Here is a 57,484-nt window from a genome sequence, read left to right on the forward strand (position 1 = left end):
CTCCCCCGCCTCCCCGGCCTCCCCGGCCTCCGGCGTCCGTTTCGACCGTCCGCCGCAGCCCGACGCGTACGCGCTGCCCGACGAGTTCACCCTTCAGGCGCCCGACCCGCGCGTGGCCCCCGCCGCCCCGCCGACCCCGCCGGAGGGCACCAAGGTGTGCGTGGCGTGCCGTGCGGGCCGCGTCGACCACGACGGGTACTGCGAGAACTGCGGGCACGCCCAGCCGCGCGAGCGCGACCACATGGAGCAGGACGCGGGTCCGGTCGCCGCCGTCAGCGACCGCGGGCTGCGCCACCATCGCAACGAGGACGCGTTCGCCGTCGGCAGCACCACGCTGCCCGACGGCCGGCCCGCGGTCCTGGCGATCGTCTGCGACGGCGTGTCCTCGGCGACCCGCCCCGACGACGCCTCGATGGCCGCCTCCCGGGCCGCGAGCGAGTCGCTGCTGGCCGCCCTGCCGCGCGGCGCGCACCCCCAGCAGGCCATGCACGACGCGATCATCGCCGCCTCGAACGCGGTCAACGCCCTGGCGGGCGAGCCGGCCACGATCCGCGAGCAGGGCCCCCACCAGAACGCCCCGGCCTGCACCTTCGTCGGTGCCGTGGTCACCGCGGGCCTGCTGGTCGTCGGCTGGGTCGGCGACAGCCGCGCCTACTGGGTCCCGGTGGACCGCAGCACTCCCCCGGCCCGGCTCACCGAGGACGACTCCTGGGCGGCGCAGATGGTCGCCGCGGGCCTGATGAACGAGGCCGAGGCGTACGCCGACGAGCGCGCCCACGCCATCACGGGCTGGCTCGGCGCGGACGCCTACGAACTGGAGCCGCACACCGCGTCCTTCAAGCCGGACCGCCCGGGTGTGGTCGTGGTGTGCACGGACGGGCTGTGGAACTACGCGGAGGCGGCCGAGGACATGGCCGACGTCGTGCCGCTCGACGCGGCCGTACGCCCCCTGCACAGCGCGCAGGTCCTCGTCGGTCACGCGCTCGACGGCGGGGGCCACGACAACGTAACAGTGGCCGTCCTGCCGTTCCCGGCACCGCCGATGGGGGCAGGATCGGCCTGAGGCCGCATCGCGGGGACGGCCTCAGCGGACCGGAGGGGACCGGTCCGTCGACAGCCATTGCCCCACCACGGGGTGTTTTAGGGGGATTTGAGAACGCATGGCCAATTTCTCGAAACCAAGCGTGCCGCAGTTCTCGGTGGACGTGTACCAGAACGAGTACCTGCCGGAGGGCGGCCGCGAGGTCAACGCGATCGTCACGGTGACCTCGACCGGCGGCGGCACGATCGGCAGCGCGGTCGCCGCGCCCCACCTGTACGCGCCGGGCCAGGGCCCGTCCGCGGCCGTGGCGGTCATGGTCGACTGCTCGGGCTCGATGGACTACCCGCCGACCAAGATGCGCAACGCCCGCGACGCCACGGCCGCCGCGATCGACACGCTGCGCGACGGCGTGCGCTTCGCGGTGGTCGGCGGAACACACGTGGCCAAGGAGGTCTATCCCGGCGGCGGCCGTCTGGCCGTGGCCGACGCCTCCACCCGCGAGCAGGCCAAGCAGGCGTTGCGCCGGCTCGGCGCGGGCGGCGGCACCGCCATCGGCACCTGGCTGCGCCTCGCCGACCGTCTGCTGTCCTCCGACGACGTGGCGATCCGGCACGGCATTTTGCTCACCGACGGCCGCAACGAGCACGAGTCGCCCCAGGACCTCAGGGCCGCACTCGACGCCTGTGCCGGACGGTTCACCTGTGACGCACGCGGCGTGGGTACCGACTGGGAAGTGAAAGAAGTCACAGCAATCGCCTCCGCCCTGCTCGGCAGCGCCGACATCGTCGCCGACCCGGCCGGTCTCGCCGCCGACTTCACGCAGATGATGGAGACGGCGATGGGCAAGGAGGTCGCGGACGTCGCCCTGCGGGTGTGGACGCCGGTGGGCACCACCATCAGGTTCGTCAAGCAGGTCGCGCCCACGGTCGAGGAGTTGACCGACCGCCGCACCGAGGCCGGCCCGCGCGCCGGGGACTACCCCACCGGCTCCTGGGGAGACGAGTCCCGTGACTACCACGTCTGCATCGAGGTTCCGGCCGCGAACCTCGGCCAGGAGATGCTCGCCGCCCGCATCTCCCTGGTCGTCCCGCAGCCCGACGGCACCACCCGCAACCTCGGCGCGCAGGGTCTCGTGCGGGCCGTATGGACCGAGGACATGGTCGCCTCGACCTCGATCAACCCCCAGGTAGCCCACTACACCGGCCAGGCCGAACTGGCACAAGCCATCCAACAAGGCCTTGATCTTCGCAAGTCGGGCGATATCGATGGAGCAACGGCCAAACTGGGCCGTGCGGTTCAGCTCGCCAGCGCCTCCGGAAACGCGGATACGGCGAAACTCCTTGCGAAGGTGGTGGACGTGGTCGATGCCGCGACGGGTACTGTGCGACTGAAGGCGAAGGTCGCGGAGGCCGACGAGATGACTCTCGAGACACGGTCGACAAAGACTGTTCGTGTAAAGAAGTGACCGAGTAGTGCCTTGGCAGTGCCCAGTAGTGCCCTAGCAAGACCCTGAAAAGCAGCGAGCCTGACCCCCTGGGGGTTGGAGAAATCCGGTCGAAGCGGCCGGAAAGGAGAGGGGGAAGCGCCGACATGCCGACCTGCCCGAACGGACACCAGTCGGGTTCCGACGACTGGTGCGAGGTCTGCGGTCACCGCATGGCCGGTGCCGTTCCTCCGCCCCCGCCACCACCGCCCCCGCCCGGTGGCGGCTACGGCTTCCCGCCGCCCGGCGGCCCCGGTGGCCCCGGTCCGGGCCCCGGCCCCGGCGGTCCGTTCGGCGGCCCGAACGCCGGCCAGCCGGGCGGCCCGCCGCCCGCGTCCGCCGTTCCGGAGCCGCAGCTCTGCCCGCAGTGCCGTACGCCCCGTGAGGGCGGTGCGCCGTTCTGCGAGGAGTGCCGGTGGAACTTCCTGACCAACACGGCGACCTCGTACACCCCCGCCGCCCCGCGCCAGCCGGCCCCCGGCCCGGGCCCGGGCGGCCCGTTCCAGCAGCCGCCGGGCCCCGGTCCGTCGTACGGCGGCGGTGACTCGTACGACTACCAGAGCTCGCGTCCGTCCCAGGTGAACCGCCCGGCCGAACCGATCCCGCCGTTCGGCGGCGAGCCTCAGGGTCCGGGAGGCCCTGGCGGGCACGGCGCTCCCGGCGGACCGGGCGCTTTCGGTCCCGGCCCAGGCAACCCCGGTGGCCCTGGGGGCCCCGGCAGCCAGGGCGGTTTCGGTCCCGGCCCCGGCGGTCCGGGCAACACCAGCCCTGGCGGTCACGGTGGTCCCGGCGGCCCTGGCGGTCCGGGAGGCAACGGCCCCTCCGGTGGCTTCGGCGGCGACCCCTCCCGTCCGGTTCCGCCGCCGCCCGGCCCCACACCCCCCGGCGGTCCCGGTGCGACCGGCGGCCTTCCGCAGGGCTTCATGCAGGGCGCTCCGGCCGGCCCGCCGGCTCCGCCCGCCTTCCCGCAGGAGACGAACCGTCCGCAGCAGGGCGGCCCGTCCTTCGGCGGCGGTGACGACGACTGGGTGATCTCCCCGCCGTCGTCCGGTCCCGGTGCCCCGGGCGGTCCCGGAGGTGCCCCGGGCGGTCCCGGTGGCCCCGCGCAGGGCGGGTACGGCTACCCGCAGCCCGGCGCCACCCAGGCCCCGCCGCCGCCCGGCCCCGCCTTCCCGCAGCAGCAGCAACAGCCGCTGACCTGGATGGCGACCATCGGCCCCGACCGCGAGTACTTCATGGCGATGATGCAGCGCTCCGGCCCGGAGGCCGCGGGCCTGAACCTGCCCGCGTACTCGCCCGAGCAGCAGCGCACGCTCAACGGCAACCAGGTCACCATCGGCCGTCGCCGCCACTCCACGGGCGACACCCCCGACATCGACCTGTCGGTGCCGCCGGAGGACCCGGGCGTCTCGCACCAGCACGCGGTCCTGGTCCAGCAGCCGGACGGCACCTGGGCGGTCGTCGACCAGAACTCGACGAACGGCACCACGGTGAACGGCTCCGAGGAGCCGATCCAGCCGTTCGTGCCGGTGCCGCTTCAGGACGGCGACCGGGTGCACGTGGGCGCCTGGACGACGATCACGATCCGACGCGGCTAGATCTGTCGGTCTCCCGATACCGGGCGATACCGGGAGGGGGCGGTCGTACGGCGAGAAAGTGTCGTACGACCGCCCCCTCCCGCGTCTCAGCCGGGCAGCGGCCACGCGTACGGCCCCTCGGGGTCGTCCAGCCACGCCCACTCGTGCTCGCCGCGCACCGTGATCCCGTATCGCTCACGCTGCGGCTGCCCCTCGCGCTCCCACAGCGCGTACGCCTCCTGCGGATCGAGGCTGCCGCGGGTCAGGGCCAGCAGGAAGCGGAACAGTTCGTGCTCCCTGGCCCGGCGCGGCAAGCCGCCCACCTGTACGGCCTCCGGTTCGGACCGGGTGCCGCCGCGCAGCGGCACGAAGTAGGCGGGCGTGTGCAGGAAGCGTCCTTCGGCGTGCTCGGCGTCCCGGACGACGAGGGCGATCAGGCCGGTGGCGAGCGGGGTCAGGATGCGGGCGCCGGGACGGCACTGGGCGAGCCAGGGGCGCGGGATGGACGGCAGGGTGCAGGTGGCGATGATGCGGTCGAAGGGGGCGCGCTCGGGCACACCGCGTGCGCCGTCGCCCGTGACGACGACGGGGTGGTACCCGGCCGCCTCCAGGTGCCGCCGCGCGGACTCGGTGATCTCCGGCTCCAGGTCGACGGTGGTGACGAGGTCGTCGTCGCCGAGCCGGTGGGCGAGCAGTGCGGCGTTGTAGCCCGTGCCGGCGCCGATCTCCAGGACCCGGTCGCCGTCCCGCACCTCCAGCGCGACCAGCATCATCGCCATCAGGGACGGCTGGCTGCTGGAGGAGAGCAGCTCGCCGTCGCGCAGCCGGGTGGCGAGCGGGGTGTCCGCGTAGGCGCCGCGCACCCAGCGCTCCCGCGCGGCCGGGTCGGGGCTCTGGCCCCAGCGCCGCTCGTAGCCGCCGACGACGCCCACGTAGTAGTACGGCACGAACAGATGCCGTGGCACGGCGGCGAAGGCGTCCCGCCACACGGGATCGTCGGCCCAGGCCCCGCTCAGGTCGATCTCCCGCACCAGCGCGGCCCGTGCCGAGGCGGCGAGGTCGTCCAGGTCCCTGTCGAGAGCGTGCGCGCTCATACGTCCACTGTCCTGCGGGAGACGACGGGAGGCGAGCGCCTCGCCGGACGATCCGGCTGATCCCGACGGTGCGGGGGATCGCGGGGTCCCGGAGCACTGGTCCTAAGCCTGGAGTCCTCGGCCGCCGCGTCTGAGACCATGGACGGGTGAATGAGATTCGGCGCGGCACGCTTCAGGAGCAGACCTTCTACGAGCAGGTCGGCGGGGAGGAGACCTTCCGCCGCCTCGTCCACCGTTTCTACGAGGGTGTCGCCGAGGACCCGATCCTCAAGCCCATGTACCCCGAGGAGGACCTGGGCCCGGCCGAGGAGCGCCTCACCCTGTTCCTGATCCAGTACTGGGGCGGCCCGACGACGTACAGCGAGAACCGCGGCCACCCCCGGCTGCGGATGCGCCACGCCCCGTTCACCGTGGACCGCGCGGCCCACGACGCCTGGCTGAAGCACATGCGGGACGCCGTCGACGAGCTCGGCCTCTCCGAGGAGCACGAGCGGACGCTGTGGAACTACCTGACGTACGCGGCGGCGTCGATGGTGAACACGGCGGGCTGAGCCGGCCGGTGTGATCCCGGCGGTCAGCGGATGCTGACGTCCAGGGCGCCGAGCCCCGCCCGCCGTACCGCGATCGACCCGTACGGCGTGCGCAGCCGCAGCCACGCGCCGCACGAGAGCAGCGCCGGCTCCCCGCCGCCCCGCAGGAATCCCAGTGACTGGGCGGCGTGCACGGCCCGCACGGGCAGGTGGGTGTCTCCGACGGCCCGGGACCAGATCTCGCGCCCGATCCGGTCGAGTTCGGCCCGGGTACGCCGCTCGGGCGCCAACTCCTCTGTACGGGACCGGAATTCGGCGATCCCGACGCCGACCATCGCCCGCAGGGCGTCGGGCGCGGGCAGCCCCGGCACCGGCTGCCAGCCGCCGCGCGGCGGGAGCACCCCGGCCCATGGCGGCCCGGTCACGGCTTCGGGTACGAGGGCGGTGGCCGCCGACTCGTCGACGGACTCCAGCAGTTCACCCGCGGAGACGGTCACGTCCAGTGTGACGTCGAGCCCGTTCTCGTACGGCTTCGCCAGCCGTACGGCGCGGATCGCCAGCACCTCGAAGGACGGCGGCCGCCCGAAGACGGCGAGTGCGGTGCCGGCCGCCTGAAGGCGCACCGCGGCACCACGGTCGTAGTGGAGCAGTCGGGAGAGGAAGGCCGCGAGGTCCGCCGCCTCCCCCTCGTCGGCGAGGTGGAGCACCGTCATGCGGCGACGGCCTTCTCCTCGTCGGCTCCGTCGGCCACGTCGTCCATGTACTCCCGGAGGAACTCCTTCTCCTCCGCGGTGAGCCGACGCGGCCGTGCCGCCTCGAAGTCGAACGGCACGACCACCGTCGAGGCCCGGACATAGACCAGGTCGTCGTCCTTCACCTCGTAGGTGATGGTGAAGGACGCGGCCCTTATCTCACTGATCCACAGCTCGATGTCCACCGGGTGGTGCCGGTGGACGAGCTGCCGCTTGTAGTCGATCTCGTGGCGCGCCACCACGGACCCCTGCTTGAAGTCCTTCTCGGGACGGAACAGGAAGTCGATACGGGCTTCCTCCAGGTAGCGGAGGAAGACCACGTTGTTGACGTGGCCGTACGCGTCCATGTCCGCCCAGCGCAGTGGGCAGCGGTAGATGTGGCGCAAGATCGATCAGCCCCGGGTCAGCTTCTTGTAGGTGGCACGGTGCGGACGGGCGGCGTCCGGACCGAGCCGCTCGATCTTGTTCTTCTCGTAGGACTCGAAGTTGCCCTCGAACCAGAACCACTTGGACTCGCCCTCGTAGGCGAGGATGTGCGTGGCGACCCGGTCGAGGAACCAGCGGTCGTGGGAGACGACCACGGCCGCGCCGGGGAACTCGAGCAGCGCGTTCTCCAGGGAGCCGAGCGTCTCGACGTCGAGGTCGTTGGTCGGCTCGTCGAGGAGCAGCAGGTTGCCGCCCTGCTTGAGGGTGAGCGCGAGGTTGAGACGGTTGCGCTCACCACCGGAGAGGACACCGGCCGGCTTCTGCTGGTCGGGGCCCTTGAAGCCGAACGCGGATACGTAGGCCCGCGACGGCATCTCGACCTGACCGACGTTGATGTAGTCGAGCTCGTCGCTGACCACGGCCCAGAGGGTCTTCTTCGGGTCGATGTTCGCGCGGCTCTGGTCGACGTACGAGATCTTGACGGTCTCGCCGACCTTGATGTCGCCGGAGTCCGGGGTCTCCAGACCCTGGATCATCTTGAAGAGGGTGGTCTTGCCGGCGCCGTTGGGGCCGATGACGCCCACGATGCCGTTGCGCGGCAGCGTGAAGCTGAGGTCGTCGATGAGGACCTTGTCGCCGAAGCCCTTGGTGAGGTTGGAGACCTCGACGACGATGTTGCCCAGACGCGGGCCCGGCGGGATCTGGATCTCCTCGAAGTCCAGCTTCCGCATCTTGTCGGCCTCGGCCGCCATCTCCTCGTAGCGGGCGAGACGGGCCTTGGACTTGGCCTGCCGCCCCTTGGCGTTCGACCGCACCCACTCCAGCTCTTCCTTGAGCCGCTTGGCGCGCTTGGCGTCCTTCTGGCCCTCGACCTTGAGACGGGTCTGCTTGGTCTCGAGGTACTTGGAGTAGTTGCCCTCGTAGCCGTGGAGGCGGCCGCGGTCGACCTCGCAGATCCAGCCGGCGACGTTGTCGAGGAAGTACCGGTCGTGGGTCACGGCCACGATGGTGCCCTCGTACTTGGCGAGGTGCTGCTCCAGCCAGTTCACCGACTCGGCGTCGAGGTGGTTGGTGGGCTCGTCGAGAAGCAGCAGGTCGGGGGCTTCGAGCAGCAGCTTGCACAGCGCCACACGCCGCTTCTCACCACCGGAGAGGTTGGTGACGGCCCAGTCGCCGGGCGGGCACCCGAGCGCGTCCATGGCCTGCTCGAGCTGAGCGTCGAGATCCCATGCATTCGCATGGTCGAGCTCCTCCTGGAGCTTGCCCATCTCGTCGAGCAGCGCGTCGGAGTAGTCGGTCGCCATCAGCTCGGCGATCTCGTTGAACCGGTCGAGCTTGCCCTTGACCTCGGCGACGCCCTCCTGGACGTTCTCCAGGACGGTCTTGTCCTCGTTCAGGGGCGGCTCCTGGAGCAGGATGCCGACGGTGTACCCCGGCGACAGGAAGGCATCGCCGTTCGACGGCTGCTCCAGCCCCGCCATGATCTTCAGAATGGTCGACTTACCGGCACCGTTCGGGCCGACCACACCGATCTTCGCGCCGGGCAGGAAGTTCAGCGAGACGTCGTCAAGGATGACCTTGTCGCCGATTGCCTTGCGCGTCTTGCGCATGGTGTAGATGTACTCAGCCAAGAGAAACCGTCCGGCAGCTTGAAATCAGGCAGTGGGCAGATACACCCCATCTTGCCGGATCGCCACCCCTGGGGGGAAACCAGTATGGGTGAGCGCCCATGACCTGGACGTTCGCCGACCGCGCCGGTAGCTGACCTGCCACTGAGTGTCGCAGCGATCGAGCGGCCCCAGGTGCTCCCCGGCCTGATCTACGAACCCGCGCCGTAGAACCTGGCCCCGCACCCCTTGCCGATGGGCGGGGCCCACCAACTGGGTTTCGTGTGTGACACGCCGATGATTCCCGGCGCGCCATCAGGACATATAGGAATTTTTCACATTACCCTCTCGTAACTGTACGAAGTCGATCTCTCACGGATCGCACCCACCTCACTCCTTCGGAGATGACATGCACAAGCTTCGCAAGGCTGCCGTCGTGGTCGCGGCCATCGGCACCGCCGGGCTCCTGGGCGCCGGGACGGCCACGGCCGACGGTCACGGTGGCAAGGGCGGGGACAAGGTCAGCGTCCTGCAGAGCTCCAACTGCAAGTCGCACGACCTGAACGTCGACGTCCTCGGCCAGGTCGGCATCCTCAACGGTGCGCTGGGCAGCGCGCTCAACGGCGAGGGCGACCCGGGCGCGCAGGCCACCCACATCGGCTCGACCATGGGCTGCGACAACAGCGCCTGGTAGGTCAAGCTCGGAGCGCGGCCTCTCGCCGCGTCCCATGCCGTATTGCCGGTGGAGTACGGACCGTGACGCACGGTCCGACACCAGGGGCCTGATCCGCGGAACTGGATCAGGCCCCTGGTCTGGCGTCAGCCCCGGTCTCAGTCCTGCGTCGGCAACTGCTTCTTCCGTACGACGACCAGCGCCGCGCCGCCGATCACGACCAGGCCGATGGCGATGCCCGCGATCAGGGGGGTCATGGTGGAGCCACCGGTCGCGGCGAGGTTGGTGTCGTCGGACCCCGTGCCGACCGTGGCGGGGCTCGGTTCGCTGAGCGTCTGGGTGGCGTCGCCCGCCTCGTCGGCCTCACTCACCTGCGTCTTGCAGTCCAGCACGCCGGTGAACCGCTTCTTGAAACCGCCCGGCCCCTCGATGGTGAAGTCGTAGGCCTGGTCCTCTTGCAGAGGGATCGTCACCGTCTGCGACTCGCCCGCGGGGACGCTGTAGTCGACCCCGAGCAGCTCGAAGTTGAACGACTCGGTGCCCTCGTTGGCCGCGGTGATGTCGACGCCGCCCTTGGCGCAGTTCTCCGCCGCCGACAGCGCGGGTATCGCACCGCTCTTGGCCCAGGTCGCGGTCGCCGTCGCCGAGACGGTCGACTCGCTGGAGCCGGCCAGGATCTGCGTCTGGCTGCGGCTCTCGGCGGCGAAGGCACGGCCCACCGGCACCGTCGTCGACGCCTGCACGGTCAGCTCCGCCTGGCCGTCCGCGGCGTCCTCGGGCACCTCGAAGAAGACCTGGCTGCCGTCCGCGGCGGACGTGACGGCCCCACCGTCCTTGTCGACGATCCGCACTCCGCTGGTGGCGGCGTCCGCGGGCGGCGTCACCGTCGCGCTGCCCGCGTTGGTGTGCACCGTCACCGGTCCGAGCCGCTCGCCGGGGTGGCCGGAGACCGCGGGCGGGTCGAGCGTGAGCGAGGCCTGGGGCTCCGCCACGCTGCGCGCGTTCTTCTCCAGATAGTCGGCGAGTTGCTCGGCCTGCGGGTCGACGGCATCGACGTCCACCCCGTCCGAGTAGCGCCAGATGGCCACCTGGGTGCCGGCCGCCGCGTCCTGCTCGGTGAGGCCCCCCTTGACGCCCGCCTTGCCGGCGAGCGCCGCGAGGTCGTTCACCTGGGGATAGGAGTTCTGGAGGATCCAGCGGATCCTGCCCGCGTCCTTGTTGGCCCCCAGCGAGGTGCCGCTCCAGGGCGTCTCGTGGTAATTGGCGTCGCGCTGCGTGGGGTTGTGGATGTCCACGCAGTACGTCTGCAGCATGCCGCCGCCGTCGACGGACATCTCGAACAGGCCTGCCGAGATCTCCTGGTCGCCGGAGTCGGCGTGGACGACCGCGGCACCGTGAGTCTTCAGGCCGCCTATGGTGGCCGTCGCCCCGCCCTGACCCCACGCCGCCTCGTCGGCCGCGGCCGGGCCGGCGCCGGACAACACCGAGGCGGCGGCGAGCCCGGACACCAGGGACGCGGCGGCGACACGGGCCACCTTTCGCCGCCTGTGAACCGACAGCGCAGAGAACGCAGCAAACACAGAATTCCCCTTCGAGCAGGACCCGTTGACATGGGGGGAACGGTCCCACCAGCAGAATCAGAAGCCCCGAGAGCTACGTCCGGCATCCTAGGTACGCGACGCACCACGCTTCCCTGGGATCCCGTCGGAGGGCCGATCCGACTCGGAATCGTTATCGCCAAGATCCCTTGCGAGCAGGGCTTATCGACAAATCCACCGGGGTCGTTCGGAGCGCATTCGCCGATAAGCCGCAGTTCGGTCAGCCCTGTCAGGTGACTGACGTCACGTCACCGCCATGGGTTCCTGGGCTTGTTGGACGTCGGCGCCCGCGTCCGCCTCCGCGGGTGGTGTCTCCCAGTCGGGTTCGGGTTGCGCGGGTGAAGCGGCGATGGCTCCCGCCTCCGGCCTCGGGGCGCGCCGGAACGCCGAGGTGCCGCGGGCGAGGTCGTGGCCGATCGCCGTCGCGTCGATGTCGGCCGAGGTCCAGCTCTGCCCCTCGCGCACGTCCGAGCGCACCTTCAGCCTGCCCTGCACCACGACGGGATCGCCCACGTTCAGCGAGCCGGCGGTGTTCGTCGCGAGCTGCCGATTGGCCCACACCGTGAAGAAGTTGGTGTGTCCGTCGGTCCACTCGTTCTTCCCGCGATCCAGATAGCGCGAGGTCACCGCCAGCCGGAAGCGCGCGGACGGCCCCGTCGCCAGCTCCCGGTACACCGGCTGCGTCGCCACGTTGCCCACCGCGCAGATGATCGTCTCGTTCATCTCGAACCCCTCCCTCGCCCGGCCGCTCCCGGCGGGCGGATACGCGTACGGGCCCGTCCCGTACGGCTGCGTCCGGCATGACGGCCGCGCAGCCAGGTAGGCCCTGGTGCGCCGCCGTCATCGCGATCGACCGCGTCCGTCGCGATCACCGCGAAGCCAGACTGCCTCCGTCGGGCCGAGCCCGCTGAGCCCTGTGGACCACCGCTCGCCTGTGGACATCTCCGCCACTCGAACGGGTGACCAACGCTCCGCCGACCAGATCGGCTCCCTGGTCGCGGGCGGCCTCCCTGGTCGCGGGCGGCCTCCCTGGTCGCGGGCGGCCTCCCTCGTCGCGGGCGGCCTCCCTCGTCGCGGGCGGCCTCCCTCGTCGCAGGGCCCCCTGGGGCGCAGGTCAGGTCCCTGGGTCACAGGTCAGGCCCCTGGGGCACAGGTCAGGCCCCTGGGTCACAGGTCAGGCCCCTGGGGCGCAGGTCAGGCCCCTGGCCGTAAGGTCACCGCGCCGCCGACCCCACCCCCATGACCCGCCCGTATTGCTCCCGGACCTCCCGGTACCGCAGCAGCTCCGCCGCCACAGGGTCCAGCACCCGGGCCCGTCCGCAGCCGGCCGCCGCCTCCCGCAACCGGCGTTCCGCGTCCAGGCCGTACCGTCTGGCGGGCCCTCGGGCCGCCATCCGGCAGCCCCACTCGACCAGCGGACCGCCGGCGATGCCGGCCACCATCAGCAGCACCGGCACACCGAGGTTGGGCGCCATGACCCCGACGATCTGGCCCACCAGCCAGAGCCCGCCGATGACCTGAAGGATCGTCATGGACGCCTGGACCAGGACGGCCGCCGGCCACCAGCCGGGACGCGGCGGCCGCCCGGGCGGCAGTCCGGCCCGGGCGGCCAGCTCGTCCAGCGCCTCGGGCAGCCCCTGGGCACCCCGTACGGCCGCCTCGCGCACCGCCTGCGCCCACGGTGTGGGCAGCCCCGCCGACGCCTCGTCGGCGACCGTCCGCACGGCCTGTTCGACGCGCTGCCGCGCGGTGGCCTCCTCGTCCGTCTGGGTCCGCAGGGACAGGCGCCCCGTCGGGGGTTCGCCCCGGTCCTGGTACCAGCGCCACAGCCGTAGCCACGGAGTCCCGCACGCGCGGTTGGCGTTGCGCAGCCAGGCCCGCTCGGCGGCCTCGCCCGCGGCGGTGGCGCCGATGGCGTCCGCGAGCCTGGCGGAGAACTCGTCCCGCGCCTCCTCGCTGAGCCCGGTCCGCCGCCGCGCCGCGTACACCGGCCGCAGCTTCCACCCGGCGGCGTCCACGTCGGCCGAGATCCGGCGCGCGGCCGCCCCGCGCTCCGCCACGAACTGGCCGAGCGCCTCCCTCAGATCGCCGACGCCGTCCCCGGTGAGCGCGGACAGCGCGAGCACGACGGCGCCCGGTTCGCCGTGCTCGCCCAGCGCGATGCCGTCCTCGTCGAGCAGTCGCCGCAGATCGTCGAGGACCTGGTCGGTGGCCTCGCCGGGCAGCCGGTCGATCTGGTTGAGGACGACGAACATGATCTCGGCGTGCCCGGCCATGGGCCGCAGATAGCGCTCGTGCAGCACGGCGTCGGCGTACTTCTCGGGATCGACGACCCAGATGACCGCGTCGACGAGCGCCAGGACGCGGTCGACCTGCTCGCGGTGCTGTACGGCCGCCGAGTCGTGGTCGGGCAGGTCGACCAGGACGAGCCCGCGCAGCTGCCCGTCCGCGGCCGCGTTCTGCGCGGGCCGCCGGCGCAGCCGTGGCGGGATGCCGAGCCGGTCGATGAGGCCGACCGCGCCGTCGCTCCAGCTGCACGCGAGGGGCGAGGCGGTCGTCGGCCGCCGTACGCCCGTCTCCGAGATGGTCACTCCGGCAAGCGCGTTGAACAGCTGCGACTTGCCGCTGCCCGTGGCGCCCGCGATGGCGACGACGGTGTGCTGCCCGGACAGCCTGCGCCGGGCAGCCGCCTCGTCGAGCACCCGGCCCGCCTCGGAGAGCGTCCTGTTGTCGAGCCTGGTGCGCGAGAGCCCGACCAGTTCACGCAGCGCGTCGAGCCGGGACCGCAGCGCGCCGTCGTACGCGAGCGGCGTCACGACCTGCGCCCCGGAAGCGCGCGGCTCCACGATGGCGGGTTGCTCCGGAGCAGCGGTTTCATTCACCCTCCGTGCGATCAGCCCGTCGTCCCAGGGGGACGCGGATTCGGTACCGGTGGGGGAATCCGCACCGGTGGAGGAGTCCGTACGAGCGGGGGATTCCGTACGAGCGGGAGATTCCCTACGTCGGGCGGTGTCGTCACCCTTACGGCCCCCCGAGTGGCGGTCGCCCTCACGCGCGGGCGCGTCCCCGCCCGTACGGCCGCCGTTGGAATCAGAGGCGCCCCTACGGCCCCCGGGCTCAGGGACAGCGACACGCGCCTGTACGTCGCCGCCCTCACGGCCACCGGAGTCGGGGACGTCCACGCGCGCGGGCGTGTCGTCGTTCTCCCGGTCCTCCACGCGCGCGTGGTCGTCGCCCGCGCGGCACTCCTGTTTCGCCAGCTTCCTCCAGAGCTTGCGCATCTCCGGCTCCTCGGCCGCTGCGGATTCCTCGCCCTCGCCGGGCTCTCCCTCCGCGCGGTCGCCCGCCAGGGGGGAGCCGTTCTCGGAAGCGCCGTCCGCAGGGGGTGCGCTCACCGGGACGTGGTGCTCGCGTTCGTCGCCCTTGGTGGCGCCGTCCTCCTGCTGATCGGCGTGTTCCGTGTGGTCCTGGTCAGTGACGGCAGTCACCGGTCACCTCTCCTTCTGCAGTACGGACAGCGCGGCGATGAGTTCGGCCTGGGGTTCGGGGTGGACCTCCAGGGCGTCGAGCGGGGCGAGCCGTCGCTCGCGCTCGCTGTGCATGACCCGGTCCAGGTGTTCGGTGAGCAGTCGCCCGGCCCGGTCGCGCAGCCGCAGCGCCCCGTGCGCCCCGATCCGCTCGGCGAGCCCCTCGCCCGCGGACCGCGCCCGGCGTCCGCCCAGCAGCGCGGTGGCGACGAGTGCGGTGACGACCTCGGAGTCCGGGGCGACGCTGCGGTCGAGGACGCTGACCTCGTCCTCGGCGTATTCCTCGAGTTCCCTGCGCCAGCGCCGTACGGCCACGCCAATGCGGTGCTCGACGCTCGCCGGCCGTGGATCACGGCCCGTCAGTTCGGGGGCGGCGGCGGCCGGTTCGCGCCGCCAGGCGTCGTCGACGCGCTCGTCCGCGGCGGTGACGGCACACAACAGGAGGGTGCTGAGGCTCTCCACCAGCGAGTCGAGAAGCTCGCCGGCGGTGCTGTCGAGGGGGAAGGCGCGCCAGCGTTTCAGCGCGTCCCCGGCGAGCACGGCACCGGCTTGCAGCCGGCTCCGCACGCGCGCGTACTCGCTGTCGTACGCACTGTCCACGGCGCCGGTGAGCCGCAGTGCCGCCGCGTACTGGGCGGCGGCGGCGTTGGCGAGCTCGGGCATGCGGACCTTGAGGGAGTCGAGGAGGCCGTGGGCCGTACGGGCGACGGCGTGCTCCCGCGCCCCCGGGTCCTGGGCCTGCTGACTGAGCCAGGTGCGCAACGGCGCCACCGCCGTGGCCGGCAACAGCCCGCCGCCCCAGGCCGACTCGGGCAGTTCGGGCACGGTGAAGCGGGGTACGTCGCCGAGGCCGGCCTTGGTGAGGAGCGCCCCGTACTGCCGGGACACCTCGGACACGACCTGGTGGGGGACCCGGTCCAGAACGGTCACCAGGGTGGCGTCGTACTCCTTGGCGGTGCGCAGCAGATGCCAGGGGACGGCGTCGGCGTAGCGCGCGGCCGTGGTCACCATCACCCAGATGTCGGCCGCGCAGATCAGTTGCGCGGCGAGGACGCGGTTGTCGGCGATCAGGGAGTCGATGTCGGGCGCGTCGAGGAGGGCGAGGCCGCACGGCAGCGTGTCGGCGGTCTCGACCCGCAGTACGCGCGCGGAGTCCTCGGCGGACAGCATCAGCTCGTCCGCCGGATCGTGTTCGGTCACCCACACGCGCGTGAGGTCGGGCAGGACGCGCATCCCGCTGAACCAGTGATGATCCTCGGGATGGCAGACCAGCACGGGGTTTCGCGTCGTCGGCCGCAGCACGCCCGCCTCGGTCACGCGCCGGCCCACGAGGGAGTTGACGAGCGTCGACTTGCCGGCGCCGGTGGATCCTCCCACCACGGCCAGCAAGGGCGCTTCGGGCTCCTTCAAGCGGGGCACCAAATAGTCGTCGAGCTGCGCGAGCAGTTCGTCACGGTTGGCACGCGCGCGTGGCGCCCCCGCCAGGGGCAGCGGGAAGCGTGCAGCCGCGACACGGTCGCGCAGGGCGGAAAGTGCGTCGAGCAGCTGAGGCCGTACGTCCAAGGTCACCACATGCGAAGAATGCCCAATTTTAGGGGAATTCTGAAGCATATGAGCATGTCTGCGCGCCGACGGGACACAAGGGATGGAAGGGACGACTGGGACACAGGCACAGTCCGGGCATAACGAGTGCACAACACCCGGTGCGCGAGAGGCCAAAAGCGGTGCACGATTCGTACCTGCCTGCGATTATCAGGACCGCTTCACCGAACCTCCACATCGAGCCACGGAGGCGAAGCAGCAGGGACACGGATGCGGGAGCCCTATCCTTGTCTCCGGCATCGTCACGGGTCAGCCCCACCAGGGCACCACGACCGAGGCCACCACAACCGGCCCCCGTAGCTCAGTGGATAGAGCAGGCGCCTTCTAAGCGCTTGGCCGCAGGTTCGAGTCCTGCCGGGGGCGCACACACCCTCTCCCTGCGGAAACGCGTGAGGGGGTCTTTGATGTCCGGGTGCGCATCGCTGTGAGACCAAGCGCCTTGCCTGCCCACGATCGCGGCCACCCCCGACATCGGGGTTGCAGTTCGCGCCGACGGACACCTGGCTACCCCTCCTCGTCGTCCAGCACCGGGGCGGCCGCGCGTGGGTCCATGAGGTTGGACCACGCCTGTTCGGCCGGGAGCAGGTCCCGCTCAGGCAGGGCGTACTCCGGACGGAACCGGTGATCCGGACGGCGAGGTAGGTCTCGTGGCCGTCGTCCGCCCGCACCGTCCTCGCGCCGACCCGCCGCGACCAGCCACGGCAGGCCGGCGTCCAGCCATACCGCGCCGCGCCACCGCTGCACCTTGGCCTTGAACAGCACATGGTCGTCCACGGACCGAATGCGTTCGTGCTTGGCGTCCTCGTCCACGAACTGCTCGGACGGCTTGGCCGGCACCGGGTGGTCGATCTCGTCCAGCGGCGCCGTGACCGGCGGCACCTCGATGCCCAGATCCTCACGCAGGCAGCGCAGCGTCGGGCGGGCCGGGCGCAGAGGGCCGGGGCCGCTCACTCCCCGATTCCCAGGACCGCGTCGATCCCCTCCGTGGTCAGTCCGGCGCGCGCCATGCGCGAGGCGGTTCTGGCGGAGCCGCCGCAGACGGCTGCGAGCGGAAGCGGCGGGGCCCGGTCGCCTGCCTGAGCCGGCGGGATCCGTCGGTGAGCCACTTCGGCTGCCTGAGCCGGCGGGACCCTGTCGGTGAGCCACTTCGGCTGCCTGAGCCGGCGGGACCCTGTCGGTGAGCCACTTCGCCGACCTGGTGTGCAGCACTTCGCCCGCGTACGCGGCGCCGGTTCGGGCCAGTTGCCGGTCGGCAGGCGCAGACCACCTCAGCCCAGATACGTCAGCACCGCCAGGACCCGCCGGTTGTCGGCTTCGGAGACCGGGAGGTCGAGCTTGGTGAAGATGTTGGATGTGTGCTTGATGACGGCGCGTTCGGTGATCACCAGGTCCTGCGCGATGGCGGCGTTCGAGCGGCCCTCGGCCATCAGCGCGAGGACCTCGCGTTCGCGGGGCGTGAGGCGCGAGAGCGGGCCGTCGCGGTGGGAGTCCTTGGCGAAGAGTTTGGCGACGACGTCGGGGTCCATCGCCGTGCCGCCGGCGGCGACGCGGCGTACCGCGTCCACGAAGCCGTCGGGGTCGAACACCCGGTCCTTGAGCAGATAGCCGATGCCTCCGCTGCCGTCGGCGAGGAGTTCGCGGGCGTAGAGCTGCTCCACGTACTGCGACAGGACGAGGACCGGCAGGCCCGGCACCTGGCGGCGGGCCTCGAGCGCGGCCTGCAGGCCCTCGTCCGTGAACGTCGGCGGGAGCCGGACGTCGACGACGGCGACGTCCGGCTTGTGGGCGAGCAGGGCCTCGAGGAGTCCGGGCCCGTTGTCCACGGCGGCGACCACCTCGAAGTCGTACGACTGGAGGAGGCGGACGAGGCCGTCCCGCAGCAGGAACAGGTCTTCGGCTAGGACAACGCGCACGGCAGCTCCATGGTGAGGGTGGTTCCCGTACCTTCCTTGCTGTTCACGGCCAGGACCCCGTCGAAGGCGGCGAGCCGGCGCTCTATGCCGCGCAGCCCGGTGCCGCGCGAGGGGTCGGCGCCGCCCCGGCCGTCGTCGATGACCTGGCCGCGCAGCGCGCCGCCCTCGTACCAGAGGTCGATGCTCACGGTGTCGGGCGCGGCGTGCTTGGCGGCGTTGGTGAGGGCCTCGGCGACCGCGAAGTACATCGCGGACTCCACGGGCGCCTCGGGGCGGCCGGGCAGGTCGGCCTGGACGGTGACGTCGAGCGGGCTGTCCATGGCGAGGGCGCGCACCGCGTCCGCGAGGCCGCGGTCGGCGAGCACCGGCGGGTGGATGCCGCGGACGAGGTCGCGCAGTTCGGTGAGCGCGGCGGCGGAGGCCTTGCGGGTGTCGGCCAGGATGGCGGCTACGGCCTCGGGGTCCTTGGCGAGCAGCTGCTCGGCGACGCCCAGGTTCATGCCGAGGGCGACGAGCCGGGCCTGCGCTCCGTCGTGCAAGTCCCTTTCGATACGGCGCAGTTCGGCGGCCGAGCTGTTGACGGCGTCGCTGCGGCTGTCGGTCAGGCGGCGCACGCGCTCGGTGGTGCTGGTGGGGGCGAGCAGCGTACGGGCCAGGGCGGCGTGGGCGCGCAGCGCCGCGGGCGCCACGGCGAGGCCGCCGAGGAGGCACACGAAGCCGAGGGCGGCGGCGTACCAGGCGGAGATCAGGTCGCTGATCTCGACCCACAAGTAGTAGTTCTCGCCCGCGTCGGCGATCGGCCGGTAGATCGCGGGCATCAGCATGCCGCCGAGTCCGCCGACGGCCAGCGCGAACGGCATCAGGGCGAGCACCACGCCGGCCACCGGGTTGACCAGCATCCAGGCGAGGTCACGCCAGGTCGCGGGGTCGCGGATCACCCAGTGTGTGCGCCGCATCTGCCCCTTGAGGCCGGGGGCCGCGGCGGGCTCCGGCAGATACGGCTCGGGGACCGGGCTGCCGGACCAGTGCCCCGCCGTCCTGCGGGAGGTGTTCACGACCGCCCGTACGGCGACGGCGAGCGCGGGCACGAGCAGCACGCCGAGGCCGATGCCGAGCAGCGAGACCGCCGTCACGAAGAGGCAGAACAGGACCAGCTCCGCGATGGCGAGGCCCAGGACGGGCAGCCCCCTGCCGATGGAGCGGATACCGGTGCGGATGATCTGGATGTTCACGGTCGTCCCATTCCCCTCTGCGCACGGCACGCTGCCGTGGTGCTGCCCCGATTCTTCTCGGCCTGCGGCCGGCGCACACGGGATATGTGTCCCGTGTGCGGTGGTGTACCTAGGTCCCCCTCCGGACGCCACCGAGGTGCCTTTTCCCACCGCATCGTCCCGGCTTGACTTGATCCATGACGATGCGACTGCGACTGCGACAGCGACGGCAGCTGCGGCTGCGGCTCCTGCTTCTTCCGCTCTGCGTGCTGCTGCCCCTGCTTCCGGTGGGCGGCGGGATCGCTCAGGCGGACACCGGTTCCTCCTCCGCAGCGGGCACCACCACCCTGTCCGAGGAGATCGACTCCCTCGTCCGCAGGCAGCTCGCCGACCACCGGATCCCCGGCGCCTCCGTGGTCGTGGTCGAGGGCGGCCGGCCGGTGCTCACCAAGGGGTACGGAGTCGCGGACACCGCCGCGAAGACACCCGTGGACCCGGAGCGCACCGGGTTCTTCATGGCCTCCGACGCCAAGCTGTTCACGGCGGTCGCGGTCCTGCAGCAGGTCGAGCAGGGGCGGCTCGACCTGCGGTCCGACGTCAACCGCTACCTCAAGTCGTTCAAGATCAGGGACAGTTATCCGGGCCACCCGGTGACCGTACGCGATCTCCTGACGCACACGGCGGGCTTCGACAACAACATCATCGGGCGGGCCGCCACCCGCCCCGAGGACGTCCGCCCCCTCGGCGAGAGCCTCGCCGCGCACCAGCCGCGCCGGGTCCGGCCGCCGGGCGAGGTCGCGAGCTACGACAACTACGGTGTGGCGCTTGCCGGTTACCTGGTCGAGACGGTGACGGGCACGCCGTTCGCCACGTACGTGGACCGTTCGATCGTACGGCCGCTCGGCATGGACCGGACGAGCTTCGCGCAGCCGCACGCCCCCGCGGTCGCGGCAGGTCTCGCGCGGGGCCACCGGCCGGACGGCGCCGGGCAGCAGGTGCAGAACGGGCAGTACGGCGACTGGTCGCCGACCGGCGCGGGCGCCGTGACCACGGCGGCCGACATGGGGAAGCTGCTGCGCGCCCTGCTCGATGAGGACGGCGGTCCGATCCTGACCGCGCGCTCCAACGGGGCCTTGCAGAAGCGCCAGTTCGGCAACGACGAGCGGCTGCCCGGCCTCGGGTACATCCTCGAGGAGCGCGGCCGCGGCGGGCAGCGGATGCTGGTCAAGGACGGCGATCTGCCCGGCTTCCACGGCAATCTGGCGCTGCTGCCCGAGCGGGACGCCGCGGTGTACGTCGTCTACAACGGCGACGGCGAGAACGGGCGCGCCGCCTACGCGGGCCAGGAGGTGGCCGACCGGCTCGCCGGCCACTTCGGAAGGCCCGCCACCGTGCAGCGCTCGACGTCGCTCGCGGATGTCGCACGGTACGAGGGTGACTACCGCTCCACGCGCACCAGTTCCTCGGAGCTGACCCGGGTCAGCGCTCTCATCGGTTCGGTACGGGTGAGCGCCGGCGAGGGCGCGACGCTGACCACGACCGGGCTTTCGCGCGACCCGGACGCCGCCGAGCGGCACTGGGTGCAGCTGAGCCCGGGTCTCTTCCAGGAGAAGGGCGGCCAGGACCGTATCGCCTTCGACGGCGGCCGGCTCGTGAGCGCGTCCGACGCCTCCGTCGCGTACGAGCGGCTGCCCTGGTACCTGTCCCCGACCCTGCACCAGCAGGCGCTGCTCGGTTCGCTCGCGGTCCTCGCCCTGACGGTGCTCGCGCTGCCGGTGCTCGCGGTCGTACGCCGCCGCTCGCCGGGTGCGCCCGCGGGGGCGCGCGCCGCCAAGCTGCTCCTGTGGACGTCCGGGGCGCTGATCACCGCGGCGACGGTGTGTTTCCTGCTGCTGTCCGCCGATCCCAACGCCCTCAACCGCACGATCATCGTGGGCGATTCGGCCCTCCTGACCGCCGTGCCCGCGCTGACCGGTGTCGCGCTGGCCACCACGTGCGCGATGGTCGTGTGCGCGTTCCTCGCCTGGCGGCGGCGGTGGTGGCGGGTGTCCGGCCGGCTGCACTACACGTGCAGCACGCTGGCCGCGCTGGTGTTCCTCGGGGTGTGCGCCTCGTACCGGCTCGTGGGGTAGCACGGTGGCTCCTTCGTCGGACGGAAGGGCCCGGGCAGGAGAGTGTCCTGTCCGGGCCCTTCTGCATGCGGATGGGCGGGGGTTACCAGCGCGTGGTCTCGCCGAAGAAGTCCGCGATCTCCACGGCCTCGCCCGACGCCCGTGCCGTGCGGAAGACATGCAGCCCGACCGCGAGGTCGAGGACGCCGAGGCCGAACGGCGAGAAGATCACCGGCTTGTCGCCGCCGGTGGTCACCTCTCCCCTGATGAACTGGGCGAGCGTGCCGGTGACGAAGTGCCGGTCGCCGTACTTCTGCTCGGCGAGGTGCGGCGAGGTGTTGGCCTTCATGCAGTGCTCGACGTCGTCGAGGATGTTGTACGCGCCCGCGATCAGCTCCGGGCCGATGTCCCGCAGCGAGATGTTGAGGACGACCTGGCCGGGAGCGAAGGCCCCCGGGTCGAGGATGTACGGCTCGGCGGCGGTCGTCGCGAGGACCACCACGTCGGCGCCGTCGACGGCCGCGGCGAGGCCGGACTCCGTGCCGGCCGGGTAGCCGAGCGCGGTGGTGGTGTGGGTGGCGAGCGCGGAGCCGTACTCCTCGTTCTTGTCGTGCACCGTCACCGAACCGACCTGCCAGTCACGGGACTTGAAGAACTCCAGGATGTTGCGGGCGATGATGCCCGCGCCCACGACGGTCAGCTTGCCGGCGGTGCGCCCGCCGGTCAGCTGCTCCGCGGCGAGCACCGCGGACGCGGCCGTACGGGCGGCGCTGATCTGCGAGGCCTCCAGGCAGGCGAAGGGGTAGCCCGTCTCGTAGTCGTTGAGCAGCAGGGCGGCCGACGCACGCGGGATGCCGCGCTCGATGTTCGCCGGGAAGCTGCTGATCCACTTGATGCCGGAGACGTCCGCGCCGGCACCCAGGTGCGCGGGGAGCGCGATGATGCGGGCGTCGGGCTTCTCGGGGAAGCGCAGGAAGTAGCTGTCGGGGTTCACCGAGTCGCCCGCGTGGTGCGCGAGGTAGGTGTCGCGGACGACGTCGACGATGTCCTGCCGACCGGCTCCGATGATCTCCCGTGCGGTCTTGCCGCCGATGACGCTGAACTCGTACATGGAAAGAGGTCCTTGAGGTCGTGTGAGCGGATACGGGGGCGGCGGCTTCGCGCCGTTCAGCGGCGTGCGAGCGTGGGGTCGGCCGCAGCGGGGACGGTGTGCTCCCGCGCGGGGGCCGGAGCCGGCTGCTCCTCGCCGTGCGAGAGCTGCGGCAGCCACTTCAGCCAGCCGGGCAGCCACCAGTTGGAGCGGCCGAGCAGGGCCATCACGGCGGGCAGCAGCACCGCGCGTACGAGGGTGGCGTCGAGCAGGACCGCCACGGCAAGGCCCACGCCCAGCTGCTTGAAGTCCTGCATGGACAGCGTGCCGAAGACCGCGAAGACCGCGACCATGATCAGGCCGGCGCTGGTGACGACCCCGGCGGTGGAGCGGATGCCGTGGGCGACGGCCGCGCGGTTGTCGACGCCCTGGTCGTAGGCCTCGCGGATCCGGGAGACCACGAAGACGTGGTAGTCCATGGACAGGCCGAACAGGACCACGAAGACGAACAGCGGCATCCAGGACTCGACCGCGCCGACGGCCGTCGTGCCGACCAGTTCGTCGCCCCAGCCCTTCTGGAAGACCGCGGTCATCACGCCGTAAGCGGCCGCGACCGAAAGGAGGTTGAGGACGATCGAGGTGATCGCGATCACCGGGGAGCGGAAGCAGAGCAGCATGAGCAGGAAGCTGATGCCCATCACGAAGGCGAAGACGGGCACGATCGACGACTTCAGCTGGTCGTTGTAGTCGGTCGAGAAGGCGAGGTCGCCGCCGACCGGTGCCTGGTTCGCGGCGTCCTGCTTCAACGTGGCCGGGATGATGTCGTCACGCAGCTGCTGGAGGGCGCGGACCGAGGTGGCGTTGCGGCCGTCGCCGGCGAGCGGTGCGTTGATCACCGCGATGTTCTCGTCCTTGTGGACGGTCACCTCGATGGGGTTCTTGACGTGGCCGGAGGCCAGGGCCTGCTTCTTGAACTCGTCGATGGCGCCGGTGGCTTCGGCCGAGCCGACGTCGCCGGTCTTGAAGACGATCTGGGCGGGTGCGGGTGCGCCGGGGAAGACCTTCTCGATCCGCTGGGCGGTCTGCGCGGTGACGTTGTCGGCGGGCAGCAGCTGGTCGAAGCCGAGCTTCTCGGTCTTCATGGACAGCGCGGGCGCGGCCAGGGCCAGCAGGAAGGCGACCCCGAGTACCGCGAACAGGGCGGGCGCCTTGAGGACCGCGCCGAGCAGCCTGCCCGGCTTCTCGCCCATGGTGCGTACGCGCGCCTTGCGGCGCAGGCCCGGAATCCGGCCGGCCTCGATCCTGTCGCCCAGCATCGCCATCACGGCGGGCAGCACTGTCATGGAGCCGAGCACCGCGATCAGGACGACCTCGATGGTGGCGATGGCGAAGCCCTCGAACACCGTGAGGCCGGACAGGAACATGCCGGCCATGGCGACGGCCACGGTCAGACCGGAGATGAGCACCGAGCGGCCCGAGGTCGCGGCTGCGATCCGCAGCGCGGTCTCCTTGTCGCGGCCCGCGGCGCGCTCCTCGCGCTCGCGGCGGATGTAGAAGAGGCAGTAGTCGACGCCGACGGCGAGGCCCATCAGGAGCAGCACCGAGCTGGTCATCGAGTCGACCGGGACCAGCTGGCTGGAGAGCGCGAGCAGGCCCATGGCGGCCACACACGCGGTGATCGCGAGGATCAGCGGCAGTACGGCGGACAGGAGCGCGCCGAACACGACGAGCAGGATGCCGAGCGCGACGGGTACGGCGGTGAACTCGGCGCGCGTGAAGTCCTCACCGAGCGAGTCGTTGATGCCCTTGAGACCGCTCGCGGCGCCGTACTGGCCGAGCGTGACGCCCGTGTGGGCCTCGTCCGCCTTCGCCAGCGCGTCGACGAGCGGCTGGATGCGGTCGGCGGCCGTGTCCGGGTCGCCCTTGACGGCGAACTGGACGAGGGCATCGTGCTTGTCCTCGGAGACCGCGCCCGTGTTGTACGGGTCACCGATGCTCTGCGCGAGTCCGGTGCCGTCCACGGCGGTGATCGCGTCGGCGACGGCCTTCTTGAACGCGGGGTCGTCGGCGGTCAGTTCACCGCTGTGGACGAGGACCATCTCGGGCGCCGGGGTCTTGATGCCGGCGTCGACGAGGACGCGGGCGGCGCGGCCCGACTCCCCCGTGCCGTAGTCGGCTTCCGTCAGGCTCTTCTGGCCCGCCAGACCGCCGAGGACCGTGAGCGCGATGACGGCGAAGAGCCATCCGAAAAGTGCGGTCTTGCGGTGCCGGGCGCTCCAGGCGCCCAGTGAAGCCGCCAGATTTCGTTGCCTTGCCATTACCTCTCCCAGTGGGACGTCTGCGGGGACCATCGATCAGCGACGTTCCTCACTGTAGATTTCGGCGCTCCTTGGACTCCCCCTTCCCATATGTCAGTTGAATGCCGCTGCAACATCCTGCCAGCGCGTCAAGATCCGCAGGTCGGCAGCATGCTGCACCGGCAGTCTGCGGCCACCGCCGAACGGCTCGATCCGGCCACGGTGGCGGTTAGGTTCCTACTCGTCCCAGCAATTCACCGATGCGGCAATTCACTGCTGCGGCGCTGCGCCGAATCAGCTGAATGCATCCGATCCTTGAAAGGGGGAATTCCGTGAACACCGCGATCGAGGCCGGAGGGCTGACGAAGCAGTACGGCAGCCACCGCGCCCTGGACGGCGTGGACCTGGCGGTCGAAGCGGGCACGGTGCTCGGCCTGCTCGGACCCAACGGCGCGGGCAAGACCACCACGGTCCGCACGCTCGCCACCCTGCTCGAACCCGATGCGGGCACAGCGCGCGTCGCGGGCTTCGACATCGTGCGGCAGCGCCGCGAGGTGCGCCGCCGGATCGGTCTCGCCGGCCAGTACGCCGCGGTCGACGAGCTTCTCACCGGCCGCGAGAACCTGATCCTGCTCGGCAGGCTGCTGCGGCTCGGCCGCAGGGGCGCGGGCGTCCGAGCCGCCGAACTGCTCACGCAGTTCGAGCTGGAGGCCGCCGCCGACAAACCCGCCAAGGAGTACTCGGGCGGTATGCGGCGTCGGCTCGATCTGGCCGTGAGCCTGATCGCGGCGCCCGAGGTGCTCTTCCTCGACGAGCCCACCACCGGACTCGACCCGGCCAGCCGGGCCACGTTGTGGCGGATGGTGCAGGACCAGGTCGCCCAGGGCGTCACGGTCCTGCTGACCACCCAGTACCTGGAGGAGGCCGACTTCCTCGCCGACCGGATCCTGGTCGTCGACCGGGGCCGGGTGATCGCCGAGGGCACCTCCGACGAGCTCAAGCGGAAGGTCGGCGGTGAGCGCCTGGAGGTGGCCGTCGCCGATGCCGCAGCGCTCGCGCAGGCAGCGTCCGTCCTTGCGCCGCTCGCGGTGAGCGCGCCGCAGCTGGACGAGCGGCAGCGCACCCTCCACGTACAACTACCGAACGGCATGGGCGCGTTGGCGTCCGCGGCGACCGCGCTGGAGTACGCGGGAGTCGGCGTCGAGGAGTTCGCGCTGCGGCGTCCCTCGCTCGACGACGTGTTCTTCCATCTGACCGGAGAGCTTGCCGGCGTACCGGCCACAGAGAAGGCACAGAAGACAGAGAAAGCACAGAAAGCGGAGGCCGCCCGATGAGCTCGGCACTTGCCCACGGCGGCGATGTAGCGGCCCTCACCGGCCGGCACCTGCGCCATCTGCGGCGCACCCCGGAGAAGATCATCGGTGTGGCGCTCACACCCGTCGCGATGGTCGTGATCCTCGGCTATCTCTTCGCGACGGTCGTCCAGGTGAAGAACACCGGCGCCAGTTACCGCGAATACATCATGGCCGGTGTCTTCGCCCAGGTCGGGCTCTCCTGTATCGGTATCACCGCGATCGGTGTGGCCGGCGATCTCGGCAAGGGACTGATCGACCGGTTCCGTTCCCTGCCGATGGGGCGGGCCACGGTCCTGGTCAGCCATACGCTCGCCGATCTCGCTGCGGCCGCCCTGAGCATCGCGCTCGTGGCCGTCACGGGGCTCGCGGTCGGCTGGCGGGTACACGGCAGCTTCGCCGAGAACGCCACCGGATTCCTTCTGCTGCTCGGCTTCGCCTACGCGATGCTCTGGGTCGGCGCGCTCCTCGGCATGGTGATGCGCAACCTGGAGGCGATCAGCGGGGTCGCCGCCCTGATGCTGGTCCTGTTCTCCTTCCTCTCCAGCTCGTTCATGCCCCTGACCGGTCTGCCCGGCTGGCTGCGGGCGGTCGCCGAGTGGAATCCGGTCAGCGCGGTCTCGGAGGCCTGCCGTCAATTGTGGGGAAACACCGGCGCGGTCACATCCAGCAGCTTTCCGGTGGAGCATCCAGTGATCGTCTCGCTGATCAGCATCGGCCTGCTCATCGCCGTTCTCGTACCACTGAGCCTGCGTGTGTACCGCATATCGGCCACACGATGACCTTGTCTTCATGGGGGAACCATGCCGGTTATCTCGGCACCGCACGAATTCAACACCGAAGATCTATACGTCGATCTCCGGGAGATGTACGGATATCCGCTGCACCTCAAATGTGAGGGTTTCAACTTCGCCGGGTCCATCAAGCTCAAGGCCGCCGCGAGCATGATCGAGGCGGCCGAGCGCAGCGGGGCGCTCACCGAGGGTTCGACGCTCGTGGAGTCCTCGTCCGGGAATCTCGGGGTCGCGCTGAGCGTGATCGCCGCGGCCAAGGGCTACCACTTCATCTGCGTGGTCGACTCCCGGACCAACCCCGCGACGCGCAAGGTCATCGAGTCGCTCGGCAGCGAGGTGCACACCATCACGGAGCCGGCCGCGGAAGGCGGGTTCCTGGCGGCGCGGCTCGCGCACGTACGGGAGCTGCTCGCCCGCAGCCCGCGGGTGGTCTGGCTCAATCAGCACGCCAATCCGGACAACTGGCGGGCGCATTACCGCTCCACGGCCCCGCAGATCGAGAAGCAGTTCCCCGGTCTCGAGGTCCTGTTCGTCGGCGCAGGCACCACCGGCACCCTGATGGGCTGCGCCCGCTACTTCAAGGAGCTGCCGCGGCCCGTGACGGTGGTCGCGGTCGACAGCGTCGGCTCCGTCACGTTCGGCGGCCCGGCCGGTCCGCGCATGATTCCCGGGCTCGGTACGGGAGTTCGGCCCGCTCTGCTCGACACCTCGTACATCGACGACGTCGTACATGTCCCCGAGGCCGACACCGTGCGCGTCTGCCACACCCTCGCCCGCGGCGGATTCCTCTTCGGCGGTTCCACCGGGACGGTCGTGAGCGGTGCGCTGCGCTGGCTCGCCGAGCACCGCCCGGGGCAGAACGCCTCGGCGGTCGCCATCGCCCCGGACCTGGGCGAGCGCTATCTCGACACCGTCTACCAGCCGAGCTGGGTGCGTGACGTGTACGGCATCGAACCGTCCGACCTTCCCTCTGGAGCACTGCAGTCATGACACCCACACCCCCCGCGCGGCAGCTGCCGCTCTCCGCCGCTCAGCGCGAGATGTGGTACGGGCAGCAGGCCGACCCGGGCAACCCGGTCTTCACCATGGGCGACTTCCTGGAGCTGCGTGGTCCGCTCGACACCGCCCGGTTCACCGCCGCTTGGCGGGGAGTGCTGCGGGAGGCCGGCACCCTGCGCGCCCGGTTCACCGAGCGCGACGGCGAGCCGCGCCAAGAGCTCGCGCCCGCCGGGGACTTCCCCGTCGAGACCCTCGACCTGTCGGATGAGGACCGGCCCCGGGACGCCGCCGAGGTCTTCATGCGCAAGGACCTGCTCACCACACCGGACCTGACGGCGGGCACGCTGCGCTCGGTGCTGCTGCGGCTCGGTCCCGAGCATGTGCTGTTCTACATCCGGGTCAACCACATCCTGGTCGACGGGTTCAGCCGCGTCCTCATCTACAACCGGCTCGCCGCGCTGTACGCGGACCCGGACGCCGAGGGCGCCTTCCCGGATCCCCTGACGCTCACGGACGACGAGGCCGCGTACGCGCAGACCGCCAAGTACCAAAAGGAGCAGGCCTTCTGGCAGGCCCGCTTCGACGAGCAGCCCGAACCGGTCAGCCTCTCGCAGCGGCCCGGCGGGCCCGCCCGCAGTTCGCTGCGGTGCGAGGCCGTGCTGCCCGCCGCCACGGTCGAGCGGCTGCGCGCGCTCGCCTGGGACTCCCGTATCACCTGGCAGACGCTCCTGATCGCGGCGACCGGCGCGTACGTCCAGCGGGCAGCCGGGGTGGACCGCGCCCTGCTCACCCTCGCGGTGCCGGCCCGCGCCACGGCTGCGGCCCGCGCCGTGCCGGGGATGCGCGCCAACTTCGTGCCGCATCCCGTACGGGTGCTGCCCGGCCGTACCGTAGCGGACTTCCTGCGCGACAGCGCCGGCGAACTGCGGGCCACGCTGCGCCACCAGAACTACCGGGGTGACCGGATCCGCCGCGACCTCGGCTTCACCGGTGACGCGGGCCGCTCGCTCGGACCGACCGTCAACGTCCTCGAATCGGGCTTCGACTACACCTTCGGCGCGTGCACCGGCCTCCTGCACAACCTGTCGACAGGGCCGGTCGAGGACCTCCAGATCATCTATCTCGACTCGGCCGAGGACGGTTACGCGGTACGCCTCGACGCCAACCCCTCGCGCTATACGCAGCAGGAGCTGGAGCTCCACCAGCGCCGCCTGTTCGGCTGGCTGCGCACACTGGCCGAGGCCGGACCGGACGCGGTGGCCGACCAGCTGGACGTACTGCTGCCGGAGGAGTCGGCGGCGGTGCGTGCGGCATGGGGCGCGACGGCGATCGACGAGCCCTACGCCGGGGTGGTGGAACGTGTACGGGCACTGGCCGTCGAGGAGCCCGACAAGACCGCGGTCCAGGATCCCCAGGGCTCTGTCCCCTACGGTGAACTGGTCGCTCTCGCCTCGGCGCTGAGCCGCCGACTGCTCGCTTGCGGGGCCGGTCCCGGCTCACGGGTGGCGATGCTGTGCGAGCCCGGGATTCCCTTCGTGACCGCAATCCTCGGGATACTGGGTGCCGGGGCGGCCTGGGTGCCGCTCGATCTGCGGGCACCCCAGGCCCGCACGGCCGCGCTGCTCGATGACAGCCGGGCCGATGTGCTCTACGTCGGGCCGGGCCAGGACACGACGGCCGCACAGATCCTCCAAGCGTCGGCCACCAGCCCCCAAGTGATCGCCTGGGACGGCGCGGCCGACAGCGAGCTGGTCCCGCCGGCCGGTGGCGCCGACGACCTGGCGTACATCATCTTCACCTCCGGCTCGACCGGACGCCCCAAGGGCGCCATGGTCCACCGCGCCGGCATGGTGAACCATCTCCTCGCCAAGGTCGACGACCTGCACATGACCGCCGGTGACGTGGTGGTCCACAACGCCCCCGTCACCTTCGACATCTCCGTATGGCAGATGCTCTCCCCCCTCATCGTCGGCGGCCGCCTGATCGTCGTCGACCGGGAGACAGCCGTCGATCCCCAGGAGCTCTTCGGGCGGATAGCAGCCGACAACGTCACCATCCTCGAAGTCGTCCCCTCCCTCCTGCGCGCCGCCGTCGACTCCTGGCAGGCGGGCACGCCCCGGCCGCCGCTGGGCACACTGCGCTCCCTGATGGTCACGGGCGAGGCCCTGCCCGCCGATCTCGCCGTCACCTGGCGCGAGTGGGAGCCCGGTATCCCGCTGGTGAACGCCTACGGACCCACCGAGTGCTCCGACGACGTCACCCACGCCATCATCACCCCGGACACCCCGCTAGACACCCGCGCACCGATCGGACACCCGGTCCGCAACACCCGCCTCTACATCCTCGACACAGCCCTGCAACCCGTACCCCCCGGCACCCCCGGCGAGCTCTACGTCGCCGGCACCGGCGTCGGACACGGCTACCTCCACGACCCCGCCAAAACCGCCACCACCTTCCTCGCCGACCCCCACGCACAACAACCCGGCACCCGCATGTACCGCACCGGCGACCGCGTACGCCAACGCCCCGACGGACAACTCGAATTCCTCGAACGCACCGACCACCAAGTCAAAATCCGCGGCCACCGCATCGAACTCGGCGAAATCGAAACCGCCCTACGCACCCTGCCCGGCATCACCGACGCCGCAGCCGCCGTCCACCACGGCCGCCTCACCGCCTACCTCATCGGCACCACCCACAAACCCAAAACCGCACTCGCCGCCGTCCTCCCCGACTACATGATCCCCAGCACCCTCCTCACCCTCGACACCCTCCCCCTCACCCCCAACGGCAAAATCGACCGCAAAGCACTCCCCGCACCTGACCCGGAAACCGTCACCACGGTCCCGGTGCGGCTGCCCCGTACGGAAACCGAGCGCGCCCTGTGCGAGATCTACGCGGCCGTGCTCGGACTGCCCTCCGTGGGCATCGACGACAGCTTCTTCGACCTCGGCGGCGACAGCATCCGCTCCATCGAGGTAGTCGCCGGTGCGCGGCGGGCGGGGCTGCGGGTCACCGCGGCCGATGTGTTCACGTACAAGTCGGTGGCCGCGCTGGCCACGGCCGTGCGCGCGGCGGAACCGGTCGAGATCGCCGGCACCGACGACGGCGTGGGCGAACTGGCGCCCACACCGGTGATGTTCCGGCTGCTCGAAGAGGGCGGTCCGCTCGACGGGTTCAACCAGTCCGTGGTCCTCACGACCCCCGCGGACCTGGACCTCGAGCGGCTCACCGGGGCGCTCCAGCGGGCCGTCGACCACCACGACGCGCTGCGCCTGCGGCTGACCGGCCACGGACCCGGCGACTGGCGGCTCGTGATCGGCGAGGTGGGCACGGTGGCGGTCGCTCCGCTCGTGAGCCGGATCGACGCGGGCCATCGCGCGTACGAGGACGAGGCGCTGCTGCGCCGGGCCGTCGCCGCACAGGCGGAGGCCGCCCGCGACCGGCTCGCCCCGAGGGACGGGATCACCGTGCAGGCCGTGTGGATCGACCGCGGAAGCAGCCTTCCGGGCCGGCTGATCCTGATGCTGCACCACCTCGTGGTCGACGGCGTCTCCTGGCGCGTGCTGCTGCCCGACCTGCTCACCGCGTACGAGCGCCCCGGCACCGCACTCGATCCGGTCGGCACCTCGCTGCGCCACTGGTCCCAGCTCCTGCACGCGCAGGCCACGGCGCGCACCCGTGAACTCCCGTACTGGATACAGCTGTTGTCCCGCACGGAGCAGCCGGTCGGTGCGCGGGCGCTGGATCCGGGCCGCGACACCTACGCCACCGCCAGGACGCTGCGGCTGACCCTGCCGGCCGAGCACACCGCACCGCTCCTGGAGCGCGCTCCCGCCGCGTTCCAGGCCGAGATCAACGATGTGCTGCTCGCCGGTCTGGATCTCGCGGTCGCCCAGTGGCGCGGCCGGAGCCTGCTCGTCGAGGTCGAGACCCACGGCCGCGAACAACTGCATCCGGGCATCGACCTGTCCCGTACGGCCGGCTGGTTCACCGGCACGCATCCGGTGCTGCTGCGGGCCGCCGCGCTCGGGGCCGAGCAGTCGGTCAAGGAGATGCGCGAGCAGCTAGCGGCGCTGCCCGACCACGGTCTCGGCCACGGCATCCTGCGCCACCTCGGCGAAGGGCCGGCTCCGGTGCCGGCGGTGAACCCGCAGCTCGGGTTCAACTACCTGGGCCGGTTCGCCGCGATGGAGTCGTACGACGGCGGCTGGGCGGCCGCGCCCGAGTCACGTGAGGCGTTCGCGGCGACCTGCGGCGGTCAGCCGCTCGGGCACACCATCGCGGTGGACGCGCTGGTCGAGGACGGTCCCGACGGGCCCGTGCTCGTCGCCAACTGGACCTGGGCGGGCGAGGTGCTCGAGCCCGCCGACGCAGGGGCGCTCGCCGAGGGCTGGTTCCGTGCGCTGCGCACCCTGGCCGAGCGGGCGGGTGAACTCGCGGCCACCCGGCCCGCCGAGAGCGCCGAGCGGCGGCCGGCCCTGCTCACCGAGGCGTTCGAACCGCTGCTGCCCATCCGGCCCGACGGCACCCGTGCGCCGCTGTTCTTCCTGCACGGCGGTGTCGGTCTCAGCTGGCCCTATCTCGGGCTCGCGGAACATCTGGCGAAGGAATTCCCCGTATTCGGATTCCAGGCGTCCGGAATTGTCACGGAAGCGCCCCTTCCGTCATCGATCGCGGAAATGGCCCGGGATTATGTGAGCAGAATTCTGGAAATCCAGCCCGAGGGACCTTACTATCTTCTCGGTTGGTCTTTCGGCGGACTGCTCGCCCATGCGGCGGCCACCCGTCTCGAAGCGCTCGGACACCGTGTCGCGCTGCTCGCCAACCTCGACAGCTACCCGGTCCCCGAGCCGGACGGCATCCCGGACGACCGGGCGCTGCTCGCGAAGATCCTCGAGTACTGCGGTTACGACGCGGCGACCCTCGCCGGCGGCGAGCCCACGCTCTCCGAGGTCCTCGCGCTGTTCCGGCGGGACGCCAACCCGCTGGCCGGCCTCGACGAGCAGCAGCTGGCCCGGCTCCTTCGGATCGTGCGCAACCACGCGGTCCTCAGCGCCGAGTTCACCCCGGACCGCTTCGGCGGTGACGTGCTCTTCCTGTCCGCCGCACACGGCACCGACGAGCAGTCACCCACGGTCGCGGAATGGGAGCCGTACATCGGCGGCCGTATATACCGGCACAGCATCGCATCGGACCACGACGGAATGATGCGGCCCGAGCCGCAGCGGGCGATCGGGCGCATCATCGCCGCGCATCTCGACCGAATGCAGTGAACGCACGGAACACGCTCAGGACGTATTCCGGCTGAATTCCCTTACGTATTGGCGAAGGAAGAGACCTCATGAAGAACAACCCGTTCGACGACGAGAACGGCACCTTCCTGGTGCTGGCCAACGACGAGGGCCAGCACTGCATCTGGCCCGAGTTCGCCGCCGTCCCGGCCGGCTGGACCACCCTGCTGCCGGCCGGACCCCGCCAGGCCGCGCTCGACCACATCGAGCGCACCTGGACCGACATGCGCCCCAAGTCCCTGACCGTCACCGCAACCCGAACCGTGGCCTGAGGACCAGGCCACCCCTCAGAGAGGCAACTGTCATGACCGTGAACACTCCCGTGGACGTCACCGCCGTCCGGGCCATCATCACCGACATCCTGGAGCTCGAGGACGACGAGCTCACCGGCACCAGCCTGTTCGTGGACGACCACGGCGCGGACTCCCTCGGCGCCATCGAGATCCTCTCCCGTATCGAGAAGGAGCTCGGCGTGGTCATCCCGCAGGACGACCTGGTCAGGCTGACCCACCTGGACGCCGTGCTCGAGGTGCTCGCGACGGCCGAACGGCGGCAGCCATGAGTACCGCCGAGGCCACGGGGGCCCCGCGCCGCGTCGTCCTCACCGGGTGCGGTGCGCTGTCCAGCGTCGGCGTCGGGGTCGCGGAGTTCACCTCGGCCCTGCGCGCCGGCCGGGTCGGCACCGGTGACATCACCGCCTTCGACACGACGGGCTTCCCCAGCCGTCGCGGCCACCAGGTGCACGGCTTCGACGCCGCGGCCCGGCTGCACCGGGTGCGGCCCGAACTCACGGGCCGCGCCACGCAGTTCGCGGCGGCGGCCGCCCGGATGGCGCTCGACGACGCCGGGCTCGACGAGGACTGGCTGCGCGAGCGGCGCGGCACCGTCGTCGTCGGCACCACCGACGGTGAGGTCGGCGAGCTGGATCTGCTCACCGAGTCGGCGCTCGCCATCGGGCTCGGCGCGTTCACCGGTACGTCCCTCGGCAGGACCGCCACCGGCAGTCTCGCGCTCGGTGTCGTCCGCGAACTCGCCCTGTCCGACGTGGAGTCGTCGACGATCGCCACCGCGTGCGCCGCCGGCAACTACGCGATCGGTGCCGGTTTCGACGCCGTGCGCGGCGGCCGGGCGGAGTGGGCCCTCGTGGGCGGTGCGGACGCGCTGAACCGCAAGACGTTCGCGGGCTTCACCCGGCTCGGCCTGATCGCCCCCGACGAGTGCCGGCCTTTCGACGCCGACCGCGTGGGCCTGCTCACCGGCGAGGGCGCGGGACTGCTGCTCCTGGAGACCGAGGAGTCGGCGCTCGCCCGCGGCGCGCACATCTACGCCGAGGTGCTCGGCTACGGCCTCAACTGCGACGCCGCGCACCCCACCGCACCCGAGGAGGACAGCGTGGCCCGCTGCATCCGCCTCGCCCTGGAGAACGCGTCGGTCAAGCCGGAGGAGGTCGACGTGATCTGCGCACACGGCACGGGCACGCCGACCAATGACACCACCGAGGTCGCCGCGATACGTCAGGTGTACGGGGACAAGGCGCCGCGCACGGTCGGCATCAAGGCGATGATCGGCCACACCATGGGCGCGGCCAGCGCCCTGGGCGCCATCGCGTCGGCGCTCGCCATCCGGCACGGGTTCGTGCCGCCGACGGCCAACCACCGCAGCACCGATCCGGACTGCGCCGTCGATGTCGTACCGAACGCGTCGGTGTCGGCCGATGTGCGGATCGTGCAGAACAACGGTCTGGCGTTCGGCGGCAACAACGCGGTGGTGCTGCTCGGCCGTCATGAAGGCACCGGCCGCGAGGACCCCCGCACCGAAAGCCCCCGAGGGGAGTACGTCCGATGAGTACCGCGGTCATCACCGCATGGTCGGCCGTGTCGCCGTACGGCACGGGCCGCGCACCGCTCGCGGCCGGTCTGCGCGAACGGACCGCACCGCCCGAGTCCGCCGGGCCCGAGGAGTGGACGGCGCGGCCGGACGCCACCGCCCGCCTCGTGCCCGGCTTCGAGGTCCGCGAGGCGCTCGGCAAGGCCGGCACCCGGGGCATGGACCGCCTGACCGGTCTCACCGCCGTGACCGTACGGGAGCTGCTCGCCGGGGAAACGGAGCAGCGGCCGGACGGCGGCCTCGGCACCGGTGTCGTGCTCGGCACGGCGGCCGGCAGCACCCAGGGGTTCATGGAGTTCACCAAGGCCTCCCTCGAAGGTGACCGTCCCATCGACGTGATGCCGTCGAGGATCCCCAACATGGCCATGAACAGGGCGGCTTCGGCCAGCGCGATCCGCCACACGCTCAAGGGACCCAACAGCACGGTCGCCGCGGGACGGCTCTCCGGCCTCGTCGCACTCGGCCAGGCGGTCCGGCTGCTCGCCGACGGGCGGGCCGAGCGGGTGCTCGCCGGTTCGGCCGAGGAGTACTCGGCCACCCGCGCCCACCTCACCCACGCGGCGCACGGGGAGGACCTCGTGCTCGGCGAGGGGTGTGTGATGGTGCTCCTCGAACCCGGGGACAGCGCGGCCGGTGAGCCGCTGGCCGAGGTACTCGCGGTGCACCACCGGGTGGCGCCGCAGGGCGAGTTCGCCCAGGTGCTCACCGCGGCGGTGCACGCCTCGCTCGCCGAGGCGGGTGTCGCGCCCGCCGCGGTCTGGGCGGCCGTACCGGGCCAGGCCCCGGGTGCGGCGGGTGAGCAGGAACGGATCGTGCACGAGGCCCTGTTCGACGCGGACGTACGCGAGCGCACGGCCTCCGTCGCGCTGCTCGGCGAGACGGCCGCCGCCACCGGTGCGTTCCAGCTCGCGGCTCTGCTGTCCGAGCCGGGTGAGCCGGGCCGTATCGCCCTGGTCACGGCCACCGATCCGGACGGTCCCGTGGGCTGCGCCGTCCTGCGGCTCCTGACGGACGGAGCGAGCGCATGAGCGGCTCCGCGCAGGGGAGTTCACGTCCGGTCGCCCTGATCAGCGGCGGCTCCCGCGGCATCGGACGGGCCGTCGCCCTGCGGCTCGCCGAGGACGGGCACGACATCTCGTTCTGCTTCCGCGGCGACGAACAGGCTGCCGCGAACCTGGAGAAGGAGCTGGCCGAGCGGGGTGCCCGGGCGCTCGCGCGGCGTGTCGACGTCACGGACGCGGCAGCCGTACGGGACTGGGTGGACGTCACTGAGCGGGACTTCGGACCCATCGCGGTCGCGGTCACCTCGGCCGGCATCACCCGGGACAAACCGCTCCTGATGATGTCCGACAGCGACTGGCACGACGTCGTGGACACCAATCTGGACGGTGTGTACCACGTGTGCCGGTCCGTGGTGTTCCCCATGATGAAGCGCCGGGGCGGCAGCATCGTCACCGTCGCCTCGGTCTCCGGTCTGTACGGCAACGCGGGGCAGACCAACTACGCCGCGTCCAAGGCCGGGATCATCGCGTTGTCCCGCTCGCTCGCGAAGGAGGTCGGACGGCGCGGCATCCGGGTCAACGCGGTGGCGCCCGGCCTGATCGACACCGATATGTCGGCCGTGCTCGACGATCAGGTCAAGGAGCAGGTCACCGAGCGGACGGCCCTGGGCAGGACCGGGCTCGCGGCCGAGGTCGCCGAGGTCGTGGCGTTCCTGGCCTCCGCGCGCGCCTCGTACGTCACCGGTGCGGTGCTGCCCGTGGACGGCGGGCTGTGACGGCCGGGGCCGCGGAGCCGGGAGACCGCTCGCCGGCACGGGTGCGCGTGCCGGCGATGCGGCCCGGGGAGTGCCGGCTGTGGTGGGCGTCGGCCCGGGACGCCCACCCGGGGCTGCGCGAGCTCCTCGACGAGGGCGAGCGCGCCTGTGCGGACCGGCTGCGCAAGCCGGCCGCGCGGGCGCTCCACCTCACCGCGCATGCGCTCGCCCGGTCCGTGGCCGCCGCGCACCTTGGCGTATCCGCACGGGAGTTGGTGCTGACCGTCGTCTGCAAGCAGTACGGCGGTCCGCACGGAAAGCCCGAACCGCCGCGGCCGCTCAGGCTCGCGCCCTACGAGCCGGAGACCGCACAACGGGTCCTCACCACACCCGAACGCAGCGCCCTCGCGGGCCTGCCGCCGGCGCGGCGGCCCACGGGCTTCGTGCGCTACCGGACCCGCAAGGAAGCCCTGCTCAAGTCGACCGGCGACGGGCTCGCGGTGGCGCCGGAGCTGCTGCATGTCACGGCGCCCGACGCCGCGCCCCGGCTGCTGTCCTGGTCGGGGCCCGCGCGCCCCCGGCTGCCCCGGCATCTGTACGACGGCTCCACCCTGCTCCCCGCACTGCGCGAAGCAACCGGCGTCCCCGCACCGCCTGTCCCCTCCACGCCCCTCCTCGCCGAAAGGCCACTCGCCTCATGAGTCCCCACGTCGCCCTCATCGCCGACGCGCTCAGCCCGCAGGCCACCGAGGTGCTCACCCGGGACGGCGCCGCCGAGGTGCGGCACGTCGACGGCACCGACCGGCCCGCGCTGCTCGCCGCGCTCGCCGAGGCCGATGCCGTCCTGGTGCGCTCCGCCACCCGGATCGACGCCGAGGCCCTCTCCGTCGCGCCCCGGCTCAAGGTCGTCGCACGGGCCGGGGTCGGCCTGGACAACGTGGACGTACCGGCCGCCACGGCCGCCGGTGTGCTCGTCGCGAACGCCCCCGCGTCCAACGTCGTCAGCGCCGCAGAGCACGCCGTGGCGCTGCTGCTCGCTCTCGCCCGCCACGTCCCGCAGGCGCACGCCGCGCTCAAGGACGGGCGCTGGGCGCGCAGTACGTACACCGGCACCGAACTGGCGGGCAAGACGCTCGGAGTGCTCGGGCTCGGCCGGATCGGCTCGCTCGTGGCGCGCCGCCTGTCCGCGTTCGACATGGAGGTGATCGCGTACGACCCGTACGCGGAGCAGACCCACGCGAAGAGTATCGGCGTACGCCTCACCACCCTTGACGAACTCCTGGCCAGGGCCCAGTTCCTGACGGTGCATCTGCCGCTGAACGAGCAGACCGCCGGCCTGCTCGGCTTCGACGCCTTTCAGTGTGTACGCACCGATCTGCGCCTGGTGAACGCGGCGCGCGGCGGCATCGTCGACGAGCAGGAGCTGTACGCGGCCCTCAAGGAGGGCCGGATCGCCGGCGCCGCCCTGGACGTCTACGCCGAGGAGCCCTGCACGGACTCCCCGCTGTTCGAGCTGGACAACGTGATCACCACGCCGCACCTGGGCGCGAGCACCCCCGAGGCCCAGGAGCGGGCCGGTACCCAGGCCGCCGAGTCGGTACTGCTCGCGCTCGCGGGCCTGCCCGTCCCCGACGCGGTCAACGCGCCGCGCGACGCACCCGTGCGTGCGCAGTGAGGCCGCCGAACGACGGTGCGCGCACGGCGAGTTCAGGCGTCGCCACGGACCTCCCCGGCGTCCTGGCCGACCCCCTCCCCCGTACCCTCACCGGCCGTCGCACCGGAGCCGAGCCACCCGCCCTCCATGGCCAGTGCCCCCGCCTGGAACCGGCTGCGGGCGCCGAGGCGGGCCATCAGATCGGCGGTGATCCGCCGGCCCGTACGCACCGAGACGCCGAGCTTGCGGGCGACGACGTCATCGGTGTGGCCGTCGAAGAGCAGGTCGAGAACGGCCTGTTCCTGTGGGGTGAGACCGTCCTGGGTCGCCGTCGCCGCCCTGCTGCCGCAGAGCGCCTGCGCCTGCTCCCAGGTCTGCTGGAAGAGCGACACCAGCGCGGTGACGACACCGGCTCCCTGGAGGACGAGGACCCCGCGCGCGGCGTCCTCGGGGTCGATGGGCACCATGGCGGCCCGGCGGTCGTAAATGATCATCCGCAGCGGCAGTTGGGGCAGCGCCCGCACCTCACCGCCGATGCCCTGGAGCCAGCGCGCGTACTGCATGGTCGCCGGGTCGTTGCGGATCGAGTCCAGGTAGATGTAGCGCACGTGCACACCGCGCTCCACCGCCGACTGGTCCAGCGGACGCGCCGCCTTCAGGGCCGCCGGCGTCTGGGCACCGCGCGGCGCGAAAACCTCGACGCTGCTCTCCGCCCCGTGCCCGAGCCGCTCGATCTGGGAGTTGATCGCGTCGAGGCCGATATAGCGGCGGACGTCGTCGGTCTGCGCCGTCTGCCCCTCGTCGTACTCGGTGAGCATCTGCGTAATGGCGAGCCGCGTCGCGGCGACCGCCTGTTGGCGCTGGGCCAGCTCCTGCTCCTGGCGCTGCAACAGGCCGGCGAGCCCGAACTCCGGGTTGACCAGGCGGACTTTGCCCGGCTCCTCCGAGGAATTCCGTACCAGTGTCAGTTCGGCGAGCCGGTCCAGGGTGGCCCTGGCGCGCTCGACGGGCCAGTCAAGCCCTTGCGCGATCTCCGTGACACCGGCCCTGGGCTGCTTCAGCAGGATGCGGTATACAGCCTCGGCATCCACGTCAAGCCCCAATTGCCCCATTGTTCAACTCCCCCCAGAGTTCCCCCGTTGACCGCACAGACAGCGTCGCAGTCTCCTCGACTATCGCAGCCCTGTTCGATCAGGGGCAACCTTACTGAGGGGTACGCGGTCTGGTGCACAGGAAATTCGCGGAGGCGCAACCCATGTTCCTCGTGACGGCAACCGTGCCCGCCGAGGCACTGCCCGGCGGGCCCGCGCTCGATGACCGGATCCGCCGACTTGCCCTGCCGGAAGATCAGTTAGAGCACATTCACGTGCTTCCCTCGGCCGACGGCGGAGCGCATGTGACCCTGTTCCTCGGCCATCCCGACAGCGAGGGAACCGAGGCCGCGGCGGCCCGTCTCGTGGCCCGCGCCCTGCCGGCGACCGCCGGAGCCGGACTCGACTGGGCGCCGGCCACCACCCTCGTGAGCGCCCTGGAACAGCTCGGCGCGGACGCCTGGGACCGCCCGCATGACAGGGAGTTGCCATCACAGGACCCTGACACTCGGTAATGCTGACGGGACTGGTCGTGAGTGTGAAACTCATGGAGATCGAGCACGAAACCGCACCGACGTGAAAATTACGGGGAGATATCACCGCATGCATGCCATCGTCCGTCATCGCCACCGCAGCATCGCCAAGCCCGCCGCCTGCCGGGCCGCCACCATCGCCCTGACCGTCCTCGCGGTCACCGTGCCCGCTTCGGCGGCCATGGCGGCGGAGCCCGCACCGGGGCAGGCCGTCGCCGCCTCGGCCGGGGAGGCAGCCCCGGGCCGGGCCATGTCCGCGATCGCCACGACCCTCGTCGACGCGACGCGCGAGACCGTCTCGGACGTCGTCGGTCTGCTGGCCCCCCTCGGCAACACCTGGGGAGGGTGACCATGGCCGCGAAGGAATCGACCACGCTCGCCGATGTCTCCGCCCTCCGCGCCGAACTCGACCTGGTGGACGCGGAGATCCGCGCCCTGATGGAACGCCGCCGGGATCTGTCCGGCGAAGTCCAGCGCAGCCGGATGCTGTCCGGGGGCACCCGCACGGACCTCACCCGCGAGATGCGGGTCATCTCCCCGTACGCGGACCAGTTCGGCCGGCCGGGGACCGCGGTCGCCATGGCGCTCCTGGAGATATGCCGGGGCGCGAGCGTCGCTCCGTAGCCCGCGGAATCTCTTTCGTGCCCGCACCTGTACACACACCTCACCGCGCAGGAGGGCCGGGTTCGCCCGGCCCTCCTCCCATGAGAGGGCTCCGACGTGACCGGTTCTTCTGCCGACGCAACTCCCAAGCTCGCCCTCACCGAAGGCCAGGCCGGAATCTGGTACGGAGGGCAGCTGGACGAGTCCGGGCTCGCCCACGCGTATGCGGAACTCCTGGACATCCAGGGGCCGTTGGACCCAGCGCTCCTTCAGAAGGCGATCCGCCGGGTCAGCACGGAAGCGGAGGCCCTCCGCACCTCCTTCGGGGAGGATCCGGACGGCCCGTGGCAACGGGTGCGGGCCCCGTCCGACCTCCACGTACCCCTCATCGACCTCACCGCCGGGACAGAGTCCCGGGAGGCGGAACCACGGGAGGCCGATCCGTGGGAGGCCGATCCGTGGGAAGCTGCTCAGCGCTGGATGCGGACGCGGATCGGCACCCCGCTCGATCCCGCCGCCGGAGAGGTCCAGCGGCACGCGATCCTGCGTCTGGCACCCCACCGGCACCTCTGGTTCTGGCAGTTGCACCACATCGTCTCCGACGGTGTGGGCTCACAGCTCCTCGCCTCCCGCGCGGCAGAGATCTACGCGGCCCTGGCCGCCCGCCAAGAGCCGTCCGCCACCCCCTTCGGCGCCCTGTCAGCCCTGGTCGAAGAGGACCGGCGCTATCGCGCGTCCGCCGACTTCCCCCGCGACCGGCGCTACTGGCGCGCCGAGTTCGCGGACCTGGAGCAGGTGCCGGGCCTCACCGACGCATCCCTGCCGCCGGCCGGCATCGCCCTCAGGGAGACCTGGACCGCCGACGACGAACTCCGGGACCTGCTCGGCGAGTTCTCCCGTGCGCACGGGGTGAAGTGGCCGCGCGTGGTGATCGCGGCCTTTGCGGCGTACACCGGCCGGATCACGGGTTCGCGCGACACGGTGCTGGGGCTTCCGGTCTCCAACCGTCACACGGCCGCGACCGCGACCACCCCGGGCATGGTCTCCAACATCATCCCGCTGCGGGTGCGGACCGATCCGGCCGACAGCTTCACCGACCTGCTGGGGCACGTGGCCGAGAGGATCGACGCGACCCGCCCGCACCGCCGGTACCGCTTCGAGGACATCCGGCGCGACCTGCGCAAGGAACGGGGAAGCGCCCGCGTCTTCGGCCCCACGGTCAACGTGCTCTCACTCGACGCCGCGCTGTCGTTCGGCCACAGCTCCGCGCAGCACCGCAATCTCGCGCCGGGCCCGATCGAGGACTTCATGCTGGGCGTCTACGAGACACCGCAGCGCCTCACCTTCACGATCGACGCCAACGCGGGCCTCTACTGCGCCGAAGACCTCAGGGATCACCGGACGAGGTTCGGGCAGTTCCTGCGCCGGGCCCTCACGGGTGCCGGCCGCCCGCTCGGTGAAATCGATCTGCTGAGCAAGGCGGAGCGGCGCGCGTTCCTGGCACCGCGCCCGCGCTCCGGGTCCCGTACCGGAGACAAGGCCCGCACCCTGGTGGACGCCTTCGAGACGCAGGTCTCCCGCACTCCGGACGCCGTCGCGGTGACCTGCGCGCCGGCGGCCCTGTCCTACGCGGAACTGAACGCTCGGGCCAACCAGTTGGCGCGGCTGCTCGTCGAGCAGGGCGCCGGGCCCGAGCGGCTGGTGGCCGTCTGCATGCCGCCGACCGTGGAGCTGGTGATCGCGCTCCTGGCCGTGCTCAAATCCGGAGCCGCCTACCTTCCCGTCGACCCGGAACAACCTCGGGACCGTATCGACTCCTTGCTCGCCGACGCGGAGCCCTTGCTCCTGCTCGCCACGTCCGACGGGCTCGCCACGTCCGGCGAGGCACCAGGTTCCCGCACGGCGGACCGGCTCGTCGTGGAGACCGACTCCGCGGCCACCCGGCGCCTCCTTGCCGGCCTCCCCGCGGACGATCTGCGCCCCGAGGACCGCGGCAACCCTCTGACCGGGGACAACGCGGCCTATGTCATCTACACCTCCGGCTCCACGGGCCGCCCCAAGGGGGTGGTCGTCCCGCACAAGAACGTGCTCGGCCTGTTCTCGGCCGCCCGGGAGCTGTTCGACTTCCACGCCGGCGACGTATGGACCATGGCCCACTCGTTCGCCTTCGACTTCTCCGTATGGGAACTCTGGGGGCCGCTGCTCCACGGGGGACGTCTCCTTCTGGTCCCCGCCACCACGCGCCGCGCACCGGACCGGCTGCTCCGGCTGCTCGTGGATGAAGCGGTCACCGTACTGAGTCAGACGCCCTCGGCGTTCTACCAGCTCCTTCAGACGCACAAGGATGATCTGCGGCTCGGGCGGCAACTGGCGCTCCGCTACGTCGTGTTCGGTGGTGAGGCGCTCGACATCCGCCGGCTCCAGGAGTGGTACGCGCTGCACGCGGACGACGGTCCGGTGCTCGTCAACATGTACGGGATCACCGAGACCACGGTCCATGCGAGCCATCTGCCGCTCGACAGGTCCCCGCTCTCCGCCCGGGGCGGCAGCCTCATCGGGCGGAGCCTGCCGGGTCTGGCCCTCTACGTACTCGACGAGAACCTGCGGCCGGTTCCCCCCGGCGTCACCGGCGAGCTCTACGTGGCCGGCGATCAAGTGGCCCGCGGGTACCTGCACCGGCCGGGACTCACCGCCACCCGCTTCCTCGCCGACCCCTTCGGCCCGCCCGGCTCCCGCATGTACCGCTCCGGCGACCTCGCCCGCCGCACTGCCGACGGGCTCCTCCAGTACGAGGGACGAGCGGACGATCAGGTGAAGCTCCGGGGCTTCCGGGTCGAACCGGGCGAGATCGAGGCGGAGTTGCTCGCCTGCCCGGAGGTCGAGGCGTGCTGTGTCGTCGTACGGAAGGACGCCGTCGGCGACGATGCCCTCGCGGCGTACGTGGTGCTTGCGGGGGCTGCGCGTGCTGGGGGTGGTGCGGGCAGCGCGGGGACTGCGGGCGCTGCGCACATGTCGGGCACGCGGGCGGCCGGTCTGCGGCATCGTCTGGCGCGCCGGCTGCCCGCCCACATGGTGCCGGCCACCGTGACGGCGATCGGACGCATCCCCCTCACCGCGAACGGGAAGCTCGACCGGCGGGCGCTGCCGGATCCCGTGTACGCCCGTGGACCACGGGACACTGCGGCGCCGACTCCCGGCGAGCAGGAGGTCGTCGACGCCTTCCGGCACGCACTGGGTGTCGCGGACCTCTCCGTCGAGGACGATTTCTTCGATCTGGGCGGCGACTCCTTCAAGGCCGTACGCCTGGCCCGCCGCCTGGGCCGGGGCGCCGCCGTCCTCGATGTGTTCCAGCACCCCACACCGCGGGCTCTGGCCCTGCGCGTCCGCGCACTTGAGAGCGCGCCCGCGGTGCACCGCATCCTGCGGCCGCTGACCGGGGACGGAGCCGGGACCGAGACCGGGGCCGAGGCAGCGGCCGAGGCCATCACTCTCGTCTGCATCCCCTACGGCGGCGGCACCGCCGCGGCCTACCACCGCCTCGCCGCCGAGCTGGCACCCGGGATCGTGACCTGGAGCGCCGCGCTGCCCGGACACGACCCGGCCCGGCGCCAGGAACCGCTCCTGGACCTGGACGAAACCGCCGACCTGATCGCCACCGAGATCAGCAGCTCACTGACCGGCGGCTCCCTGGCCGGCGGCTCCATCCGTGGCCCTTTCGCCCTGTACGGGCATTGCGCAGGCTCGGCGCTCGCGGTGGCCGTCACCCAGCGCCTGGAGAGGCAGGGCCATCGGCCGGCCGCCCTCTTCATCGGTGCCGCACTGCCGGCCACCGCGCCGGCCGAGGACCTGGAGCGCGCGCAGAGCTGGTCCGGGGACGCCCTGTACACGTACATGCAATCGCTCGGAGGATTCGACGGAGCGCTGGCGGACGCCGATCTGCGGACGGTCCTGGCGGCGATCCGGCACGACATGACGCAGGGTCTGCGTTTCCAGCTCCGGGCGGAGCAGACCCCGCAGCCGCCGCTGGCCACTCCGCTCCACGTCATCGTCGGCACGGACGACAGCGCCACCGAGGGCCATGCGCACGCGTACCTGAACTGGAAGCGCTTCGCCGCGCAGGTGGACCTGGCGGAGATCCACGGGGGCGGACACTACTTCGTCACCCACCGGCCCGCAGCGCTCGCCGCCCTCCTCGCCGAGCATCTCACCAGCCCCGGCCCCGCCCGTCTTCGCGACCAACTCGACGCCTCGGACCGGGAGTTCTGATGTCATCTGCCACGGTCGCCCTCGTCACCGGCGGCACCTCCGGTCTCGGCCTCGCGGTCGCCCGGCGGCTCCTGGCCGAAGGCGTCGTTCCGGTCGTCGTCGGCCGCAGCGAGGAACGCGGACAGCACGCGCGGGAATTCCTGGGCGGCCCGGCGGTATTCGTCCGCGCAGACGTCGCCAGTGAGCCGGATATGACGGCAGCCCTGGACATCGCGGAGCGGCTCGGTTCCCTGCGTATCGCCGTGAACTGCGCGGGAGTTCCCCACGCGGCAAAAGTCGTCGGGCGGGCGGGACCGCATTCCCTGAGCCAGTTCGTGGATGTCATGACGGCCAATCTCGTCGGCACCTTCAATGTCGTACGCCTGGCCGCCGAGCGGATGATGCGGAATGCGCCGCGCGGCCAAGAGCGCGGCGTCATCGTCAACACGGCCTCGCTGGCGGCCTTCGACGGGCAGGTGGGGCAGGCGGCCTATGCGGCGTCCAAGGGCGGCATGGTCTCCATGACGCTGCCGCTGGCCCGTGAACTGGCCGGTTCGCTCATCCGCGTCGTCACCGTCGCGCCGGGGTTCTTCGAGACCCCGGCGGTCGCCTCGGTGCCCGTCCGGGCCCGGCGGGAATTGGACCGCGATCTCGTGCATCCCCAACGGTGGGGAGATCCGGCCGAGTTCGCCGGCCTGGTCGCGCACATCATCGAGAACCCGATGATCAACGGAGAGACCATCCGCATCGACGGCGCGGTCCGTATGTCACCCGGATTACTCAGGAAGGCGAATACACCATGAACGGATCCGCCGGCGGTACGCACGGTCTCACCGGGGTGGGCATACGCTCCATCGGAGTGTGCGTCCCGGAGAACGAGGTCACCAACACCCAGCTCGTCGAGCGATTCGACACCACCGACGCCTGGATGCGCGAGCGGCTCGGTATCTTCAGCCGCCGCGTCGCGGGACCCGATGAATTCACCTCGGACCTCGGCCTCGGCGCCTTCGAGGACGCGTGCAAGCGGGCCGGTGTGGACCCGGCGAGCATCGATCTCCTGATCTGCTGCACCTCCACCCCCGACCACATGATCCCGGCCGTGGCGGCGCTGATCCTGCGCAAGGCGCAGATCCAGGGCGTCCCCGGATTCGATGTGAACGCCGGAGGCTGCGCCGGCGGCCTCTTCGGTCTGGATGTCGGCCACAAGTACATGCAGTCGGGGCAGTACGAGCGGGTGGCCGTCGTCGTCGCGGACACGGTGGCCCAGCTGAACGACCCCGAGGACCGGACCCAGCACGCGATCTTCGGGGACGGCGCCGCGTGCTATCTCCTGGAACGCTGCGCGGACAGTCCCGGCATCGGCCGGACGCTCCTCGGCACGGACCCGGAGGGCTACTACACGGCCTTCGTCGAACGCCTTGACGGCGATGGCCGGTTGAACCGCTTCAGCGGCGCGAACGTGACCCGCATGGACGGCCGGGGAGTCAAGGACTTCGCCCTCTCCGTGGTCCCCGGCTTCGTGTCGGAGGTGACCGCCCTCGGCGGTGTCACCCTCGATGACGTACGGCTGATCGTCACGCACCAGGCCAACCCCCGCCTCGTACGGGAGTTGGTCACCCGTCTCGGCCAGCCGGCGGACAAGACCGTCATCGTGGCCGACCGGTTCGGCAACACCAGCGGCTCCAGTGTGGTGATCGCGCTCGCCGAGGCCGAGCGGACGGGCCGGATCGGCCCGGGTGACGCCGTGCTGCTGCTCGGCTTCGGTGCCGGGATGAGTTACGCGGGCACGGTCGTCCACTGGTGCGGCAGCGAGAACTTTCCGCAGCGGGAGTGGTGAGGTCGCCCATGTTCGCCGCCTACGCCGCCGAAGTCGGACTGCGACAGCCGCTCCAGGGACTGCGGTTCGGGGAGCGGCCCGCTCCCCGGCCCCGCCCCGGCTGGAGCCGTGTCGAGGTCAGGGCCGCCTCGCTGAACCACCACGACCTGTGGTCACTGCGCGGCGTCGGCCTCGGCGCCGACCGGCTCCCCATGATCCTGGGCACGGACGCGGCCGGCATCGACGAGGACGGCAACGAGGTCGTCGTGCACCCGGTGATCGGCCTGACCGGCCACGGACTCGGCCCCGGGGAGCCCCGCTCGATCCTCACCGAGCACCACCAGGGCACCTTCGCCGAGTACGTCACCGTACCGACGTGGAATCTCGTCCCCAAGCCGGCGGAACTCTCCTTCGAGGAGGCGGCCTGCATGCCGACCGCGTGGCTGACCGCGTACCGCATGCTCTTCACGAAGGCCTGCGTGCGCCCCGGCGATGCGGTCCTCGTCCAGGGCGCGGGCGGCGGGGTGGCCACGGCGGCGATAGCGCTCGGCAGCGCCGCGGGCCTGCGCGTCTTCGCGACCGGCAGGGACGCACGCAAGCGCGGGCGAGCGCTGGAACTCGGCGCCGTCGCGGCCCTGGCACCCGGCGAACGACTGCCGCACCGCGTGGACGCCGTCATCGAAACCGTCGGCGCCGCCACCTGGTCCCACTCGGTGAAGTCGCTGCGCCCGGGCGGCACCCTGGTCATCTCGGGCGCCACGAGCGGCGACCGCCCCACGAACGCGGAGCTCTCCCACATCTTCTACCGGGAGCTCACCATCGCCGGCTCGACCGTCGCGACCAAGGACGAGCTGGCGAACCTTCTGTCGTTCTGCGTCTCGACCGGTGTACGCCCCACCATCGACACAACCCTCCCCCTCACCCGAGCCCACGAGGGCTTCGCCCACCTTCAGTCCGGCTCGCACTTCGGGAAGATCGTCTTCACGGTGTGAGACCTGATCACACCGGCACGGTCACCGCGATGTGCTCACCGCTGCCGAGGTGGAGCATCCCCTTGGAGAGCAGGATGCTACGGGACTCCGGCAGCGCACGACGGGAGTGGGCGTTCGTCACGGACCGGGGCGCACTGGCCGGCGGTTCGCTGACCGCCCTTGTCGTAGCCACCCTCGGCCGGCCGTACGGCGGGTGGGGGGTGGTGGTGTGGGCCGTGCTCGTCGGTCTCCTGGTCGCCCAAGTACTGAGTCGGCGCTCGGAACGCTGACGCCCCGCAGGGGGCCCTCGACCCGGGCCACGTCCTGAGACCCCTTGTCGCGGTCCCGGTCCTGTGCCCGGTCCTGTGCCCGGCCGAGGTCGGGCACCCCGGGTTCGTCGGAGAAGAGACGGTGCAGGGGCCGTACGAAGAGGCGGGTCATCCTCCATGCGGCGAGCAGTGCCAGGACCGGTACGGCCATGCGCAGCAGTCCGGTGGTTACTGGGCCCGGCGAGGTGAACACGGCCAGTGCGAGAGTCCCGCCGATACTCAGGGACCAGGCGAGGACGGTCAGCGCGCAGACGGCGATCGTCTCCGGTACGCCGCCCATGCCCCAGGCACGAAGGTCCAGGTCGGCGTCGAAGCTGTCGGTGGTGGCGAAGCCCGCGGCCGTGTTCGGTGGCGCATCGCCTGCTCCGGGCTCCGGTGCCGGACACCTGCCGGTGTCCGGCACCGGAATCCCCCGTAGTGCTCCCCGCACGTCATGGTGCACGGCAGGCACACGCCCGCGCATTGCCGGTTTCCGGCAACGTTCATTAGGGTCTGTATGCCGGTGAGCCGCTAAGGAGCCGTCATGGGCGCGTTAGGAATCCGGGAGACGACGTGACGGAACGGGAGATTCCCGAGCAGTATCTGGAGGGCTATGCCCAGATCCTGGCCGAGGTCGCGGCCACGGGGCGGCGGCTCACGCGGGAGGAGCTCACCTCCCGCAGGGACCTCGGTGAGCTGGCCGCGGACGCCGGTCACGGACTGCGGGCCCTCGTCAGCGCCCACCTGGCCGCCGCCCGCACGGCATGGCCGGCCGTTCCCGGCTCGGCCGACAGCGCCCTGGCCGCCGTGCACCAGGTCATCGACGCCTTCTCCGAGGGCTACGAACGCGCCCAACGCAACGCCGTACGCCAGGAGGAGGCCGCCCGCCGGGAGTTCATCGACGACCTCCTCTACGGACGCAGCGACCTGGGCCGCCTCGCCGAACGTGCCGAACGCTTCGGCCTGCGCCTCTCGCACGCCCACGCCGTGGCCGTCGCCCAGGGCCCCACTGCCTACGAGGAAGGCGACAAGGTTCCCCAGCAGGTGGAACGCGCCCTCATCACCCGCTTCGGCGACCGCAGCATCCTGCTCACCACCAAGGACGGCCGCATGCTGTGCATCGCCCCCGGCCATCAGGAGGAGGTCCTCGCGCACTTCGCCCAGCAGGCCCACGCGGCCACGGAAGGCGGCCGGGTCGCCGTCGGCCGCGCGCAGCCCGGACCCGGCGGAGTCGTCCACTCCTACGAAGAGGCGCTCAACGCCTTGGAACTGGCCGAGCGCCTGGAGCTGGAGGACCCGGTCCTCCACGCCGCCGATCTGCTCGTGTACCCCGTCCTGACCCGCGACCGGCAAGCCATGGCCGATCTGGTGCTCAACAGCCTCGGCCCGCTCACCACGGCTCGGGGCGGCGCGGAGCCCCTCCTCAAGACCCTCACCGCCTACTTCGACGCGGGCTGCGTGGCCGCCGAGGCCGCCCGCCGCCTCTCGCTCAGCGTGCGCGCCCTGACCTACCGGCTGGAACGCATCCACAAGCTCACCGGCGCCGACCCCGCCGACCCGGCTCACCGCTACCTGCTCCAGACCGCGGTGATCGGTGCCCGACTGCTGGACTGGCCGGCACAGGACCTCTGACGGCACACAGGTCGAGGCCCGGGGCACCCGGGCGCCGGCCTCCTCAGCGCGTCGGAAGGAACACCGTCAGGCGCCCCCAGGCCGCCAGCGTGAGCGCCGCGCACGGCACGAGCCACCACAGCCGCAGCCGGCGGCGTGCCACCGCCAGGACAGTGACCGGTACGGTGAGCAGGGCGGAGGCGAGGGCGATCGTTCCGAAGAGGTGGATGTGGTCGTACGCCTGGTGGTCCCAGGGGCCGAGCGGGTTCGACAGGTAGGCGACGGCGGTGGCGGCCGCCGCCACGAGGAAGCCGAGGACCAACAGGACCGCGCAGGCGGCGCCTTTCAGTCGCGAGGCCCGTGACGACGACTTCGGCGCCTTCGATGCCTGCGGTGCCCGCGGCTCCGGTGAATCCGGTGACACGGTCACGACTCCAGTGCCCGCTTCGCGTCCTCGACACTGTCGTCGAATCCGAGGCCGTACCGCTGGGCGTCGTCGCTGCGGTAATAGGGGCCGCCGTTGTAGCGCGCCGCGAGTTCCCGCATCTGTTCTCTCGTCATCCGCTCCGGCGGCACGTCGGCGAACTCGCTCTCGGCCTTGAGCTGGGCGAGGTACTCGGCGGCGATGTAGATGTTCTGGCCCGGGTCCCTGGAGGCGTTGACCACCTCTTCGCGCTGGGCGTCGGTGAGGTTCTGCGGGTCGTAGCCGAGGACTTCGGCGGACCGGCGTACCTGGATGGCGATCGGGCCCATGGAGGTCTGGTCCGCCTCTCCCGTGCCGGGTAGGTGACGACGCACCCCGTAGGCGGCCTCGTCGATCCAGGAGGGGTCGCCCTCGACTTCCATCCAGGCGATGCCCGCCACCATCTCGGGAGGCAGTCCGGAGCTGTGCGCGGCGTCGTTGATCAGCGCCTTGTTGCCCGAGATGTACCGGCGGCGCCCGGCGTCGTCGTCGGACGGCAGATACAGGTAGTGGTCCTGCGCGCCCGGCAGACCGGCGAGCCTGTCCCGGATGCGCCGGAGCGACGGCGAGACCGGCGTGTCGCCCGACACCCCGGGGATCGAGTCGACCTTCGTGCCGGTGCCGGGAAGCTGGGTGTCCGGGTCGCGGCCGGCGTCGCTCACCTCCCGGCTCAGCGCGTCCACCGCGCCGACCAGCAGGGCGGGGTAGGCGCTGTCCCCACCGCGGAAGTCCGGCAGGGACCGCAGGGCCGCCCGTATCTCGTGCACGCAGTCCTCCCGGGCCGCGGACTCCACCTGCTCGGCGTCGCCGTAGTGGCCCTGGGTGGCGTTGTAGTACTGCTCGGCCTCTTCGCGGATCGCGTCCACGTCGACGGTGAGTTCGGCAGCCCAGTCGAGGAAGCCGGTCGTGGCGCGCAGGTCCTCCCACTGACGCAGTGGCTCGGCGGCGCGCGCCGTGGGAGTGATCGCCTGCGCTTCCCGGGACATCACCTCGACCAGACGGTCCTCGGTGGTCCGCCCGCTCTCGAAGTGCCCCTTGGCCCGCTCGACGGCCGCCGCGTAGTCGTCCAGCGCCTTGCGTACGCGTCTGAAGGCCGCCGCGAGGTGCTCCGCCAGGTCGAACGCCTCCTTCAGCCGCCTGGTGTAACGCTCCCGGTGTGCGCTCTCCCACTCGACCTTCCCGGCCTTGCGGAAGTCGTCGTCGCACGAGGCCAGGAGGGTGTGCAGGCGGCCGTACTCGGCCGCGGTCCGTTCGATCAGCTGTGGGTTCGACGCGTCGAGGAACTCCACGTCCGCACGGTAGGCCATGGCGCTCACCGGTCCTCGGGCACGATGTAACGGCCGTTGTCGAGCAGGTCGTCCATCGCGCGCTGCGCGCTCGCGTCTGCCCGCACATACGCGTTTCCCGTCGAGCGCAGCCTGGTCGACAGGGCCGACAGCAACGTCACCAGGTCGCCGTACTGATCATGCGCGTACCGAGCGAAGTCCTCGACCGCTTCGGCCACTTGGGGATGCGAGCGCGGCACGCGGCACTGCGTGGCGTTCTCCCCGTCCATGCGCCCGGCGTACAGCAGTCCGGCCAGCTCGTTCAGCAGATGCGAACTGCCGTCGATGGACTCGGCTTCTGCCGAGAACCCTCCAGGCCCCGTGGTCATCGCTCCCCCGATGTCGACAATGATCGCGACCGTGAGCATGCCAGTTGCGGATGCAATCTGTCACGCTGTCACAGGTCGGTCCCCCCGCTGACGTCCAGATACTGACCGGTGATCCAGCGGGAGTCGTCGGAGGCGAGGAACGCCACCACGTCCGCCACGTCGGAGGGCCTGCCGATCCGGTCGAAGACCGAGCGTGCGGCCAGGGCGGCCCGCGCCTCGGGCGTCGTCCTGCGCCGGGCGTTCATGTCCGTCTCGATGAACCCGGGTCCGACCGTGTTGACGGTGATGCCACGAGGGCCGAGTTCCTTCGCCAGAGCCGGCGTCATCGTGTCCAGCGCGCCCTTGGACATGGCGTAGGCCAGCGACTCCGGAAAGGCGCGCCGCGAGGCGAGGGAGGAGACGTTGACGATACGGCCGCCGTCACGCATCCGCGGCAGCGCGTTCTGCACGAGGAAGAACGGCGCCTTGGCGTTGACGGCCATCATGCGGTCGAAGACCTCGGGAACCGCCTGCCCCACCGGCCCCGAACCGCTCGCCCCCGCGTTGTTCACCAGGATGTCCAACGAGGCCTCGGTACCCGCCGCCTCATCGCCCCGCTCCCCCCGCAACCCGGCGTCGAAGGCCTCGAAGACCGCGGCGGCGTCGCCCGGCACGCCGAGCTCGGCCCCGAGCGCGAAGGCCCGCCCGCCGTTCCGCCGTATCTCCCCCACGACTTCCAGGGCGGCGGCCTCACTGCGCCCGTAGTGGACGCCGACCAGCGCCCCGTCGCGGGCGAGGCGGGTGGCGATGGCGCGGCCGATGCCCCGGCCGGCCCCGGTGACCAGTGCGATCTTGCCCGTCAGCGCGCGTTCGATGTTCACGAGGACCCCCTGTCCGTGGTGGAGCAGTACAGGAACTGCCGGTACCACTGCTCATGGTGGGACAGCCCTCGCGCGAACCCGGTCCCGGGATCCGCCCCCACACCGGCCCAGAACCCGTCGTCCGCGAACCAGTGGTCCACGGCGAGCAGGTCGAGGTGGTGCAGTGCGCGCGGCTGCCCGGCGAGCCGTGTCCGGGCCTCTTCGATGTCCAGCGGGGCGCCGGGCAGGTGCAGGTCGAGCAGGTCGGCCACCGTGTCGAGCAGCTCCGAACTGTCCACCGGCCTCGGGTGGTTGACGTGATGCACGCCCGACAGTTCCCGCTCCGACAGCCCGGCGGCGAGCACCGCACGTCCCAACGCCCGTACGTCGACGACGGAGTGCCGGGCGGCACATCCTTTGAGGGGCGCCGACAGCAGTCCCAGTACGGCGACCAGGCCCGGCACCACCCATCGGTCGCCGGCGCCGAGCACGAGGTGCGGGCGCAGCACGACGCCTCCCGCGTCCAGCACATGCCGCTCGGCGGCGACGCGGGAACGGCTGGTCGGTGAGGCCGGTGCGAGCGGTGGCCCGCCCGGGGGCGCGGCGGTGAAGGGCCCTTGTCCGTAGACGGCGGCCGTGCTCACGTAGACGACGCGGGCCACTCCGGCGCGCGTCGCCTCCTCGACGAGGGCGCGGGTGCCGTGGTCGTTGACGGCCTCGGTGAGCCGTTCGTCGGCGCCGATGTGGGAGGCGCAGTGCAGGACGACGTCGACGCCGTCGCAGACACCGCGCAGGGACGACGGATCGGTCAGGTCGGCCCGTACGACGTCCGCCGCCGGCGCGTCAGCGGGATCGACGCCGCGTGGCAGGCTCCCCGGATCCCGTAACACGAGCCGGACCGGGGGTGGTACGTCGCCGCCCCGCGACTCCCGTAGGGCCGCGACGACATGGCCGCCGATGAAGCCGCTGCCTCCGGTGACGAGGATGCGTGGTGACAAGGTGGGGCCTCCCTCTGGCCGACCGTTCCGCGGGCCATGATCAACAGTCGGTGACGAACCCGCCGCGGGTCAATCTCGCCTGGGCTCGCCGCACCCCGCACCCCGACGGTCGGACCCCTTCCGTAGAGTCGGTCCGGTCGGTGCCCCGGCCATGGAAAGGAACCCCCGTGCGGCTGCGCTGTGCTGTGCTCGACGACTTCCAGAACGTGGCGACGGAGGTCGCCGACTGGTCGCCGCTCGCGAACGAGGTGGAGGTCGTCCCGTTCACGGCCCACTTCCCCGACGAGGACACCCTGGCCGTGGCCCTCGCCGACTTCGACATCGTGGTCACCCTGCGGGAGCGCGTCCCCTTCCCCGCCTCCCTGATCGCCCGGCTCCCCCGGCTGAAGCTGCTCATCGCCTCCGGCATGCGCAACACGGTCATCGACTACGCCGCCGCCGAGGCGCACGGCGTCACCGTCTGCGGCACGGCCAGCACCTCGACCCCGCCCGTCGAACTCACCTGGGCCCTACTGCTGGGCCTGGCCCGCGGTCTCGTCGAGGAGAGCAACGCCCTGCGCTCCGGCGGCCCCTGGCAGCAGACGGTCGGCGCCGACCTGCACGGGCGTCGCCTCGGACTGCTCGGCCTCGGCAAGATCGGCAGCCGCGTGGCCCGGGTCGGCCTCGCCTTCGGCATGCGTGTCACCGCCTGGAGCCAGAACCTGACCAAGGAGTACGCCGACGAGGTGGGCGTCCACCTGGCCGCCTCCAAGGAGGACCTGCTCGCCGAGAGCGACTTCGTCTCGATCCACCTCGCCCTCAGCGACCGCACCCGCGGCCTCCTCGGGCCCGCCGAGATCGCCCTGCTCAAGCCGACGGCGTATCTGATCAACACCTCACGCGCGGCGATCGTCGACCAGGAGGCGCTGCTCGGCGCCCTGCACGCGGGCCGTATCGCCGGCGCCGGCGTGGACGTCTTCGACGCCGAGCCCCTCCCCGCGGACCACCCGATGCGCACGGCCCCCCGGCTGCTCGCCACACCCCATCTGGGCTATGTCTCGCAGGCCAACTACGCGACGTACTACGGCCAGGCGGTCGAGGACATCCAGGCGTACCTGGCGGGTTCACCTCTACGACGGCTGCCCTAAGCGGCGGGCGTGGCCTCGGCCGGCCTGCGGTAGATGCCCTCGCTCCGGCGCAGATGGTGCAGGTCCACCAGATAGCGCCGGAGCGTCACATGGTCGATGTCGTCGCTGCCCTCGCACCAGGCCCGCAGCTTCTCGTTGACGGTCCGCTCCGGGTACTCGACGCCCGGCTCGAAGGTCCGCTCGGCGATGTGCCGCAGCACGAGCTTCTTACGGGTCCACCGTGCGGGCAGCCGGACCAGCCGCCCGTCCCGGACGAAGGTCCGCAGGACCAGGTCGGCGGCCCGCTGCTCCCCGGACGCGCGGCTCTCGGCGGCCCCGGCGTCGCGCTCCCGCCGGGCAGCCGTTCGCGCGTACTCCTTGAACAGGCTGTAGGCCACGCCCAGTTCCCCGTCGTCCCCGGTCGTCACCACGCCCTGCTCCCGCAGCCGCAGCAAGGCCGTGGCCGTCTCCTTGGCGGGCAGCCCCGCCGCCCGGGCGACCTGCTCGGCGCTGCCCGCGCCCAGCGCCACGGCCGCGAAGGCGCGTACCCGGCTCTCCTCGGCGAACAGTCGGACCAGTTGTTCCGTCGGATCGGTTGCCATGCCCGGAGGCTAGTGGACCCTGGCCCGCGGGGCTGAGCGATTTTTCGGCGGCCCCGGTCTCATCCGTACCGATAGATCCCGGACATGTCCTCCAGCTCGTCCGGAGTGACGTCCCACGGTGGCAGCTTCTCGTTGCGGGCGACGATCCGGCCGTACTGGGAGCTGCCTCGCCCCGGTGGCTTCGCCGGCGCATAGCGGTGTTTGCGGTGGCGCCGCTGCCAGCGCTGCCACTGCATGTCGACGAAGGCGTGGACCAGCCAGAAGACGGGGTCGTTGACGGACGCGCCGCCGAGCATGGTGCCCCCGACCCAGCGGTGGACCCGGTTGTGGTTGCGCCACGGGTCGTTGCGGCTGCCCCACCCCTCCATCTTGTTGCGGAAGCCCTTGGTCACCGTGGAGTCCCACGGGGAGACGTCGTAGGCGGGGTCCTTCAGCGCCCAGTTCAGATCGTCCCGCGTGGGCAGGTCGATCGGCCGGCGCGAGCGGCCCAGGTCCCGGGTGAGGAACTCGACGTTGGTGATCCTCGCCCTGAGGGTCCAGTTGCCCGTCGCGTAGGCGAACGGCCCGGTCATCACCCGCCGGTCCAGGGGCCGCCCGTTGCCGCCGAGCAGATCGTCGGTCCACGGCACCGAGGTGGTCGAACGGTCCCGGGTCCAGTCCCAGTACGGCACCGTCACCGAGTCGTCGACGCGGCGCAGGGCGTTCTCCAGGTCCAGCACGAACCGGCGGTGCCAGGGCAGGAACGAGGGCGTCATATGGGCGGCGCGCAGGCCCCGGTCGCCGTCCCCGCGGAAGTGCTCGATGTGCAGCCGTACGAACTCGTCGTACTCACCACTGCGTTTGACCTCGAGCAGTGCCTCGACGAACCGCCGCCGCTCGGTGCGCGTCAGTTTGCTGACGTTCTTACGCACGTACACCATGCTGTGCCTCCCCGTGCGGCCCGTGCGGGTGCCCGCCGTCGAACGGTCCGGGGGCCAGGTCGCGCAGCCGCCGCAGGGGGCCGAGCTCGTCGACGGCGGCGCGGGTCGCCTCCAGCGGGGTGCCGTACCAGCTGTAGTGGTCGACCATGCTCAGCCAGGTGCCGTCGGCACGGCGCATCAGATGCAGCGGCCGGCCGTCCACGGTGACCTGCCACTCGGCTCCGAGGGCGGAGAGGCCATGGAGGGGAAGGGGCGCGCCCTGGATGCGGCGGCCGCGGTAGGTCTCGTCGAAGGGGGTGCCGGTGTCCGGCTGCCCGTCCGCGGGCTGTGCGGGCCGGGAAGCGGTGACGACCGGGGCGAGCGCGACGGCGGCGGAGGCGAGCAGCACCCGCGCGACCTCCCGCCGTGTCCGCCGCTCCGGCTCGCTCCGCACCGGGGCGGCGCCCGCCTCCTGCACCGCACCCACCGGCACTCCGTCTGCGCTGACGGCCATCGCTCACTCCTCGTACGGTTCGGCTGTTCGTACGAGTAACCGTGCGGGGTGCTCCACGGTCACCGCCGAAGCGCCCATACGGTGCAATGGTCAGCTGGTCCAGAAGTCCCACCAGCGGGTCAGGATCAGCATGCCGACGATCCCGATGTGCAGCACGGGAAGCACCCAGGTGAACTCCGCGAAGAAGGTCTTCACCGGGCCCGGCGCGGGCAGGAAGTCGTGACGCACGACGAAGGACGTCACGTACCAGAACAGCGGGATCGTCCCCAGCCAGGCCAGGCAGCACCACAGGCACAGGGCGTCGATCCGGTACAGGGACTCGAACTGGAGCCAGGAGACGAACCCGACGCCGAAGAGGCATCCGGCCGCGAAGGTCAGCCAGTACCAGCGCGGAAACGTGGCCCCGGCCAGCAGACTGACGCCGACGCAGACCACGATGCCGTAGGCCACAAGGCCCAGCATCGGGTTGGGGAACCCGAAGGCCTCGGCCTGGTCGCTCTCCATCACGCTGCCGCAGGACACCACGGGGTTGAGGCTGCACCCCGGTGTGAAGTCCGGGTCCTCCAGCAGCTTGAACTTGTCGAGGGTGATGACCCAGGAGGCCAGCAGTCCGGCCGCCCCGCAGACCACCAGCAGCAGGGCGAACGCCCGGCTGCCACCGACGGTGGGGCGCGAAGGACGTGCGGTGTCGCTCGAGTCAGGGGCCACCGCGCGACCTTATCGACGGCCCGCGCGACTTCCCGGCGTACGCTCCGCCGTCCGGCGGACATCACGGCGGCCATCCGCCCGATCGGGGGACCGGGCCGGACCGGACCGGGGAGCGGGTGCGGGTGCGGGGCGGTCAGCGGTAGACGCGGAGGAAGTCGACGTCGAAGGTGAGGGGCGCCGGGCCGCAGGGTGCCGGGTGGTACTCGCCGGCGCTCAGCGACAGGTTCAGGATCAGATACGCCGACCAGTCGGGG

Annotated in this window: 50 protein-coding genes, 1 tRNA gene and 1 pseudogene (1 of these 52 cut by a window edge); 27 read left to right on the plus strand and 25 right to left on the minus strand. The window is 71.6% G+C overall.

The features are described from left to right. From KUM44_RS13990 to KUM44_RS14000, 3 genes are all read left to right on the plus strand, one after another. Positions 1–1,063, plus strand: a 1,063-nt coding sequence (locus KUM44_RS13990) for a PP2C family serine/threonine-protein phosphatase (RefSeq protein WP_217208180.1), incomplete at its 5' end; no start/stop codon positions are given. Between the two features lie 97 nt (positions 1,064–1,160). Then, the gene (locus KUM44_RS13995; RefSeq protein ID WP_217208181.1) at positions 1,161–2,507 is read left to right on the plus strand and encodes a VWA domain-containing protein; all 1,347 of its coding nucleotides are present in this window, start codon (positions 1,161–1,163) and stop codon (positions 2,505–2,507) included. A gap of 125 nt (positions 2,508–2,632) precedes the next feature. Then, positions 2,633–4,123, plus strand: a complete 1,491-nt coding sequence (locus KUM44_RS14000; protein ID WP_217208182.1) for an FHA domain-containing protein — start codon at positions 2,633–2,635, stop codon at positions 4,121–4,123. Positions 4,124–4,209: 86 nt separating this feature from the next. Here KUM44_RS14000 and KUM44_RS14005 read toward each other — a convergent pair whose 3' ends face one another. Then, positions 4,210–5,196, minus strand: coding sequence for a methyltransferase domain-containing protein (locus tag KUM44_RS14005; RefSeq protein ID WP_217208183.1), 987 nt, complete (start codon positions 5,194–5,196; stop codon positions 4,210–4,212). Positions 5,197–5,342: 146 nt separating this feature from the next. Here KUM44_RS14005 and KUM44_RS14010 point away from each other — a divergent pair, with 146 nt between their 5' ends. Beyond that, the gene (locus tag KUM44_RS14010) at positions 5,343–5,747 is read left to right on the plus strand and encodes a globin (RefSeq protein ID WP_062720712.1); all 405 of its coding nucleotides are present in this window, start codon (positions 5,343–5,345) and stop codon (positions 5,745–5,747) included. Between the two features lie 23 nt (positions 5,748–5,770). Here KUM44_RS14010 and KUM44_RS14015 read toward each other — a convergent pair whose 3' ends face one another. The 3 genes from KUM44_RS14015 to ettA are packed head-to-tail and all read right to left on the minus strand — an operon-like array spanning position 5,771 to position 8,535. After that, positions 5,771–6,439: a hypothetical protein gene (locus KUM44_RS14015; RefSeq protein ID WP_217208184.1), complete on the minus strand. Its 669-nt coding sequence runs from the start codon at positions 6,437–6,439 to the stop codon at positions 5,771–5,773. Beyond that, positions 6,436–6,864 (minus strand): thioesterase family protein, encoded by a 429-nt coding sequence (locus KUM44_RS14020; protein WP_217208185.1) that lies wholly within the window; start codon positions 6,862–6,864, stop codon positions 6,436–6,438. Before KUM44_RS14020 ends, KUM44_RS14015 begins: the two co-directional genes overlap by 4 nt. A gap of 6 nt (positions 6,865–6,870) precedes the next feature. Further along, positions 6,871–8,535: an energy-dependent translational throttle protein EttA gene (gene ettA, locus KUM44_RS14025; RefSeq protein ID WP_217208186.1), complete on the minus strand. Its 1,665-nt coding sequence runs from the start codon at positions 8,533–8,535 to the stop codon at positions 6,871–6,873. 385 nt (positions 8,536–8,920) lie between these two features. Between ettA and KUM44_RS14030 the strand changes: the two genes are divergently transcribed. Next, entirely contained in the window at positions 8,921–9,205 is a 285-nt protein-coding gene (locus KUM44_RS14030; protein WP_217208187.1) for a hypothetical protein, read from the plus strand. Positions 9,206–9,342: 137 nt separating this feature from the next. On the opposite strand, the gene KUM44_RS14035 is transcribed toward KUM44_RS14030, so the two are convergent. The 4 genes from KUM44_RS14035 to KUM44_RS14050 form a co-directional block, all read right to left on the minus strand. Further along, positions 9,343–10,764: a Cys-Gln thioester bond-forming surface protein gene (locus KUM44_RS14035; protein ID WP_217208188.1), complete on the minus strand. Its 1,422-nt coding sequence runs from the start codon at positions 10,762–10,764 to the stop codon at positions 9,343–9,345. A 261-nt stretch (positions 10,765–11,025) separates the two neighbouring features. After that, entirely contained in the window at positions 11,026–11,505 is a 480-nt protein-coding gene (locus KUM44_RS14040) for a single-stranded DNA-binding protein (protein WP_217208189.1), read from the minus strand. Between the two features lie 491 nt (positions 11,506–11,996). After that, positions 11,997–14,270, minus strand: coding sequence for a YfjP family GTPase (locus KUM44_RS14045; protein WP_217208190.1), 2,274 nt, complete (start codon positions 14,268–14,270; stop codon positions 11,997–11,999). A gap of 3 nt (positions 14,271–14,273) precedes the next feature. After that, positions 14,274–15,881 (minus strand): dynamin family protein, encoded by a 1,608-nt coding sequence (locus KUM44_RS14050; protein ID WP_217208191.1) that lies wholly within the window; start codon positions 15,879–15,881, stop codon positions 14,274–14,276. A 320-nt stretch (positions 15,882–16,201) separates the two neighbouring features. Here KUM44_RS14050 and KUM44_RS14055 point away from each other — a divergent pair. Then, positions 16,202–16,274 (plus strand) — tRNA-Arg (locus tag KUM44_RS14055). Positions 16,275–16,415: 141 nt separating this feature from the next. Here the strand turns inward: KUM44_RS14055 and KUM44_RS14060 are convergent. The 3 genes from KUM44_RS14060 to KUM44_RS14070 all read right to left on the minus strand — a co-directional run bounded on the left by KUM44_RS14060 (position 16,416) and on the right by KUM44_RS14070 (position 19,056). Further along, a complete protein-coding gene (locus KUM44_RS14060; protein WP_308402607.1) occupies positions 16,416–16,862 on the minus strand; it encodes a hypothetical protein in 447 nt (148 codons plus the stop codon). Positions 16,863–17,179: 317 nt separating this feature from the next. Beyond that, positions 17,180–17,824, minus strand: a complete 645-nt coding sequence (locus KUM44_RS14065; RefSeq protein WP_217208192.1) for a response regulator transcription factor — start codon at positions 17,822–17,824, stop codon at positions 17,180–17,182. Continuing rightward, the gene (locus KUM44_RS14070) at positions 17,809–19,056 is read right to left on the minus strand and encodes a sensor histidine kinase (protein WP_308402608.1); all 1,248 of its coding nucleotides are present in this window, start codon (positions 19,054–19,056) and stop codon (positions 17,809–17,811) included. The genes KUM44_RS14065 and KUM44_RS14070 overlap by 16 nt, the downstream gene beginning before the upstream one ends. A gap of 176 nt (positions 19,057–19,232) precedes the next feature. Here KUM44_RS14070 and KUM44_RS14075 point away from each other — a divergent pair, with 176 nt between their 5' ends. Beyond that, positions 19,233–21,167 carry a serine hydrolase gene (locus KUM44_RS14075; RefSeq protein ID WP_217208193.1) on the plus strand — a complete coding sequence of 645 codons (1,935 nt, stop codon included), beginning with the start codon at positions 19,233–19,235 and terminating at the stop codon, positions 21,165–21,167. 82 nt (positions 21,168–21,249) lie between these two features. Here the strand turns inward: KUM44_RS14075 and sbnB are convergent, their stop codons facing one another. Both sbnB and KUM44_RS14085 read right to left on the minus strand, forming a co-directional pair. Further along, positions 21,250–22,257 carry a 2,3-diaminopropionate biosynthesis protein SbnB gene (gene sbnB, locus KUM44_RS14080; protein ID WP_217208194.1) on the minus strand — a complete coding sequence of 336 codons (1,008 nt, stop codon included), beginning with the start codon at positions 22,255–22,257 and terminating at the stop codon, positions 21,250–21,252. A 56-nt stretch (positions 22,258–22,313) separates the two neighbouring features. Further along, on the minus strand, positions 22,314–24,554 hold the full coding sequence (locus KUM44_RS14085; RefSeq protein ID WP_217208195.1) for an MMPL family transporter: 2,241 nt from the start codon (positions 24,552–24,554) through the stop codon (positions 22,314–22,316). A gap of 311 nt (positions 24,555–24,865) precedes the next feature. On the opposite strand from KUM44_RS14085, the gene KUM44_RS14090 reads away from it, so the two are divergent. The 11 genes and pseudogenes from KUM44_RS14090 to KUM44_RS14140 form a co-directional block, all read left to right on the plus strand. Continuing rightward, positions 24,866–25,867: an ATP-binding cassette domain-containing protein gene (locus tag KUM44_RS14090; RefSeq protein ID WP_374202036.1), complete on the plus strand. Its 1,002-nt coding sequence runs from the start codon at positions 24,866–24,868 to the stop codon at positions 25,865–25,867. Then, complete coding sequence (locus KUM44_RS14095; protein ID WP_217208197.1) at positions 25,864–26,667, plus strand: ABC transporter permease; 804 nt, start codon at positions 25,864–25,866, stop codon at positions 26,665–26,667. Before KUM44_RS14090 ends, KUM44_RS14095 begins: the two co-directional genes overlap by 4 nt. Before the next feature lie 21 nt (positions 26,668–26,688). Further along, positions 26,689–27,669 (plus strand): 2,3-diaminopropionate biosynthesis protein SbnA, encoded by a 981-nt coding sequence (gene sbnA, locus KUM44_RS14100; protein ID WP_217208198.1) that lies wholly within the window; start codon positions 26,689–26,691, stop codon positions 27,667–27,669. Then, positions 27,666–32,954 (plus strand): non-ribosomal peptide synthetase, encoded by a 5,289-nt coding sequence (locus KUM44_RS14105; RefSeq protein WP_217208199.1) that lies wholly within the window; start codon positions 27,666–27,668, stop codon positions 32,952–32,954. Before sbnA ends, KUM44_RS14105 begins: the two co-directional genes overlap by 4 nt. Positions 32,955–33,022: 68 nt before the next feature. Then, positions 33,023–33,244, plus strand: coding sequence for an MbtH family protein (locus tag KUM44_RS14110; RefSeq protein ID WP_217208200.1), 222 nt, complete (start codon positions 33,023–33,025; stop codon positions 33,242–33,244). Between the two features lie 32 nt (positions 33,245–33,276). Further along, the gene (locus tag KUM44_RS14115; protein ID WP_217208201.1) at positions 33,277–33,534 is read left to right on the plus strand and encodes an acyl carrier protein; all 258 of its coding nucleotides are present in this window, start codon (positions 33,277–33,279) and stop codon (positions 33,532–33,534) included. Next, positions 33,531–34,817 (plus strand): beta-ketoacyl synthase, encoded by a 1,287-nt coding sequence (locus tag KUM44_RS14120; RefSeq protein WP_217208202.1) that lies wholly within the window; start codon positions 33,531–33,533, stop codon positions 34,815–34,817. The genes KUM44_RS14115 and KUM44_RS14120 overlap by 4 nt, the downstream gene beginning before the upstream one ends. Then, positions 34,814–35,887: a beta-ketoacyl synthase N-terminal-like domain-containing protein gene (locus tag KUM44_RS14125; RefSeq protein WP_217208203.1), complete on the plus strand. Its 1,074-nt coding sequence runs from the start codon at positions 34,814–34,816 to the stop codon at positions 35,885–35,887. Before KUM44_RS14120 ends, KUM44_RS14125 begins: the two co-directional genes overlap by 4 nt. After that, a complete protein-coding gene (gene fabG / locus KUM44_RS14130; RefSeq protein ID WP_217208204.1) occupies positions 35,884–36,636 on the plus strand; it encodes a 3-oxoacyl-[acyl-carrier-protein] reductase in 753 nt (250 codons plus the stop codon). The genes KUM44_RS14125 and fabG overlap by 4 nt, the downstream gene beginning before the upstream one ends. Further along, positions 36,633–37,316, plus strand: coding sequence for a 4'-phosphopantetheinyl transferase superfamily protein (locus KUM44_RS14135; RefSeq protein WP_217208205.1), 684 nt, complete (start codon positions 36,633–36,635; stop codon positions 37,314–37,316). The genes fabG and KUM44_RS14135 overlap by 4 nt, the downstream gene beginning before the upstream one ends. Beyond that, positions 37,313–38,257, plus strand: a pseudogene (locus tag KUM44_RS14140) (hydroxyacid dehydrogenase); the annotation flags it as partial. The gene KUM44_RS14135 and the pseudogene KUM44_RS14140, both read left to right, overlap by 4 nt. Before the next feature lie 65 nt (positions 38,258–38,322). Here KUM44_RS14140 and KUM44_RS14145 read toward each other — a convergent pair. Next, positions 38,323–39,381, minus strand: a complete 1,059-nt coding sequence (locus KUM44_RS14145; RefSeq protein ID WP_217208207.1) for a LuxR C-terminal-related transcriptional regulator — start codon at positions 39,379–39,381, stop codon at positions 38,323–38,325. 143 nt (positions 39,382–39,524) lie between these two features. Here KUM44_RS14145 and KUM44_RS14150 point away from each other — a divergent pair, with 143 nt between their 5' ends. The 7 genes from KUM44_RS14150 (at position 39,525) to KUM44_RS14180 (ending at position 47,549) form a co-directional block, all read left to right on the plus strand. Beyond that, positions 39,525–39,875 carry a hypothetical protein gene (locus KUM44_RS14150; RefSeq protein WP_217208208.1) on the plus strand — a complete coding sequence of 117 codons (351 nt, stop codon included), beginning with the start codon at positions 39,525–39,527 and terminating at the stop codon, positions 39,873–39,875. A gap of 88 nt (positions 39,876–39,963) precedes the next feature. Beyond that, on the plus strand, positions 39,964–40,242 hold the full coding sequence (locus KUM44_RS14155) for a hypothetical protein (RefSeq protein WP_217208209.1): 279 nt from the start codon (positions 39,964–39,966) through the stop codon (positions 40,240–40,242). Positions 40,243–40,244: 2 nt separating this feature from the next. Further along, positions 40,245–40,517 carry a chorismate mutase gene (locus KUM44_RS14160; protein ID WP_217208210.1) on the plus strand — a complete coding sequence of 91 codons (273 nt, stop codon included), beginning with the start codon at positions 40,245–40,247 and terminating at the stop codon, positions 40,515–40,517. Positions 40,518–40,613: 96 nt separating this feature from the next. Continuing rightward, positions 40,614–44,762: a non-ribosomal peptide synthetase gene (locus KUM44_RS14165; protein ID WP_217208211.1), complete on the plus strand. Its 4,149-nt coding sequence runs from the start codon at positions 40,614–40,616 to the stop codon at positions 44,760–44,762. Then, on the plus strand, positions 44,762–45,544 hold the full coding sequence (locus KUM44_RS14170) for an SDR family NAD(P)-dependent oxidoreductase (protein WP_217208212.1): 783 nt from the start codon (positions 44,762–44,764) through the stop codon (positions 45,542–45,544). Before KUM44_RS14165 ends, KUM44_RS14170 begins: the two co-directional genes overlap by 1 nt. Beyond that, complete coding sequence (locus KUM44_RS14175) at positions 45,541–46,578, plus strand: 3-oxoacyl-ACP synthase III family protein (protein WP_217208213.1); 1,038 nt, start codon at positions 45,541–45,543, stop codon at positions 46,576–46,578. The genes KUM44_RS14170 and KUM44_RS14175 overlap by 4 nt, the downstream gene beginning before the upstream one ends. Before the next feature lie 8 nt (positions 46,579–46,586). Continuing rightward, entirely contained in the window at positions 46,587–47,549 is a 963-nt protein-coding gene (locus KUM44_RS14180; RefSeq protein ID WP_217208214.1) for a zinc-binding dehydrogenase, read from the plus strand. A gap of 117 nt (positions 47,550–47,666) precedes the next feature. Here the strand turns inward: KUM44_RS14180 and KUM44_RS14185 are convergent, their stop codons facing one another. Then, on the minus strand, positions 47,667–48,260 hold the full coding sequence (locus KUM44_RS14185; RefSeq protein WP_217208215.1) for a hypothetical protein: 594 nt from the start codon (positions 48,258–48,260) through the stop codon (positions 47,667–47,669). A gap of 149 nt (positions 48,261–48,409) precedes the next feature. Between KUM44_RS14185 and KUM44_RS14190 the strand changes: the two genes are divergently transcribed. Next, positions 48,410–49,468: a helix-turn-helix domain-containing protein gene (locus tag KUM44_RS14190; RefSeq protein ID WP_217208216.1), complete on the plus strand. Its 1,059-nt coding sequence runs from the start codon at positions 48,410–48,412 to the stop codon at positions 49,466–49,468. Between the two features lie 43 nt (positions 49,469–49,511). Here KUM44_RS14190 and KUM44_RS14195 read toward each other — a convergent pair whose 3' ends face one another. From KUM44_RS14195 to KUM44_RS14215, 5 genes are all read right to left on the minus strand, one after another. After that, the gene (locus tag KUM44_RS14195; protein WP_217208217.1) at positions 49,512–49,877 is read right to left on the minus strand and encodes a hypothetical protein; all 366 of its coding nucleotides are present in this window, start codon (positions 49,875–49,877) and stop codon (positions 49,512–49,514) included. Next, on the minus strand, positions 49,874–51,217 hold the full coding sequence (locus tag KUM44_RS14200) for a hypothetical protein (protein ID WP_217208218.1): 1,344 nt from the start codon (positions 51,215–51,217) through the stop codon (positions 49,874–49,876). The genes KUM44_RS14195 and KUM44_RS14200 overlap by 4 nt, the downstream gene beginning before the upstream one ends. Before the next feature lie 5 nt (positions 51,218–51,222). Next, the gene (locus KUM44_RS14205) at positions 51,223–51,564 is read right to left on the minus strand and encodes a hypothetical protein (protein WP_217208219.1); all 342 of its coding nucleotides are present in this window, start codon (positions 51,562–51,564) and stop codon (positions 51,223–51,225) included. A gap of 68 nt (positions 51,565–51,632) precedes the next feature. Then, positions 51,633–52,424: an SDR family NAD(P)-dependent oxidoreductase gene (locus tag KUM44_RS14210; RefSeq protein WP_217208220.1), complete on the minus strand. Its 792-nt coding sequence runs from the start codon at positions 52,422–52,424 to the stop codon at positions 51,633–51,635. After that, positions 52,421–53,401, minus strand: a complete 981-nt coding sequence (locus KUM44_RS14215; protein ID WP_217208221.1) for an NAD(P)-dependent oxidoreductase — start codon at positions 53,399–53,401, stop codon at positions 52,421–52,423. Before KUM44_RS14215 ends, KUM44_RS14210 begins: the two co-directional genes overlap by 4 nt. Before the next feature lie 167 nt (positions 53,402–53,568). On the opposite strand from KUM44_RS14215, the gene KUM44_RS14220 reads away from it, so the two are divergent. Next, positions 53,569–54,528, plus strand: a complete 960-nt coding sequence (locus KUM44_RS14220; protein WP_217208222.1) for a D-2-hydroxyacid dehydrogenase family protein — start codon at positions 53,569–53,571, stop codon at positions 54,526–54,528. Here the strand turns inward: KUM44_RS14220 and KUM44_RS14225 are convergent. The 5 genes from KUM44_RS14225 to KUM44_RS14245 all read right to left on the minus strand — a co-directional run. Further along, positions 54,525–55,109, minus strand: a complete 585-nt coding sequence (locus KUM44_RS14225) for a DUF2087 domain-containing protein (protein WP_217208223.1) — start codon at positions 55,107–55,109, stop codon at positions 54,525–54,527. The two genes, KUM44_RS14220 and KUM44_RS14225, sit on opposite strands and share 4 nt — an antisense overlap. Before the next feature lie 59 nt (positions 55,110–55,168). After that, on the minus strand, positions 55,169–56,029 hold the full coding sequence (locus KUM44_RS14230; protein WP_217208224.1) for a tyrosinase family protein: 861 nt from the start codon (positions 56,027–56,029) through the stop codon (positions 55,169–55,171). Then, positions 56,013–56,522 carry a tyrosinase cofactor gene (locus tag KUM44_RS14235; RefSeq protein WP_217208225.1) on the minus strand — a complete coding sequence of 170 codons (510 nt, stop codon included), beginning with the start codon at positions 56,520–56,522 and terminating at the stop codon, positions 56,013–56,015. Before KUM44_RS14235 ends, KUM44_RS14230 begins: the two co-directional genes overlap by 17 nt. Positions 56,523–56,612: 90 nt before the next feature. After that, positions 56,613–57,230, minus strand: a complete 618-nt coding sequence (locus KUM44_RS14240; RefSeq protein WP_217208226.1) for a vitamin K epoxide reductase family protein — start codon at positions 57,228–57,230, stop codon at positions 56,613–56,615. Between the two features lie 133 nt (positions 57,231–57,363). Then, positions 57,364–57,484, minus strand: the 3' portion of a protein-coding gene (locus KUM44_RS14245) for a beta-glucanase (protein ID WP_217208227.1). 602 nt of this gene lie beyond the right edge of the window; the window shows 121 of its 723 coding nt (coding positions 603–723); its start codon lies beyond the right edge, outside the window; it ends in the stop codon at positions 57,364–57,366.

Origin of the sequence: Streptomyces sp. AC550_RSS872 (assembly GCF_019049285.1) — a bacterium.
Lineage (GTDB): Bacteria > Actinomycetota > Actinomycetes > Streptomycetales > Streptomycetaceae > Streptomyces.

Coding starts and splice junctions, on each gene's coding strand:
- KUM44_RS13995 (WP_217208181.1), top strand. CDS start 1,161: ATGGCCAATTTCTCGAAACCAAGCGTGCCGCAGTTCTCGGTGGACGTG.
- KUM44_RS14000 (WP_217208182.1), top strand. CDS start 2,633: ATGCCGACCTGCCCGAACGGACACCAGTCGGGTTCCGACGACTGGTGC.
- KUM44_RS14005 (WP_217208183.1), bottom strand. CDS start 5,196: ATGAGCGCGCACGCTCTCGACAGGGACCTGGACGACCTCGCCGCCTCG.
- KUM44_RS14015 (WP_217208184.1), bottom strand. CDS start 6,439: ATGACGGTGCTCCACCTCGCCGACGAGGGGGAGGCGGCGGACCTCGCG.
- KUM44_RS14030 (WP_217208187.1), top strand. CDS start 8,921: ATGCACAAGCTTCGCAAGGCTGCCGTCGTGGTCGCGGCCATCGGCACC.
- KUM44_RS14040 (WP_217208189.1), bottom strand. CDS start 11,505: ATGAACGAGACGATCATCTGCGCGGTGGGCAACGTGGCGACGCAGCCG.
- KUM44_RS14075 (WP_217208193.1), top strand. CDS start 19,233: ATGACGATGCGACTGCGACTGCGACAGCGACGGCAGCTGCGGCTGCGG.
- sbnB (WP_217208194.1), bottom strand. CDS start 22,257: ATGTACGAGTTCAGCGTCATCGGCGGCAAGACCGCACGGGAGATCATC.
- KUM44_RS14085 (WP_217208195.1), bottom strand. CDS start 24,554: ATGGCAAGGCAACGAAATCTGGCGGCTTCACTGGGCGCCTGGAGCGCC.
- KUM44_RS14095 (WP_217208197.1), top strand. CDS start 25,864: ATGAGCTCGGCACTTGCCCACGGCGGCGATGTAGCGGCCCTCACCGGC.
- sbnA (WP_217208198.1), top strand. CDS start 26,689: ATGCCGGTTATCTCGGCACCGCACGAATTCAACACCGAAGATCTATAC.
- KUM44_RS14105 (WP_217208199.1), top strand. CDS start 27,666: ATGACACCCACACCCCCCGCGCGGCAGCTGCCGCTCTCCGCCGCTCAG.
- KUM44_RS14110 (WP_217208200.1), top strand. CDS start 33,023: ATGAAGAACAACCCGTTCGACGACGAGAACGGCACCTTCCTGGTGCTG.
- KUM44_RS14115 (WP_217208201.1), top strand. CDS start 33,277: ATGACCGTGAACACTCCCGTGGACGTCACCGCCGTCCGGGCCATCATC.
- KUM44_RS14120 (WP_217208202.1), top strand. CDS start 33,531: ATGAGTACCGCCGAGGCCACGGGGGCCCCGCGCCGCGTCGTCCTCACC.
- KUM44_RS14125 (WP_217208203.1), top strand. CDS start 34,814: ATGAGTACCGCGGTCATCACCGCATGGTCGGCCGTGTCGCCGTACGGC.
- fabG (WP_217208204.1), top strand. CDS start 35,884: ATGAGCGGCTCCGCGCAGGGGAGTTCACGTCCGGTCGCCCTGATCAGC.
- KUM44_RS14145 (WP_217208207.1), bottom strand. CDS start 39,381: ATGGGGCAATTGGGGCTTGACGTGGATGCCGAGGCTGTATACCGCATC.
- KUM44_RS14150 (WP_217208208.1), top strand. CDS start 39,525: ATGTTCCTCGTGACGGCAACCGTGCCCGCCGAGGCACTGCCCGGCGGG.
- KUM44_RS14155 (WP_217208209.1), top strand. CDS start 39,964: ATGCATGCCATCGTCCGTCATCGCCACCGCAGCATCGCCAAGCCCGCC.
- KUM44_RS14160 (WP_217208210.1), top strand. CDS start 40,245: ATGGCCGCGAAGGAATCGACCACGCTCGCCGATGTCTCCGCCCTCCGC.
- KUM44_RS14170 (WP_217208212.1), top strand. CDS start 44,762: ATGTCATCTGCCACGGTCGCCCTCGTCACCGGCGGCACCTCCGGTCTC.
- KUM44_RS14175 (WP_217208213.1), top strand. CDS start 45,541: ATGAACGGATCCGCCGGCGGTACGCACGGTCTCACCGGGGTGGGCATA.
- KUM44_RS14180 (WP_217208214.1), top strand. CDS start 46,587: ATGTTCGCCGCCTACGCCGCCGAAGTCGGACTGCGACAGCCGCTCCAG.
- KUM44_RS14200 (WP_217208218.1), bottom strand. CDS start 51,217: ATGGCCTACCGTGCGGACGTGGAGTTCCTCGACGCGTCGAACCCACAG.
- KUM44_RS14205 (WP_217208219.1), bottom strand. CDS start 51,564: ATGACCACGGGGCCTGGAGGGTTCTCGGCAGAAGCCGAGTCCATCGAC.
- KUM44_RS14225 (WP_217208223.1), bottom strand. CDS start 55,109: ATGGCAACCGATCCGACGGAACAACTGGTCCGACTGTTCGCCGAGGAG.
- KUM44_RS14230 (WP_217208224.1), bottom strand. CDS start 56,029: ATGGTGTACGTGCGTAAGAACGTCAGCAAACTGACGCGCACCGAGCGG.
- KUM44_RS14235 (WP_217208225.1), bottom strand. CDS start 56,522: ATGGCCGTCAGCGCAGACGGAGTGCCGGTGGGTGCGGTGCAGGAGGCG.